We start from the raw sequence: 41,352 nt of genomic DNA, 5'->3' as shown, positions 1-41,352 counted from the left end.
GTTATTAAAGAACAGTTCGACTGCGGAGCAGTTGAACTGCTCTCTATAGGATTATTCTCACTTGCTGTCCGCATTTGGGTATCCTTTCCTGAGCCTGCCTGTCAGACCCCTCTTCTACCCATAACGGAATTAGTACATGTTATATTGCAATCTATTTTAACTATCTTCCTGTCCCCAGGATTTCTTTGGGTTGGAACCTATGGACGCTTACATTGCTATTGTCTATTGTCAATAAGCGATGATATAAAAATGTGATGACGACCGTTGGCATACAAGAGAAGGGAAGTTCGCCGCCATGGGTAAAGGGGATGGCGTTGGCTGCCATCAAGGATGCGAAGGGTGCATGACCATCTTCCGCTGGTTCGGTATATCGATGAAAACTTTAGAACCATCGAGGTTATAGACGGTTATGAACTGATGGGTCCGGCGTGAGCAGCCATGACAAATGGAGTACCAATATGACGAGACGACACTTTGAGAAGCCCCCCTTGATATCTATAGTAGCACCCGTTTACAACGAGGTATCTATTCTCTCAACGTTCGTAAAAGAGGCACAGCAGTCGCTAGAGGCTCTCTGCCCTGTGGTCATCTGCGAATTTGTACTGATTGACGACGGGAGCACGGACGGTACTGAGACGTTGATCGATGACATTGCCAACAATTCTGCCTGTGGCATGAAGGTAATACATCTCTGCCGCAATTTCGGGCACGGCCCTGCGATTTCCGCCGGCCTTGACCATGCCTGCGGTGACGCAGTGATTCTTATGGATTCAGACCTCCAGGACGACCCTGGCGCCTTCCGTATATTTCTGGAGAAATGGCTTGAGGGCTACGATGCGGTTTACGCCGTTCGGACTTCCCGCAGGGAGTCCATGTCGGTTCGCTTTGCAACTTCCGTATTCTATAGGTTGGCGAATTGGATCAGCGACACTTCGATCCCTCGGAACGCCGGCACTTTCTCGCTAATGGACCGGCGGTTGGTAGAAGTGCTTCAATCCATGCCCGAGCGCAATCGATTTCTGCCAGGGTTGCGCGCATATGCGGGTTTCCGTCAGACCGGTGTGCCGGTTCCGCGCCGGGCTCGTCACGACCGGCACTCGCGCGTTGGTCTTCATGGCCTATGGAAACTTGCTATGAATGCATTCTTTTCTTTCTCCTATTTCCCGATACTCATTCTCCGTGCCATTGGGGCGCTCGCTCTGCTCTGTTGCGTCGCGCTTATCGTGTTCGTCCTTTCTTCGAAAATTATATTCAGGACGCCCGTCGTTGCATGGAGTTCTCAGATGATCACCATTCTTTTCTTTGGCGGGATAAACCTCTTTGGGATCGGAGTGATCGGCGAGTACGTCGCACGCATTTATGATGAAGTTAAAGGCCGTCCAGCCTACATTATTGATCGTATCACGCAGTCTGTATCTGTTGCGGATCGACCGACATAATTGCCAATCCGGCCTAAGAATAGGGTGAATCCATGAATAAAGTCCTTCTAATACAACCGCCTTTAAGCAATGCAGAACTATATAGCCGTGGATCAAAAAGGTCTGCAAGCCTCATTCCCCCGCTCGGTCTCGCTTATATCGCTGCGTACCTGAAGGATCGCGGTTATGCCTGTAGTATCCTTGATGGGACTGCCGAACCACAGCCTATTTCAGAAATCGTTAACGAATCGAAATCTTATGGGATTATCGGGATCACAGTTGTCAGTGCTTTCGCACTCCGGGCGCTGGAACTTGTTCAGGCAATTAAGGCTGTTTCCGGGACGCCGCCGGTAGTGGTCGGCGGGCCGCACGTCACCGCTTTGCCGGAAGCAATGGTTCGTTCGGGCGCTGACTTCGCGGTTGTAGGGGAAGGTGAACAGACCATGCTCGAATTGGTCGAGTGGTTGGGCGGGAGCAGGAACCGAAAGGCGCTCCGCGCGATTCATGGAATTGGCTATCTGGAGGATGATGCTTACGTGTTTACGGGGGCGAGACAGAAGATCGAGCCGCTTGATCAAATACCGCTGCCGGATCGTACGCTCTTGCCCATGCACCTTTACCGAAGTAGTATCGCACGGGCGACTGCTCAGCCATCGCATTCCCTTCTTACTTCGCGGGGTTGCCCGGGTATCTGCAGTTTCTGTAGCAAACTAACCTTCGGCACACATGTCCGGTATTTTTCTGCTGAAAGGATACTAGAGGAATTTTTTCTACTTCGCGACCGTTATGGTGCGCGTGACGTGGCGGTATTGGATGATAATTTTATTAGTAACCCTGATGTGGCCCTTGCGGTCTGTGACGGACTACGAACACGCGGGTTTGGATGCACTTGGTCAGTGGAGGCGCGGATTGACGGTGTTGACTGGCAGGTGCTCTCGGCTCTTAAGGCTTCTGGATGCACATACATTTGCTATGGTATTGAAAGTGGGAGTCAACGTATTCTCGACTATATCAATAAGCGAGTGGCCAAGGAGAAAATTCGCGAAGTCGTGGCCATGACTAAGAAGGTTGGCATTCCCATTCGCGGTTACTTCATGATGGGGTTTCCCGGTGAGACCTTGGCGGAAATGGAGGAGACCTTGCAGTTTGCAATGGAGCTGGATGTAGAGGTTGCATCGTTCACTCTTTTCGTTCCTTTGCCTGGTACACGAGAGTATCGCCGGGCTTGTGAGAGTGGCACATTCGATCCGGAGTACTTTCTCCATCGGATAACGCCAGAGTTCAATTTCCCGGACTTCCCGATATATGTCCCTGAAGGTATTACCGCCGGACAACTCCTGGATTTTCATCGTAGTGCTTACAATCGGTACTACTTCCGTCCGCGGGTGATCCTGAAGAGAATAGCCGCATTGCGCCATATTGGGGAGGTAAAGAATCTGATGGCTGGTGCATACACACTGATGAGCAATGCGTTTCAGAAATCGCGGCTAGAACCAAATCGAACGGACAACCGACCAATGACAGGTGACTAAAAATGAATCCCGAGGAATATAAGAGACTCCGGCAGATTGACGAAAAGCACTGGTTCTATCGTGGAAAACGCGACATTGTTAGATACTGGATTGATCGTTTCGTTAAACTTTTACCCGACGATTTGCTTATAGATGCCGGCGCGGGCACCGGTACATGGGCGGTTGAGATGGCGGCCTGCTGCCGGGTGATTGCCATTGACGACCACGATGAGAGCCTCGTACTTGCTGGCCCGCGCGTAGAAGCAGCTGGCGGACAGGTGATGAAGTCTGATCTCCATGCTGTCGACCTGCCTTCTGGGGCCGCCACTGTTGTAACTCTTATGGATGTCCTGGAGCATGTGGACGACGATGAAGGTGCATTACGCGAGATGATCAGGTTGGTACGACCAGGTGGGATTATCGTCATCACCGTCCCTGCGCTCCCGTGGATGTGGAGTGATTGGGACGAAGCCGTGCACCATCGCCGCCGCTACTATAGAAGTAGATTGCTCCGACTCGTGGAGCAGCCCGGTGTGCGAATCCTGCGTTGTGCCTACTTTAATACGGCGATGCTTTTGCCTATTGCCCTTGTGCGCTGGTATCGGAGATTGCGGCCTGCAAAAGACGGGGCCAACCGTGGAGAAGACGTCATTCCTCAAGAAACTCTCAATCGGGTACTACACAACCTGTTAGTGTATCCCGCCTGTTGCAGATTCTTTCCGGCTCCGATAGGGGTCTCACTCTTGGCTGTGTTAATGCGAACGTCTGACGGAGTCAGGCGCGCTCCGCTGTCTTGAGATAGGTGTGGAGCAGTAATCATGGATTTTATGATCAAAGAGCGCGACAGGTGTATTTAGAAGAATGAATGAGGATAACCATAAACTGGTACGCGGTGTCGGCGCACACCTTCCCGCAACCATTCCTGATAAACTTCCCGATCCCTTGCAAAACGCATTAGGAATTCCCGGTTGTGACACCGCTGCGTCAAATGCCGTATAATACAGCTTTAACAGCTGCTTTTAATCACAAGTCTCTGGCCTTTAATTACTTGCTGACGCGAAGCGTCGATGCCTTGCTGTCCCCATGGAACTCTCCCGCTTTGAAACATTTGGCATTCTTCGCAAAGCATGGTAGTCTAAAAACATGATGTTGGGGGAATTAAACCAAAATGTGAAACAAGTAGTGGATCAGATAGTCAGGTTTGTGGCACCTGTAAAGATCATTCTATTTGGCTCAGCCGCCAAGGGCCAAACAGGCTCTGACAGCGACCTCGATTTTCTTATTGTTGTTCAGAATAATAGCCATACGTCTTCCGTGGTTGATCAGTTATACATGGGAGTCAGGAAGAAGCCCATGCCCTGCGATTTTCTGGTTGTCACAGACAGCATGTTACAAAAGCATCGCCTGAATCGAGGTCTGATCTACCAGGAAATCCTGAAACGGGGTGAGGAAGTCTATGCCGCCTAAATTACCCCCCATGAAGCAGCACAGTCCCACAGAAGCAAAGCCCCACTCCAGCTGGAACTCCCTGGCCACCCGCCTTCGCTGGCCATTGGGCCTGTTCGTCATCGTATTTATCCTGGTAGCCGCCACAATCTGGCCAGTGCTCCAGGATCCTGATCAGGTACTGGCGTTCAATGATGGGAATATCGAGGTTGCCCTTTCTCCCGTATTTCATTTTCCAGAAGTATGGATTCGCGTTTGGGACAATCAGACATTCTTCGGCAGCGGCTTAGGAGCGTGTTCACCGTCTTTCACTAGTCTTGGCGAAAGCCTTGGCGCCGAATTCTGGCGCCGATGGGCTGTCCCATGGGGCTTTGCCATTTGCGCACTGGGCATCTACTGGGCCTTCCGTCAGTTTCGCATTGGGCGGCTGGCCGCAGCAATCGCCGCAACCATTGTTGTTTGTTCCGGCTGGCCCCTGAACTCAGCCGTCACAGGACTTTTTGTCCGCCTGATGGCGTTAACGTGTTCGGCTGTCGCCATGGGATTCGTCGAGCGCGGGCGTATCACCGGCCAATGGCTGCCCTATCTGTTCGGCGGTGGCTTCCTGGGCCTGGCTGTGTCCGAAATCCCCGACATTGGTCTTCTATTCGCTTTTTCAACGGCAACGGTGTTCCTGTGGACACATCTTTCAAACGCCAAGAATTCAGGATCGGCGGTCTCTTCCCGGTGGTTTATGATCCCGAAATTCTCCCTTTTCGTCGCCACCAGCGTCCTAATTGCATGGCAGACAATTAACATCATGTTTGCAACGCAAATCAAAGGCGTCACGCAAGGTAGCAGCGAGTCGCCGGAGCAACGATACAACTGGGCCACCCAGTGGAGCATCCCTCCAGCTGAGCTGTGGAATACCGTTTCCGGCAATTATTTCGGCTCTTCCATTAATTCACCCAGCAAACCATACTGGGGGCGTAACGGGCGCGATGCAAATTGGGAGACCACCCACCAGGGCTTCCGAAATTTCGTACTGGGCGGTTGGCACATTGGCGTCATTCCCTGCACTTTGGTATTCGCGCTCATCGCCCTAGCTGTCCGGACAAGGCGCAAAGACGCCGACTCTGACCCGTTACCCCCATCCCCTTGGCTCTGGCTTATCGTGGCGGGGGTGCTGGTGTCTATGATGCTCTCATGGGGCCGTTTCTTCTTCCTTTACAAACTTTTCTGGTCACTCCCCTTCATCGGCACAATCCGGGGGGCGGACAAGTGGCACGGGCCATTTTTGCTTTTCGTCGGCCTCGGCTCCGCCATTGTGCTCGATGCCATACGGAATAACCTCGCCACCAAGAACCTCAAAGCGACGTCCTTGTGGCGCGTCCTCACGCTGTCCTTCACCGGCATGGCAGTTATCGGGCTGATCGTCGCATTTGGCACAGCGGCCAATCAGGATTCCTTCATAAACGCCCGCATTGCCGACGGATATCAGGAACAAGCGTCGCTTATGTGGAACAACGCCATCAGCGCAAGCGTTAAAGTGTTTATCCTTGCGGGAATTTGCGCCCTCGGTTGTGCATGGGTGGGACGTCGCCGGGACAAGGGATCAGCCACCTCACCGACCCTGGTACTGTCGGTGCTAGGCCTGATTGCCTTGGGTGACTTGGCATTCGACAATGCTCCCTATGTGCAAGGCCACAAGTACAAGCATTATCTCCAACCCAACCCGTTGACCGACTATTTGGATGCCCATCGTACCGAGGGCCGGGTCAAAATCTTGCCACCCAACCATCCCCTTTTGAACAACTTGCGACTGACGCAACTCCAGATCAAAGGATATGACATGTTCGACCCCATCAGTATGTCACGCATGCCTGCGGATTATGATGCACTTTTCAAAGCCCTGGAGAAAAACCCCATCCGCCTTTGGGAACTGGGCTCGGTCCGGTATTTCCTGACACTCCCCGGCGTCGTTGATGAATTGAACAAACTTGACGGTAACCACAGGAGGTTTATTGAACGGTTGGCCCTCGGGGTGGGCGTCGTGGACGGAGGCTACATCCCTATGATCACCCAGGCCTCAAACCAGCGTTATTTGCGCCTTGTCGAATTTACCGGCGCACTTCCAAAATACCGGTTAGTCAACGAAGTGATTTCCGGCAGTACTACGAATATAGCGGATATCGATGCCCTCAGCACTCTGGCCAGCAAGTCATTTGATCCATCCAAGGCCGTGACCCTTGACACCACAAATATACCGCCCCTGGGACAGTCGCAGCAATCCTCCGTGACCATCCTGAAGGAATCCCCCGTTGAAATTCAACTGTCAGTCTCGGCCGCCAGTCCCAGTATTCTGGTGCGTTCATCAAAATTCGACCCCAACTGGGTTGTCCGCATGGAAGACATCCGCCTGCCGCTCTTGCGGGCCAACTATCTCTTCCAAGGCGTGTCTGTCCCGGCGGGAACACATCAGGTGACTTTTTCATATCAACCAAGCCTCAAGCCCTCCGCCGCGGCCGCCGTGAGCCGCCTCCTGTTAATCGGCATTTTTATAATTGCCGTCGTATTTGAAGCACGACGGAAGCGGAGCGGCACCCATCCCAAATCGAGCTGACTATGGACACCCCTTTTGTCTCATTCATCATCCCGACCTTGAACGCTGAAAGACTTCTCCCCCGTTGTCTCCAATCCATCCGGGCTCAGGGATATGACCGCAGTCGCTATGAAATCCTGATTGCCGATGGGGGATCCGGTGATGCCACCGTTCGCATTGCCGCCGGATTTGGCGCCCGTGTACTTGACGCCCACGGCATGCTGGCGGAGGCTGCAAAAAAGGTCGCACTGGGACAGGCGCAAGGTGATTACCTGGCCATGGTCGACGCCGACAATGAGATCCCCGACCCACAATGGCTCCAAAAAGCTGTGGATGCCCTCTCCCGATATCCTGACGCGTTGGGATTCGAATCCTATTATCTCAAGCCGCCAACCGCAACCGCGATCAGCCGACATCTCACGGCCAATCTACAAATCAGCGACCCCCTGGCACGCACACTGGCCGGCCAGCTCACATTAATAACGGCATCGAATGACGGTGTTCAACTGTTCGAATTACCCGGGGATGGAAGTTATCCAACCGGTGCCAACGGCTTTCTGTTTCATCGCAAATTATTGGCCATGGTACCGTCAGACCAGCCCTTTCATGAGGCGGCTTTCTTCCCCTGGCTCATTCAGGCTGGCGTGACCAAACTGGTAAAGCGGAGAGATTGCGGCATCTACCACCATTTCGTCACCGGCTGGATGAATTACTTCCAGAAACGGCGCCGGCAAGTCATCAACTATAAATTGCGCCGACAGGAAGTGCCATTCACATGGGACTCCCGCCGCCCCAAGTGGAAAATGCCCGCCACCCTCCTCTATCATGGCACCGTGGTCGGCCCCTTATGCGAAGGGATCTGGCATGCCATTCGGGAGCGCGATCCAGACTGGTTACTTTACCCGGCTGTAAGTTGGTGGACCTGTCTATCGACCGCTCTGGGGTTTTGGGATTATTGGCGGGCCAAGGACAAGCATGCCCGCGCCCGCCTTTCCATGCGCCTCAGCACCGGAACCGAAGCGAAACCAAAATAGGAAGTCAGAATTCAGAAGCAAGAATGAGAATGCCAGCGACAAGATTTGAGGACTTAGTGGTGTGGCAAAAAGCCCACCTGTTTGTGCTTGCGACTTACCGATTGTCTCGGACATTCCCTCGCGCTGAAACTTATGGGCTAACGTCTCAATTCCGGCGCGCGGCAGTTTCCATTGCGGCGAACATTGCGGAAGGATTTAAGAAACGAGGGAAGGCAGATAAAATTCGTTTTTACAACATTGCACAAGGATCCCTTGAAGAATCCCGATACTATTTGATCCTCGCAAAGGATCTTGAGTACGGGGATATCACCGAGTTGCGCCAGTTAAGTGAAGAAATCAGTAAACTGTTAGAGTCCTATTCGCAGGCCATTCTGAATTCTGACTCCTGAATTCTATCTTCTTTGTAAGTGATATGTTTAAAGCCAAGAAAATAACAAAGCAATGACTACACCGATCGTTACACTTGATGACTTCACCCCTTCTGCGCTTCCCATCACCCTTAACAAGACCCTCATTGGCCAGGCCATGGACGAAGGCCGCGCAAAGAACAGCTGGGTACTGGCGTTCGTTATCGGAACAAAACCCTGTTTCAACAAGGTTTACGGATCGGTCATGGCCTGCCATCAGGCGGGCATTCCCCTCTTTGTGATTGACGCCAACCAACACTATGACGCCAATCTCACCTATGGCATCAAGGAATTCGGCTTTGATCAATTCCTGGCCGTGAATCTTCAACTTCGTGGCGACCTTGTCCAAAAGGCTGGGGAATTATTCTATAAAACCGCCCGCCTCGGCCGATGGCTTAAAGACAACTGGCCGGATGTCACCGTCATCCCTGTCGTCAACGGCGACACAATTCTTTGTCCCATCATCCCCCCCGCTTGGATGTTCGCCCGTGGCGAAAAGTCCATCCAGAACGAGGCCGGCTTGCGATCCATGTCACCCATGGTATTTCAGGACATGAAACTCGACATTCCGCTGGATGACTACATGTGGCGTCAATGGCAGGGCGACTGGCAACTGATGCGAACGGAGCCCTTCCCCGAGCAATGGGACACGTTTGTTTCCGCTGCGGGGTGCGAGCACCACATGGCACCGGTGGAATTGAATCGCCAGCACCTGCTTCGCGAAGGTTACCCGGCGGAACACATCCACTTGATCGGCGGCGTCGTGGTGGACGCGCTGCACCTCAAGCTCAAAGAAAAGCCGGATCAAAGCATTTTCAATATTCATCCCCAACTGGGAGTCGGACAGTGGATCCGCCTCGATATCCACCGCAAGGAAAACCTTGGTGAGAAGCGGTTCACGGCCATTTTCGGAGCGTTGGAGAATCTGGTGCATCAGGGGCACCAGATCACGATGGTCATGATGAACGCCACTCGACACTCCATCCAGCGATGGAATTTGCACCACCGGTTCGAGGAACTTCGCAAACACACTAACTTCCTCGCCACGGAAATCTGGCCGGCCTACAGCAACGTGGTCGAGTTCTATGCGTCACCCCATTGCCTCGCCGCCTGGACCGACAGTGGCGGCGTCCAGGAAGACATGAATCTGCTGGGGAAACCCTGCCTGACCTGCCGGTTCAACACGGATCGTCCGGAAACCGTCATGGGAAATCACGGCAACCTGTTGGTGCCACCCATCAGTGCAGAGTTTCAGACGCGCATACTTTCGGGCCTCATGGCCGAGGTCGACAAACTTGCATCGCTTGCCCATGCCAAACCGCTATACGGCGAAAATGCAGGCGGGAAGTTCGCGAATGCGATCAAACCCTTCGCCATGGGGAACGATTCCCCGCACCGCTTAAGCCATGAGCGACTGGGATTCGGCCGCGATGATTCCCACTACGACCGGGCCTTTTAAAGAATTCGCTGTCATTCCTGCCATTTTTGAGGCAATCTTCGTTCGTTATGATGTTAAAAGTTGATTGTCGTCATTTCCCCGGAAGTCGGCCCTGCCGCTTTAACAAGGAATCCGGCCAGACCTGTCCGGACTGTCCCCATTACCAAACCAAGGGAAAGCGCATCCTCATTACCAAACTGGACGCCTTGGGCGATGTTCTCCGCACCACCGCCCTTCTCCCGGGACTTAAGGAGAAGTACCCGGACTCCTACATCGTCTGGATCACCAAGGCGGGGGCTGCTGACCTGTTCAAAAACAACCCCTATGTCAACGAGCTCTGGATTGCCGAGACGGATGCCCTGGCGCGCCTCCAGACTGAAGAATTCGATCTCGTGATCAACCCCGATGCCGACAAATGGACGGCTGCTTTGGCAACCACCGCCAAGGCGAAAATACGGCTCGGAATGATCCTTGATCGGAACGGAGATTTATGTGCAGCGAATCCTGAAGCCGTTGAGTGGATGGAAATGGGAGCCTTCGATCATCTGAAGAAGGCCAACCGCAAAACCTATCAGCAGATCATTTACGAATTATCCTGCCTCACGTACCGGCAACAAAAACCCGTGCTTCCACTGACCGATGCCGAGCGCACTTGGGGACAGGCATTCCTGCATGAACAAGGGCGCAATATATCACGCAAACTGATCGGGTTAAATCTTGGCGGTGGCGGGCGTTGGAAAAACAAACGTTGGACTGAGGCTCATATTTCAACATTCAGCCAGATGGTAGTCGACCGGCCGGACCTGCAACTCTTACTCATTGGGGGGCCATGGGAACGCGACCTCATTGCCCGCCTCCACGCCAGACTTGCCGGTCGCGCCCTCTTCTCCGGCCCCGACCGGACACTCCGCGAACTGGCATCCCTTGTCGCCGCCTGCAATACGCTCGTCACCGGCGACAGCCTCGCGTTGCACATCGCCACCGCGCTGGGCACCCGGGTAATCGCCCTGTTCGGCCCCACCAGTGGAGCGGAAATCGAACTTTACGGTAATGGCAAAAGCCTTACCGCCTCCCTTGAGTGTGGCTGCTGTTATTTGCCCTCTTGCACCAATAAACCAGATTGTATGGAATTAATATTACCCGACCTCGTTCTAAGCACAATCGCCCCATAACATAACCACTTCCAGCACCAGCCGAGACAAGCACTATGACTCCAGTAGAAATATTCAAAATTCATTTCATGAATTCACCACTATGCTCGCTTTGGCATAAACTGGCTCCTCATGTCACCGTTCGGAAAGTCATGGATGGCCTTACCATATATTTTGACCTTAACGATAATATTGACGATCTTACGCGGCCTTCTTTTCTCCGTCGCGAAACAATGACGAAGTGGATATGCGAGCAGATCAGCGGCAATTACTGGGATGTGGGATGTAATATCGGGCAGTTCGCAGTTCCGGCAGCCACCACAGGGCACAACGTTGTTGCATTTGACATCTCTCCACATGCTTGCCGTTTGCTTCAAAAAACCGCCACGGCAAATAAGCTCGCAATTACTGTCGTCGATCAGGCACTCAGCATTAAACACTATTCATATTCACCGCCACACACTTCCCGAACAGACGAAAAAGTATGCACAGATAATCCGCAGGAGGGCGGGAAAGATTCATTAAACTTTCATGATGCATGGATAACATACGGACCACCGACACTGGTTAAAATGGATATTGAAGGATCCGAAAAAGCGTTCTTACACTCGCATGAATGGAAATCCCTGGTTCGAGAAAAGGGTATCTTTTGGCTGCTCGAGATTCACCCTCCTTTAACAACCAAGGACGATATCTGGACAGACGTACCATTCTTGGTGCTGGATGAGTATCATTTTTTGATATATCATGACCAGATAACGCTGGAGAATCTCTATGCAAAACGAAATGCATCATGAAGCAGGCATGTAATCCAATAGGCACCAAGTTTTAACAACATTATTACTGAATGAAATCCCCAGGTGGCACTAATGACTAAAACTACTGATCGGCTTGAGTTTGCAGCCAAATTATCAAGAGGAAAGCGGGTTCTAGATATTGGAGGTCGCGGCATGGCGCCCTGCGATAGACCAGGTGTTTATGGACCAAATCTATTGAAACTTAAAGGTGACACTGCTGATAATAGCCCTTTCGCGCGTTCTTACCACCGTATTGCAGAGAATGCGAAGGATTACCGAGTCCTAGACATTCGGAACGAGCCGGATGTTCAGTATGTCGTCAATCTTAGCGAACATGGTTGCGTGAAACGATTACATGACATTCTCTGTGACTATCAGCCCGAGTTGATTTTGTGCATGGAAACGCTGGAGCACGTCAGTTATCATTACGAAGTTCTAAATGAAATAGCTGGCGCGGTGTCCCGATATGGAAGCGCCGCTTTCATAACTCTGCCAAACAATAAAAACTGGATATTCAATGTGCTCGGATGGAACCATGATCACATAATAGCATTTTTCCCTGATATCGCAGATCGCTTTATTCGCAGATCGGACTTGAGCGTACATGACATTCAGCGAATTCCCTGTTTTCAGAAATATCTTTGGTATTGGTGGTTAGCCTACGCGTTGTCGGGGTTTCAATCCTTCAGCATTGGGTTTCTTATAACTCCTCACAATCAAAGAGCACGGATCTAAACCTTATTCACAATGTTACCCACGCGCACGAAGGATAATGTTCATCTCATAATCTGCGGCATCCGCCTTGGATGCTAAACGAACACCTTGATATTTTTGACAAATAGCATCGACATCAATTCGTTTTTCAAAGAAATCACCAATTTTTTCAGAGAGTTTGCTTACATCCCCAATGGGAACAGTAATAAGACTCTCATTGAACACTTCTCCGTAATGTGCCAAATCATATGCGATCACAGGCTTCCCGGCGGCGATCGCCTCGGCAACGGCGATCCCATATCCCTCCTCATAACTTGGAAACACAAATAGATCGCACCCCCTCAAAAGGGAGTACATTTTATCAAAAGGGAGTGCTCCTAATACTTTCACTCGGTCACTAATACCCAAAGCCTTTACATGCTCCTGCAAAGAGATTCGTTCTTCCCCATCGCCAATTATCCCCGCAGTGACTGGAACCTTCTGAAGGGCACTTACCAAGTCATATATCCCCTTATTACGCACCATTCGCCCTATGAAAAGCACCTGGTACTGCCGCAGTGCAGGCGCGTTGCGCACTTGCTCGACATTTACAACGGGTCGTTGCACATGTATACGCCATGGCGGTATCCCATGACTGGCCAATTCATTTTTTACAATGCTGTTATCCGTAAATACCACATCCGCCCGGCGCATCATCAAAAGCGCAATTTCTTGAGCCAATAAAGAGACACTATATTGAAACTTTTTCACAAAACTGCCCGCCTTGCGGCGAGGTACTAAATGAAAAGGATAGACCACTACACAGGCGCCACATTTCCACCGGTTTAACAAAGCTGGCAATATATCGATCGGCCCTGAAGACGATAGCACAATGTCCGCCTTTTCCAATAAAGCCAACCAGGAAGCGGATATTGCCCTAAACAGATACGAAAATATGATGCCGCACACTGAGCGCGGCCGCCAAGACCAATAAGAACGTATGCGAATCCCATTTGCAACAAGTTGGGTAGCAAATTGTGGCAATATGATCGTAACCTTAGATCGACTCGATAACTCTTCGCCTAAGTCCAACAGATGCTTGTCCCCACCACTTGGAACATCAGTCAGGTAACCATTATTGAGAACCAGAATTTTCATTTCTCTGTCGATGCTTTCGTTCACTTTAACAACACCCTGTCATAATCGAATGGTGCTTTCTTAAATTCATTTTAGGACGTTCTTCGTATCGGTATTTAGCGACTTTATTACGCACGTCGTCTAGTCACGCCAGGCACTTCAGTCAACAATGCCGTCTGGCTCAGTTCTCGCAGGCGGCTGAGAGCCGACTCAATCCAAACCAAGAGGCAATCCCTCGAACACGCATCCTTATGCCAGCTCGGTAAGTTCTGCGCTCCGTGGGTGCTGGCACGGCTGTTCAAACCCACCGAACATGGTTCCAAAGCCACCACCGCCTGTCATAGCGAGTTCAACGGGCAGTTTTCGCGTCGCCAGATTCTATCCACTCCATCAGGGCAATCCCCTCAAGCAGTCCAACCCGTGCCGACCATCCAGGCAAGATCCGGCCACCCTCCCAGGGCGACATGATCTCACGCGGCCTATAGGAGCGAGCACCCCAGTTCACAGGAACTTTCCTCCCGCTTGCCTTTTCATAGATGGCCACTATTTCTTTCAGAGAATATGATCTGCCAGATGTCACACGGTACGTCTCCCCGCAACACAACTCTTGACCACGTAGGATCCTGTCCGCTAGGAGCAAAAAAGCCTCGACAACGTCGCTGATATATACCAAATCTAGTTTCTGTTCACCTGGAGACATGCTGAGGGGTTCGGCACCTAGCGAGGCCAACCTAAGTTGGTAAAAGAGCTTCATCCTGTGATCGAATGGGCCATACGTGTCTAACAATGTCAGTGTCATCGCCTTTTGCCCGACAGCCGAAACATAGTATTGCATGACATCCATGAAAGCCTGCTTCGTGGCGGCATACAGGCATGCGGGAAGATATGTGTTGCTGTGGAAATACTGCCATGACGTACCTATGTTCACAAAGGGCACATTCGGGGTCTCCTTGAGGGACTCTAGAACATAGGCGCCAAATTCAACGTTACTCTTCACCAGATCCCCGACTTCATTGGGCTTGTGTTCAGCCTTGAACAATGTAGCGAGATGAAACACTATGTCAGGAGCGGCTTCTCGAGCGGCATCTCGTACCGACTGAAACGACAACTCGCACGGATGCAGAACCGCCCCACCCAGCCATTTTGCAACTCGATCAAGGTCTGATGTAGGTCTAATTATCGCATGCGTGGCCCATCCACGGCAAGTGAGCGCCTGTGTCAATCTCGAACCGATAAAACCTGTAGCCCCTGTTATCAATGCTCGCGGCATTTGTCACTACCTGTCTTCCGCTAATTTCCAAGTAAATGGACTGGTAAAGTGCTCAAATTGGACAAGGCCATTATCACGTTGAGACACGACTGGTTCCGGATCGGGCCAATTGATTCCCAATGAATTCCAATGAATGCCCTGATCCGCTTCCGGTACATATCCATGTGTCACCCAATAACAGAGAACCGCTGGGCCCTGCAGCACATAAAAGCCGTGAGCAAGGCCTCGTGGGATAAACAGTGCGACAGGCTTATCTGCTGACAAGTGCAGGATATGGTGTTTGCCATAGGAAGTCGTGTCCACACGCAGATCCACAACCACGTCAAGCACACACCCGCTCAAGCAGAATACGAGCTTGTCATGATCATGGGGAGGAACCTGGAAATGCATACCCCGCAAAACCCGCTCATGAGATACCGTGTAGAACATCTCCTCGTACCGTATCGGAAGATGCAAGTTCCGAAACCAATCCTCACGAAACATCTTTACGAAGGTGCCTCGCATATCCCCGGACACATACGGTTCTAAGACATAACATCCAGGAATTGTTGTCTCGTGCCTCTTCACATGATATTGTTTCTATTAGCGATTAATTCTTAAGAATTATGATCGAAAATAGTTTATAGAACAAGAATAAACTACGCCAACGCAATATCAATAACCATGGCTCTGAGGTGCCGTTTATGAGAGACGACAATATAGTATGCACAGTCGTACTGACACATAACAGGAAGGTGTTGCTATGCGAATGCCTCACGGGATGCATTAATCAAACACGCACGCCTGATCACATCCTGATTGTGGACAACAACTCTTCTGATGGCACCCAGGATAAGCTAACAGAATCCGGCTTCATATCATCTCTTTCGAGCGAAAAAGACACTGGCTACTTTACCTGTCAACATCAGATATCGACGAAGCAAGGCGAAGCATGCACAGTTCATTATGTGCGCATACCAACAGATACCGGCAGTGCTGGCGGCTATTATGAAGGAATTAGGCGGGCGTGTTCACTGCCCTGTAACTGGATCTGGATCATGGATGACGATGCTGAACCGGACTCAAACTGCCTGAAATCGCTTCTTGTAGCCAACGCGACGATGGATGCGGGGTGTCTCCTTTCCACGGTGAAAACTGGAGACCGCAAAAGCATCCAGTTGGAACATCGGGGGTTCCATAACGACAGGAAATTTACTACTTTCTGCGCACTTGATGAGGAGGCATACGGGTCAACTAGTCCAGTTGAAGTTACAACCTTCAGCTGGATCGGGGTGCTGCTCAGGCGAGATGTCGCGATCCGGGCCGGGTTACCATTGCGAGAGTATTTCATGTTTTGCGAGGATCTTGAGTACAGCATGCGCGTTACCAGTATAACGAAGACCTATCTTGTAACAAACTCCGTCATGTATCACAAATCCCCACGGCGAATCGGTTATGCCACTCGCCATTTTCTCGGGGTGACATATTCGATGGTTCCTATCTCAGGACTCGCTTCCCATTTCTACGTCAAACGTAATCTCGTGGATGTCGAGAGGCGGCACAACAGAAGTTCATGGATCTTCGCCTTGAAAATTATCGCCCGTTACCTATTCAACGTGATTTGCATTGTACTCTTTGAAAGCCGATGCATTTGTCGTCTGATAGTCGTCACCACCGCCTTCCGGGATGGGATCAGTCGGCATTTCGACAATGACACTCCGTCGCGCCTTCTGAACAAATAGCGCCAAAGCACAGCTATTTGCCTTTCATTTCTAATTCGTCAATGCGTACCAAACCACCGTCAAAACGGATTTAGTAATCCGAACATTCCTGCATTATTTTTTGCAAGGAGAATCTTGAACTCCTTATGCTCGACAAATAGGTCCATCCTGGTACCCAGAAATTACCCAGGTCAGTCTCGGCACATGCTGCATCTGTCCGGCGACCGAATTCACTGAATTATTGCACCAACTGTTCGCGGGGTTTGTCTGAAGCGGCATAGAGGGGGCAGCCCACTGGAGCAGGGTATCGGCGGAGCCTTTGAATCTGAGTCTCTCGATGGGGACATAATAGAGGGAGGCGACCTATTACATGAGGGCACGAATGAGGTTGTAGGGGCGTGTATGATCATTTCCTTACGGACCATGTGGGGGTTTCTGGCAACGGAGAACAACCATGCCAAGAATGATCTTGATGTCGCGAAAGAATATTTCGACGGACTAGCGGCGCAAGTAGAGTTTAGCGATTTCGTCGGCATGGTTGAGGATTAGGTCTGCAAGGGTGGTCACGACGACATTGTTGCCTGAATAACCAAGCGTGACAAAACGACATGTGGAAGGAAGCCGCTATACACCGATATGAGACGCGTCCCAAAATGAACTTTAGTAAGCCTAGACTCCATATCTCTTCCCTTTCATCATCAATAAGAATCAAAATGATGGGTAATTATAGTTGTCGTTAGAGGAAAAAGTAATTGTCGTTGACCACTCATGCCACCCATTGGGTGCGAAGTACACTTAGCGTGAAAAGATTCACCACTCGCCTGGAGTACAAGGCTAGCCCGAGTTCGCCAGTTGGGCCTATTTTGAAAGAATATTTGTCCGTTTCAAGCGCTGGCCGAACACCGGAACCTTAAAATCATTGGGTTTTCGTGGTGTCGTTGACCGTTTTTTCTCAAAAGGCAAATGTAGTCAAGACCACCCCCTTGAAAACGATACTGTGGCGCATTAAAATCAGGGCATGTTTTTACAAAAGATTCCCCGAAAGAAAGGCGACGAGGTCTACGACTACTGGGCTTTGACGAAGACCGTCCGAACCGCGAACGGCCCACGGCATCAGATAGTGTCCTATCTGGGGAAGCTCAATGACGGGGAGCAGGAATATTATCACTCGTGGGATGACATCGCCGCATTGCTGGACGGGCGAAGGGGCGCTGTGCAGGGTGATTTGTTCGAGAGGCCGAAGCCTATTCCCGAATGGAGAGAGATCAATGTCAGCGGGATAGAGGTAAAAAGGGTCAGGGAATTCGGCCAGGTCTGGGCGGCGCTGGCCGTCTGGCGGAGGCTCGCGCTGGACAAGCTGTTCGCAGGGCTGATGCCGGAGGGCCGCGAGGATATCCGATGGGATCTAATCGCTTGCGTCCTGACGGCCGCGAAGTTCTGCGAGCAGGACACGGAGAACGCGGTGGCGGGCGAATGGCTGCCCCACGCGGCGTTGTGCGATGTGCTGGGGCTTGACGAGGAAAAGGTGAACCTGACGCGGATGTACAGGGGGCTTGATGAGATACTCGCCCACAAGGACGCGGTCTGCGCCCACCTTCAGTCGCGCTGGGGCGAATGGTTCGGAACCAAGCTCGACTTCATGCTGTACGACGTGACGAGTTCCTACTTCGAGGGGGAGTGCAAGATCAATCCTCTGGCTCAGCGGGGCTATTCGCGCGACAACCGACCTGACTGCAAACAGGTGTGCATCGGCCTGGTCGTGACGCCCGATGGCATGCCGGTCGGCTACGAGGTTTTCGCAGGGAACCGTGCGGACACGACGACGACGCAGGATATCGTGAGCCTCATGGAGGAGAAATACGGGCACGCCAATCGTGTTTGGGTGACGAACCGGGGGATGTCCAGTGAAGAGGACATCGCGTACCTCGAAGGGCGGGAATCCTTCTATCTGATGGGCGCGTCCCGCAGCCTGCTAAAGCAATACGAAGCCGAGTTCCATGACGGTGGCGGCTGGCAGCCCATCCGCGAGGGTCTTACGTCAAACTTGTCAAGGGGGCCGGGAACCCGTCCAAAAAGACGCAGTCAGTCCAGCAGGGCGTCGGCAGACTACGTGAGCGGTATCCTTCAGCGTCTAAACATTTTGAATGTGAAGTGCTGTTCAACGAAAAGAGTGAGGCGTGCGGCATCGCCCTGAACGAGAAGCCCGGGCAACTCGAATGGGCGAAGAAAACCCACGGCGCATACATCCTGCGTACCAACACGGACTGCGAAAACCCCGCCGAGCTCTGGCGATGGTACATCCAGCTCACAGAGGCCGAATCCGCATTCCGCGACCTCAAGAGCGACCTGGCCCTCCGCCCGATCTATCACCATCTGCAGCACCGGGTCGAGGCGCACATCCTCGTATGCTTCCTATCTCTTTGCCTGTGGCGGACGCTGGAGCATTGGATGGGTGTCAGCGGCCTGGGAGATGAGGCCAGACAGTTTCTGCTCGAAATGAGGCAGGTCCATTCCATGGACGGCCACCTGCCGACCAGGCAAGGACAGACGATCAGGCTCCGCGTTGTATCAAAACCAGAAAAGGAGCTGGCCGCACTCCTGACGCGAATGAAATTGCGACTTCCGAATGTGCCACTGAAACTGGAAATGTAGTCAAGACATCAAGATCGATTTGTTGATTTCCAACGACTTACGACATCAATAACCTGCCCAACTGGCGAACTCGGGCTAGAGACGCCGAGACACAGAGAAACCCAGTAGGCAAGAAGAAACCGTGGCGGCATTTTTAATTCCGGAGTACCAGAATTAAAAATACCGCCACGGTTTCTTGGAGGGGGAAACAGCCAGAACGAGGAGAGGTGTTGTGTACTGTCCCATCTCCTCTTGCCTGTCCTGAGCTCTGTCGAAGGACTCCTGGAATTACTCCGAAAAGGGTTGCGGGAATTTCAGAGGCGGTACTCCGCATCTTAAATACCCGCAATATTCTGTTTTCTTCTCGGTGACTCCGCGCAGGCGGGTGAATCTTTATTTGAGCGAATATTTACGAGACGCTGTACTAAGTGACCTATTTTCCTGATTCAACTGCTCTTTATAGGGTAAGTGCCATTCCTGTCATATGCCCAAGGCATTATTATAATCATCATAGGTCTTCTCGAATGAAAACACTCGTGCACAATACAAACACCTTTGGCGCAAAGCATCATACTCTGTGCGGCGGCATAGCCACAGATTCAAAGCCTCTTCCAGCCTGTCCGCCATTCCCTGGGGAGTTGAAACTGACAACCACCCATTGTTAAACGCCAAGGCGTCCCGCAAGCCGGGCACATCGTAGGCAATCACCGGGGTTCCCATGGCATTGGCTTCAATCACTACCAGCCCCCAGCCTTCCCGAATGGGCGACGTGCAAAGGATATGTGCTTTTTGCATCAGCTCATCCCGCTGCGCGTCTGAGACACGCCCCCAGAACCGCACATTCCGAATATCCTTTTTTTCAACATACCGCCGCACGAGCTCACCCTCATTTCCCCACCCGGCCACCCAAAGATGCACATCGGGATGCTGACGGCTCAGGATTTCAAAGGCCTTGACAGTATGCAGTGGCCGCTTTCCTTTACGAGGCCCAAGCAACAATACGGTAAAGCTTGGCTCCTTGGCCAGGGAATCGGACAAATTCATCAGGGGCTTGCAGGTGGCGCCCATGGTGATGAGGCTGATTTTGTCCCGTTTAAAACCGTGGTGCACCAACTCCTTTGCGGTCGATTCCGAAATCGTCAGAACCCTTCCCTGAAAAAATACCGCGAGGAGCATCAGTTGAAGCTTTTCAACAAAATACCCTGACACATTAATCAGAGGCATGATCCAGCGGGGAACTCCGTACACACGGGTCTGTGTGAACCATTTCACATCTTCGATATGATAAATGATCAGCGCCGCCCGGTCCGGCTTCATCGTCAGGCACGCAAAACTCCCAACGCTGATAAAGGAATCCACCAAAACAGTCGTAGTCGCCCTAAGATGTTTCCAATAGTAAAAAGGCAGACGATAGAAAGCCAGGATGCTGTGCCCGATACGGATGACCCGGACTCCATCAATCAGTTCCGTCGGCGAACAATCATTGAAGCCGGGGACGAGATGGATTACCTCCCACCCGTCGCCCACCAAACGTTTTGATATCTCGTGAGTGACTAGTTCAGCCCCACCCGCTTCTGGGTGATGGATGTCTTTCCAGCATATCCAAACAAGCTTCTTCATGCAACGGCCACCCTCCTGCTCTCACTCCGCCAAGATCCCTACTGCGAATCACTAATTAACAGTTTTCTGCGCCCCCACCACCGCCCGCCCTACTAATAATTTTGCGTTCTGCGGTCCTCGACTTCGCACCGGCAGCACATTCATCCCTGGCTGTACCCTGACCTGAATTCGCTGCTGTACAATTTGATTGGCGGGGAACACGATCACCTGATCCCCAAATTTAACCTTCATCTCCCCTCCCACCGCCACCCCAGTCAGTTCAAGTGCAATATCTTTGGGTTCTTCCCCAAGCCCATAAACCTTTAGCCCGGCATTGTCGGACAGTAGGAGCCTCCATAGCCGATAGTCCTGGGTCTGCACAGGACGCCAGTCTGGCCCCCATAAAAAGAACCCCGCAGCTCCCTCAGCACGCTTGATTGCCACCACATCTACCACCGTGTTGTAATAGATAATTGGCCAACTTATAATCCCAGGGTAGTTAATTTGATAATGTTGTCCTATCAAACTCAACTTTTCTGCTTGGTCATCTCGCAATTCCTGACTTCGCTTGAAAAATTTTACCGGCCAATCCCACGGCCCCACTTCTGGCCGTGAATACATGTGCCCGCTGCAATAGAAAACTGCATCGGGATTATCTTCAAAATAGCGACGAGTAACTTCACGAAATTGAGTTTTTTGCTGGATTTCGGGAAGTTCGTTGGGAACTGTTGAGATCACCACTACATTCGTGGTTGGATCGCTTCTATTGAACTCACACATCGCCGTAAAGAATCGATCCGTGACCACCGGTGTTCCTCTGGAAAAATGACTATCAAGCCACTGGGATATCTGTTTATAGGGAACTGGAAAGCCATTGGAATTCACAGCCTCAACATCAGCCTTCAGCCACAACCCAATAATAACAACTGCAAATCCACCCCACACAACCCGAACAAACGATCTCCACCGTTTCGAGACCTCAATCAACCACGGTACAGCCAGGCCCGCCGCCAAAACAATAAACCCAAACGGCCATACCGGAGCGATTCGCCTTATGCCGAAAGGTAGTACCGAAGCTTGCACTCCGGCCGCGCTGATAGCCAAACCCACAACAAACCCGATTAATGGAATTCCCCAACGCATGTCACGTCGCATCCGAATACCCAGAACAAGCCCACCCAACCCAAAGATCATGAAAGACACTAGTGCCCGCGCTTGAGTCCAGCCCCATCCAAACTTAATAATCTCATGGTAAATCACCCCCATGGGAGCAGAGCGACCTTGTTCAAATATTTTTCGCCAATATGCGGTACTATCATTTTGTCCCGTTATTGACATCAACGCCTCAACACCCCAAGGCACGAACAGCAGTGGCGCACCGATAACAACATACGAAGCCACAAGGAGCCACGTCTCACCTATCGAAACCTGCTTCCGAATACGCTTAAGGAACGAACATCCAATGTGAACCACCCCTATGATCCCTGTAAACAGCCATGCACTTGCCGTCGAATATATGAGTAAGCTTATTGCAGTCACATGCACAACATGGAACTTCCACCCAAGTTTTGTTCCCGCCTTCATGTTCGCCCACGACTCGATTAAGCACCAAATCATGAGAAAACCGCCGACCACACTTGGCGGATAAAAATAAGCCATGCGGCTTTGCTGAACATGCATCGGATTGAATGCAACGACAGCCATTAGAAGCAGTCCGAACCACCTCCCCCCCAGGCGCCAACCAACCCAAAGTGCCGCAAGTATTGCCAGCATTCCCCAAATGGCTGAAGGCATGATTACGTTGCCTCTTGTTGGCGGTAAATGGAAAACATCCAGAAATAATTTTGTCAGGGCGGCGGGGAAAGGCATTTGGTAAGTGCGCCCGACAAGTTGCTCCCATTTCAACACGATGTCGGCGGGCGTCGCACCCATCTGGCATACATCATGAATTTGGCCATCACTGTTCTGGCTGGCATCATTTAGCCTTATAAAACGCGCCCCTGCCCCTGCAATCAAAATGATCGCAACAAGAATTGCTATCAGCCATTGTTGAGATAAAATTTTACCATTATTACTCATAACCTGCATCTCCTTCTAAAAAACCTCTTCCTGTGAGAAATTAATACTGCAAAGTTTCCTGTTTCGAACAAGATTTTAACAGGAAATTCGCTAAAATTATAAATGCCGTTGAACGCCTAAGCGATTAATTTTTTAAACGGATATTTCGAGTCACCGGCTTGTCTCTCCTGACGTTCATAGCTTACCCCAATCTGGTTGAATCCTATCCAACTTCTCATGCCACGAATAAAGCGACTTTCTTCAGGCATTTTATTTAAAACGTCAACCGCACGGCGACTTATCAAGGAGAAATCTCCGGAATCAAGAGGAATATCGACATATGACACCGATTTAAGAAACCATGAATATTAGCATGAACACCCGATAATCAGACAATATCCGTAAATGATGCTACGAGCAGCGGTGCTGAAATGCTCCTTATTTTGCTGTTAGGTTATGAATGATATTACCAGTCTTTTTTTATCTCGAAGGCTCCATTTTCGTCATTGAGCTACCAAACCTCATTTTAGGGGAAACATTGGTGTGAATATCGACCGATACTTCCAGTAAAAAAGGTTGAACGGGATTTTCCCAAAGTTTTTCCAATCCCTCTCCAATCTCCTCTGGTCTGTTGATGGAGCAGGACTCAATACCATAGGCCAAAGCTATTTTAGAAAAATTGGGTGCCGTGTATCCCCAAACTGTTGATTGATAACAGCTGCCAAAGTAACTGTCCTGAAATTGGCGGATCATGCCGAGGCAGTGGTTATTGAGAATTACAATTTTAATTGGAAGATTGTTCCTCCGAATGGTTTGTAATTCCTGAACATTGATCTGAAACCCGCCATCACCAGCAATCGCTACTACAGGCGCATTACCCAGGGTGATAGAGGCTCCAATAGCGGCAGGTAACGCATACCCCATTGCCCCCATGCCTCCCGAGGTCAGAAACATCTGATTATTGACCAACTCCAAAGACTGGGCGCACCACATCTGGTTATTGCCAACATCTGCAGTAAATACTCTGGCCTCATGTGAGGCGTGCGAAAGTTTATGGATGAAAGTATTGGGATTAATGCCTGTTATCCCTTTGAGCTCGCTCGTATCCAGGCAGGTTTGCCTTTTTTCTTCGATCGCCCGTATCCATTCCCGGGGAGCGTTGTAAGAACAATCACAGTTTTCGATTCGCGAAAAGAATTCAGACAGATCACTTTTTAATGTGATACACTCAGTAACCCGATTATTCAATTCAGCCTCATCGATGTCGACATGGTAAATAGCTTTGTCTCTCCGAAAGGAATCGATATCAGAGCCTGTCTGCCGCAGGTCTAGTCGACTGCCCAACACAAGGAGCAAATCGCAACTACCTAATGCGTAATTAGCCCAGCGATTACCATAGGTACCAATAAACCCTATCCGCTCGGAATGTTGATAGGGCAATACATCAAAACCCAACAGGGATGTAACCACGGGGATGTGGCATTTATTCATAAATTCCAAAAAGCGCCCTTCCGATCCGGATGCCCGGAGCCCCCTACCCACCAGAATCAATGGACGCTTGCTACTTTTCAAAGCCATAAGATAGCGCTGAAAGTAAGCTTCGTGCCCCGTTGAGTTTGTAGCCACTGCCGGAAGATCCGAGTCAGTAACCGAAAAAGCTTCCACTTCTTCATTCTGAATATTCATTGGAATATCAATAAGAACTGGCCCCGGTCTGCCTGACAGTGTGATTTTATAGGCTTCTTCAAATACTCGAGGAATCTCTTTGGCTGTTTTTATCACATAAGTTGTTTTGGTAATTGGCTTTGCCATACTCACGATGTCAGTTTCCTGAAAACCTATTTGCCGCGTAGCGCGCTCGCCTTTTTGCTCGTTTAAATTTACTTGGCCTGTAATAAAAATGGCTGGCACTGAATCAAAAAAACAATTACCAATTCCGGTCAGAAGATTTGTTGCGCCGGGACCACTGGTAGCGAGCGCGACCCCCGGCTTATTTGCAATTCGCCCATATGCATCGGCAGCCATTGCGGCGGCCTGTTCGTGGTGCATACTCACAATCTTGATGTAACCGTCGCGATGAAAAGCATCAATGATGCATGTAATCATGCCACCCTGTAATTCAAACACGGTATCAATATTTTTCTTTTTCAGAAACTGTGCGATAAAAGTTGAAACTTTCATTATTCTGCCTTTTTGATCCGAGTTTATTGTCTAGAGGAGACATGATGCTGGAGAGTCCGTCGAATTGCCTCTTCCAGATCGACCCTGACGGTTAAACCTAAATCAACTTTCGCGCGCGTAACATCAGGGATATAACGCTCAGAAGGCGATTTTAAATTTGCTTTACTCTGGATCATAACGGGCCCCGCCTGGGCGCAATCAGCCACGATCGCGGCAATCTCACCAATGGAGAAAGCACGGCCGGATCCGACATTATATGCCGTCCCGGCATTCCCTCTTAATAATATAGTCCACAGCCATATCGCCAAGTCAGCGGCATAAAGATAAGAGCGCAAAGGTGTTCCGTCTCCTTTAACCTTAATAGTCTCACCGTTTAGGGCGTCCTGAATAAAATTTCCGATGGCAAAATGAGCCCCCATCGGCATTCCGGGTCCCACAAACGCGAAGCATCTGGCTATCTTTGATTCCAAGCCGAATTGCTTGGCATACAATGCGCACAATAGCTCCGCGGCACGCTTACCCTCCCCATACGCCGAACCAGGATCAAGGGGGTCAGGGGCACCTTGATAATCTTCAGGAATATGCAGCAATTGCGGGGGTTGCCTCCCATACACGGCGCCCGAACTTGTATACAGCACTTTCTTTGCACCACTCTGAACCGCAAAATCCAACACACGCCGGGTCCCCTCGACAATCGTATCTAGCATCAACAGGGGAGTTTCGGCATTCATTTTGGCGCTGGCATCTGTCGCCGCATGGAGCACGTGGCTAAAGCATCCATCAGGGAAAATAAAATCTCTGACATCCCCGCGGTGAAGCCTGATCGCCGGGTGAAAAGCAAGATGTGGCGATTTTTCTGCAAAGACATCTGGATGGCGAGTCAATACGGTTACCTCGACATTCAGCAAAAACGCATCATTGGCAGTGAGCAAACTTTCCAGTAACCAGCCGCCAAAAAAACCCGTGCCCCCAGTCATGAAAATACGCTGCCCACGGAATTCCTCCCAAAGCCCTTCCGTATGAGCCAAAATATGATCGAGGTCTTCTTGCAGAATATTGGACATGGTTATTAACGTCATCCACGAATACAAGCCCAGTACATCCGAATCTGCTTCTCCACCATGCTACGCACGGCACCCTCACCCTCCTGATGAACAGTCTTGTACCATAATGCTGTCATGCCGATGGTCTGTTCAAAAGCCCACCGTCCTTCCCATTGCAGCAAATGGAACGCTTTGTCCGCAGCCAGATTGAGCATGCCGGCTTCATGTGGTGCCTTGTGATCTGATCGATCCTCCCACCGGCCCGGCCAGCACTTAAGGATTTCATCGACAAGTTCCCCAACAGTCCGATTTGAGGTCAGCGAAGGACCAAAGTTGAAGGCTGAAGCGTAAGACGTGAGGTGTGAGGTGTGAGGAGTAAGACGTGAGGCGTTAGATGTTAGATGTGAAATGTGAGATGTAAGGGCTCCGTGGAGCTTCATGCCTAGGAGGAGATACCCGCTTAGTGGTTCGAGGACGTGCTGCCAGGGGCGGGTGGCATGGGGGTTCCGCACGGCAATGACATCCCCTTTAGCTAACGCTCTCATGCAGTCCGGAACGATCCGATCCTGCGCCCAATCTCCTCCCCCAATCACGTTCCCCGCTCGGGCGGAAGCGACAGCAACCAGAGGAGGTGAAACGTGAGAGGTGAGACGTGAGGCGTGAGGAGTGAGGGGTGAGGCGGCAGATGTGAGGGGTGAAGCGTGAGATGTGAGGGGTGAGATGTGAGGGGTGAGATGGTTTGCGATTTTCGCCGGGTTGAAGAAGGAGTTCCGGTAGGATTGGATCACTAGTTCGGCGCAGGCCTTACTCGAACTGTACGGGTCATATCCACCGAGGGGATCACTCTCCCGGTAGGCGTGCAACCATTCCTTATTCTCATACACCTTGTCGGTGGTAATCATGACCGCCGCACAGGGCCAGTCGGCATCCCGCAGGGCATCCAATACATGCGCCGTCCCCATCACATTGGTTTCATAGGTCTCTAACGGTTGAGCATAAGAAAGACGCACTAGCGGTTGGGCCGCCAGATGAAAAATCAGATCCGGCCTGACCTCATGAATGACCCGACGCACCAACGAGCGATCACGAATATCCCCTATCCTGTGATCACAGCGTCCGGCAAGCCCCAACTGGTCAAATAAAGCCGGCTCCGTCATCGGCGGCAAGGCGAACCCCGTCACCTTGGCCCCCATCATCAGCAGCCACTCGGTCAGCCAGGAGCCCTTGAAGCCAGTATGGCCTGTTATGAGCACCCTTTTGTCTTTGTAGAAATCGTTAAAATTCATGTTAGACGTGAGGGGTGAGATGTTAAACGTAAGAGGTTAAATGTTAGAGGTTAGAGGTTAAATGTAAGAGGTTAAATGTAAGAGGTTAAATGTAAGATGTAAGACGAAAAATTAAAGGCGTGAACGCAGGTTTCGTAATAAGCCCGCCAGTTTTGCTGAGATTGATTCCATATCAATGTCTATTTTATTTTTCTGTATGACTGTAATATATCCAAGTTTCACAGCAATCTCAAGCTGGGTATCCAACTCAGTCAAGGATCCATTAGCAATCTTGAAGAACTGAATGAATTCTTTTGTAGCTCCACGTCCCGCTCCTTCTGCAATGTTAGAGGGAACTGACACACCCGCACGGCGCATCTGACTCGTCAATCCATAGTCTTCTGTCTTCGGTAAACTTGCGGTGAGGCGGTAAATACTGACAGATAATTCCACCGATTCCTTCCAAACGTCTAGCGATTTATGCCCCCTTTGCATTATTTTTACCCCTACATTTTACGCTTCACATCTCACATCTCACGTCTTGCGTCTTACGGCTCACATCTCCAATAATGGCTCGAAACCGGCCTGCCGAAAGTGAGCGTCGGTGGTGAGCGCTCGATGTAAGCCTTCACTTTTCATAGCGCAAAAACTGACGCAGTCGGTAAATGAATAATCCTTGTCCTTGTGCTGCAGAAAATAGTCACGGGCTCTTGCAAAGTCAGCAGCATCTGTCCACAAGGTTCGACAGGCGTGCGATACGGTAAGATCACCAAAAAACAGATCCAGCAGATGCGCAAGCCCCCTCGCCTTTAGCAGGGTGGCAGTCTCGTCCAGGACATAATCAGTTGTTACAAAACGGACGCGGGCTCCAGCCGCTTTCTTGAGGAGTGCCGCAGCCTTTACATGCTGCGGGTCTTTAGCTGCCAGCAAGGCATAGAAACCACTCGTATCAACAAAAATATCAGTTTTCATAGAGGAGCGTATCTATCTCCCGGTTCGAAAGAGACTTCGCGGCTCCATCCGCATGCTCGGCCAAGCGATAGAATGGGTCTTCACCACAACTAAGTTCTGGATGAACACAAGGTTCCAGATGGAATAAGGGTTTACCCCGATAGGTCAAAAGCATCCGCTCTCCCGCTAGTGCCCCCTTAATTACCCGCTCTGAGTGGCGCCTAAATTCAAGCATACTAATGGTTTTCATCGCAGCCTCATTCCAGTGAAGATAAACTTCATGTTCAACTTAAGTAATACCGAGACGTCATCATGTCGTCAAACATATAATATTCAACGCTACAACCGAATGGCGCTGACTTAAGGCATTTTCCGCACAACCCGCCCCTCACCACGTTGCACCTCTCACATCTCACGTTTCACGTCTTACTCCTCACGTCTTACCAACTTTTCCATGGCGCCTTTCCTTCCTGCCATAGACTCTCAAGAAGACGCACATCGCGCAAAGTATCCATGCACTGCCAGAAACCTTCATGCCGATAGGAATTTAACTGACCCGCAACAGCTAACCGCTCCATAGGATCACGCTCCCACAATGAATCGTCGTCCTCTATGTAATCCAATACCTCCGGTTGCAGCACGAAGAACCCACCATTGATCCAGCCTTCCCCCGCCTGCGGCTTCTCCTCAAAACGGGTGACTAAATCTCCATCAAACACCATGCTGCCAAAACGGGCAGGAGGCCGTACTGCCGTTAATGTAGCCAATTTTCCGCTTTTCTTGTGAGCTTCAATGACTTTACCGACATTGAGATTCGTCACCCCATCGCCGTAGGTCGCAAGAAAGGGCTCATTCCCAATAAACTTCCCGGCCTGCTTGAGTCGACCACCCGTCTGCGTGGTTAGCCCCGTATCCAAAAGGTGGACCGTCCAGTCATCATCGCTATCCGCCTGATGGACCTCAATATGACCGCGATGCATTTCGACCGTCAAACTCCGGGAATGGTATCGATAATTTACGAAGAAATCTTTAATCACATCCCCTTTATATCCAAGGGCCAGCACAAACTCCTTGATTCCGTGTGCCGCATAGATCTTCATAATGTGCCAAAGTACTGGCATCCCACCAATTTCAATCATCGGCTTGGGCTTCAGAGTCGTCTCCTCCGACAAACGAGTCCCTAATCCCCCACAAAGTATAACTGCTTTCATGGCTCTCCCATTATCTATTTTATATATCCATGTCGACATTTTACGTTTCACATTTCACGTCTTACGTCTCACGTCTTACCGCTTCTTCACTCCCAAGCATCAACTCTGATACTGGCCTCCGGCACACCTTGATGAACTAGTTCTTTACTAAGCGCAGACACCATGGGCGGAGGACCAGCTAAATAATATATGGCAGATTCACTCATGGAACAATCCTTGAGAACATCGAGGTGTATGCGACCAGGTTTCATCCTCTCTATCGCTATGCCGCTGGGGACAGCGGCTACTACACCCGAGGCCTCAGCAACAACTGACTTAACAGCGCTTGTCTCCTCCACAAAATAAAACACTTGTAAGTTCGTTCCTTGCGCGCGCTTCTTCTCTGTCAACCTCTGTCCAAGTAACAGCTCAGGGCGGCGGGCGCCATATAGCAAGACAACCTTATGGGGATGATCTGGAGACAGCCCCTCAATAAACGCTTGAAACGCCGTAATCCCAGTTCCACCGGCAATCAGAACTGAATCACTCCCGCCATCAACCACAAACTCACCATACGGGAGTTTGACCCACACGTCCTTACCAACACATAACTCCTTTTCCATACGGGAGGTATATTGTCCTTTGACTGAATAGATAATAGTGAGTTTGCTACGATCCACGGGCGAAGAAGCTATTGAGAAGACCCTTGACTCTGGCCAGAATCCGGTGGGATCGTATTCATCCACGGCAAGGTGAAGGAACTGCCCCGGGCGGAATACTTGTACTGGCCGGTCGGGTTTCAAGTCAACAGTGTAAACATGGTCACCATGATCAATGACCCGCTCAACCTGGCAACGCATTTTACGAGGAGTAGGCATAATAGTGTTTTACAGGATCAATCTCGGAATCTGCGGGAGGTTGTCGAAATGACTATCCCGCGAATAGAGCTGAAGATCGTGCTGGAGCACCAGCGCAGCAATCCACATATCATTGGTCGGGATTGGCGTTCCTTGAGCACGAAGCTGGGCGAATACTCTCGCATAATGATGCGTTGTCGCCTCATCCGGCAAAAGAATTCTAACGCGTGGCCGATTAAGAAATTGAATTAGAATCCGCTCATTCTTCTTCGCCACAGTGCCGCATAAAAAGCCAGCCCTCAATTCCGCAAGGACTACATAAGGAATATGGATCTCAACAGCCTGAGCAAAGTGCTCAACAGCAGAACTCAGTCCCTCACAAAAAGCCCGGTAAACATTGGTGTCAATCGCAATTCTCATTGCCACATCGCCTTATCAACCTTATCCATGTCAGCCATCGCCCTATCAAATTCCGGATCTTTCACCCATGAGCCTGCCAGGTCATCAAGATCATTAAATCGAATCGGCTCCGTCCCTAAATTTAGCCCTCGCGCCAAAACTTGAAGTAAAATCGCATTCATTGATTGATGCGAAACCTTTGCCTCTTGCCGCACCACCGCATCAAAGCGTGCGGGTATTCCCCTGATTGTATACTGCATCGTTTTCATGTAGGCATTGTAGGCGAAACATGAATACACATCAATTAATAAACTTTTTAACCATATCGGCCATGTACTTCATATGATCCACGGTAAGCCCCGGATACACACCGATGAAAAAAGTATTTGTTGTAATCATATCCGTGTTGTTTAAATCCCCGACGACGCGATGTGGGATATTGGCAAACGCCGGATGTCGCAACAAATTACCGCTAAACAGGTTACGCGTTTCTATCTTCTTGCTTTCAAGATATTGCGTCAACTCGTTACGAGTGAATCCAGCATCCGGCCGCACCGTAATCGGGAAAGCGAACCAGGAGGGATCCGAGTTCGGTGTTGCCTTGGGAAGCAACAACCGATCTTCAAACGGCTTTAACAATACTGAGAGTGTGGCAAAATTCGCTTTCCGCCGGATTACAAAGTCATCCAGCTTCCCGAGCTGGGCACAGCCAATCGCTGCCTGCATATCAGTCACCTTCAAATTGTATCCGATATGACTGTAAACATACTTGTGGTCATAGCCCAGTGGAAGCGTCCCGAATTGCTGACTGAACCGCTTCCCACAGGTATTGTTCTCTCCTCCTGAACAGTAACAGTCGCGCCCCCAGTCACGATAAGAACAGGCAATACGGGCCAATTCATCGTCATTGGTAACCACACATCCACCCTCACCCATCGTAATGTGATGCGCAGGATAGAACGAATGCGAGGCAATGTGGCCAAATGAACCGGTCCATTGATTGCGATACAACGAGCCCAGAGCATCACAATTATCCTCAACCACCCACAAATCATGTTTCTTTGCCAGTGCCATCACCACATCAAGATCAAATGGAACCCCCAATGTGTGTGCCATCATTATAGCCCGCGTTTTCGACCCGATCGCCTCGGCAATACGCTCCGGAATTGCCGTGTAATCGCCCAAATTAACATCAATGAAAACAGGAATTAGCTGATTCTGTAAAATGGGCGCCAAAGTTGTGGGGAACCCCGCCGCAACCGTAATCACCTCATCACCGGGCTTGAGGCGCCGATGACCCAGTTTTGGAGACGTCAAGGTGGTAAGTGCAATCAGGTTCGCAGAGGATCCAGAATTGACCAACAACGCATTCGACACCCCAAGCTTCTCGGCGAAGTTCGCCTCGAACTCCTCAGAATACCGACCTGCGGTGAGAAAAAAATCAAGGCTTGAGTCCACAAGCTTGCACATCTCATCACCATCAAATACGCGCCCGGCATAATGGACAAGATCTTGTCCGGGCGTAAAGGGCGCCTTCTTTTGAAACTTCTCGGCATGATACGCTTCAACTAATTTCAAGATCTCTGCGCGCAGCTCATTCGGATTTGCCATAATTTTATCTTTCCTCAAATTTACCGAGTATTGCCCCCTCTCCTTTCAGGGGAGAGGGTTGGGGTGAGGGTGTTCACTACCCCGCAAATACGCCAAACAACCCAACAATGCAGCCACTGACGCCGCGGCCAGCACCGCGACCACCTGTAAAAGTGTTTCATGCCAGTATGCCACACCAAACAAATATCCCGCCGCACAAATGAACAGTGGAATCATAATCCTGAACCGCCGCTGAGCCAGTTCATAATTCAGCAGTACCATGACCATGGTCAACGGGGTCAGCGCCAGAACCATCCCCCTCAGGATTTCAATCTGTCCGGGCTGCGCCTCTTTCACCAAAATCTTGAGGATAAAACCAGGGAACGCCAGAAAGACCAGGCCCATGGACGCCACAATCAGGCCCGTCACTACCATGGCCTTGTATAAAGTCCTGGTCGTTGCCTGTGATGACTCTCCCCCGGAGGTTACTTTTGGGAACATGGCTGAACAGACCGGGCCTGGCAGAAAAAAGACCATTCTCGCCACCATAGCCGCTTTTGAAAAAACGCCCGCCTGCTCCGGTGAGAAATAATACTTAACCAGAAGCAGGTCAGCACCAGACAAGACCCCGTAGGCTGTAAATGCCGCCATGTAGCCGCCCATGTAGGCATAAATCCCTGTCGGCCGCGCCAGAGATACACTTGCCCGTCCCAGTAAAGCGCCACATATCACAAGGGAAAGCGCCACAGACACCAACAACCCCACCACATGCGCGGTCAAACCTCCAACAGCACCCAGCCCCATCAGCGCTAGGACAAGTCCCGCGATCAACCTCAGTACTGCAGCTCCATTTCCAATCAGGGCACCCCACTTAAAGGCCTGCATCCCAGACAATACACCACCAGGAATGGCCCCCAATAGCCCCACAACGACGGCGCCAATCGCCAGATAGATCGGCACCGGCGAATCAATCTTAAAGGCGGCCATCAGCTCCTGCCGGGCCAAGAGCGCCACCATTATCAGAAGCAGAGCGGGTATCAATAAATCCCGCGTCAAGGCGGCCATCATGGCCTTGATTTTATCCCGCTCATTCCCGGCCATAAACAGTGCCGTAAAATGCGTCACCCCGCCACCTAAGGACGCCAGCGGCATCCCGAGCATCATGAGCGCGCCGAGAATGGCGGACAGCACGCCATATTCAGTATTCCCCAGCATCCGCGCCATGGTGACTTGAAATAAAAGATTACAGATATTACTAAACTGGGCGCCAATGAATAGAACTAGACTATGCGTCAAAAGATGGTCACGTACCATGCCCACGGGATGAATCCAAGGCCCAAGTACCCGATCATAAAAGTCCACAACCCATTTAAATGGCGAATAGATCAAACGTAAGCGGATCAGCGCCATCATCATTTCCTGCGAGGCACTCCCCACATGAACCTTGGAGCCTTCAACATCGTGCCAGGTCGTGGGAATCTCCCTGATCTTGAAGCCCGCCCGGCGGAGTTGGAACAGCAGATCTACATCAAACGCCCATTGAGTGATGCCCAGACGTGACAATATGGTCTGAACGGCTTCACGCCGCATCAATTTGGCCCCGCATTGGGTATCGGTCAGCCGTAGGCCAAACAACGCGCGGGTCATTAAATTAAAAATCCGGGAGACCACCCGCCGATCCAACGGTTGACGCGGACTGACTTGGGCCCCTTTGGCCCAGCGGGAGGCGATGATCGCACCCGACTCCCCGATATTGTCCACCAGATCTTGAAAGGCTTGCGGCGGCGTGGCGCCATCGGCATCTACAAAGCCGATTAACTCACCACGGGCCTCGCTAAACCCCACCATCAAGGCCCCACCTTTCCCAATGGGCTTGGGTTCAATGATGGCCTTCAGGCCGGGGAAACGACTGGCAAAGGAAGCGACAATCTGGTCGGTTCGATCTGTGGACCCATTCACTACCACCAGAAATTCTACCTCATTCTGGTATCGCGAAGTAAAGTAGGGCAGATAGGCCTCCAGCATGGGACCGATCCTGTTTTCTTCATTATGAGCCGGAATTACTATCGAAAGCCGCATAAGCTCCATGATGCCAGAAACTCTAAACTAGAAACAACCGCTAATTTAGGGCATTAACTTATCTAAAATGGAGTAAACCCGGGAGATTTATCTCTGAATCCGTCTGTTAATCTCTGCCACCATGGATCCGACAATGAGAGGCCAATGAAGGTGTTTTCGAGTGTATTCCTGGGCTGTGCGTTCGCGCCCGTCGCCGCCGTTTCGCAGGACAGATACGATCATGGCGGCGAAGGAATCTATCCGGGAATCCGACTGATATGTCAGGTGGTCGTAATCTTTGAATTCAGCAAAGTCGTTGCACACCACCTTTACTCCGGCGGCAAAGTACTCGCGGAGTTTCAGAGAGCATCGATATTTGTTTACCAGACGCTCGGAAAAGTAGACTAAGGCCACATCTGCCACGGCAAAGTACGAAGGGACTTCGTTATGGCGAACCTCCCCGATGAAGTGAAGATGCTGGGAGAGTTCATATTGTTTAGCCATTTGCTCGAAATGTTGCCGAAGAGGCCCGCCACCTACAATGAGCAGTGTGGCATCCGGTATATCGCACAGCACTTTTCGCCATGTTTGCATCACAGGCTCAAGATCGCTGGCAACGTTGAGATGGGCGGTATAGACGGCCACCGGCTTTCCATCCAGGGCGTAGCGACTCCGAATGGCCGCTATTTGGCCTTTATCTGCATTGCCGTTAAACAAAGTGCAGTCAACGCCTTGTTCGACTCGAAATATTCGCTCAGGCCGTACCCCCCGCTCATCCACCAGAAAGTTGCGCAGATTGTTATTATGGTAACTGACCATACTGTAGAAGCGCGGAAACGGTTTCTGTATAATCTCTAACAACTTACTCATCCATCCCGTCAGATAAGCATGACAAAGATCGTCCACATCAAGCCATGTGGGAATGCCTCGAAGTTTGGCGATCAGAAGGGGCAAAGTAACATTTAAATGCGGCTTAAACCCCCCGGCCAAATCGGCACGGCATGTTAAGGCGATCCAGCAGTTAGGAAAGATGGTCACAAAAAGCTCCATGAGGGAACCTGGCGAGCGGTGAGGCTTGGAAACGATTACCTCTATGCCCTGTTCGCGCATAATGCGTACACATGCCTGATAGCGCAAATTTGTCGAACAGGAAGAAAAACACATGACTCTTTTCATGGCGACCTTTTTATGTGGTGATGGATTGCTTGGCAATGGTTTCCCTGAATCAATGCAGAAACCGCAAAAACAGTCTCTTTATGGCTTGAGGCGCAACCCGGGTCAGGACGGCGCAAGGAGAATGCTGGAGGCTGTTGCCGACAAAACAGCCATGAATGCAGTCACAGCGATCCACCGCTATCCGAGCACATTCCTTAGCTATGGCGCCTGTGGCCATGGCCTTTTGAAAATCAAAATCTAATGGGTTCAAATCCAAAACCTCATCGCGATGCTCACATGCGCGAAGGCTGCCAGAACCATTTACAACGAGTATCGTGCGTCCGGCAACACAAGGGAAAGGCCAGAGTTTCCCCATAATTCGATCTCGTTTGATTTGCGCCATGGCACGGTTAAGTGAGTACAAAGCGAGATTAGTCAAACTTGCAGGAACATCACCAAGCACGCTCCGTCCCGAGGTACGGTGTTTGCCGGAGTACATCTCGTGCGCCTGGTTCAGGAGCGACAGGTATCTATCCACTATGTTTTTTCGTTCGACAGAACCATGATTTGCGGTTTTCCAATAGGAATCTCTCACGATCTCAAGCGAGTGTTCATCAAGGATGTAACGATCGCGAAAAAACTTAAGCGTCTCAGGTATTTCGTCGACATTTTCAGCAGTCACAACACTGCTAATGCGTAAGCGCAGGTTCGCAAATTGATCCCGCAACGGGGAAAGTTTTTCGATGGTCTTACAAAGATTGGCAAAAGCACCGCTCTTACCGCGCAAACGGTCGTGGGTTTCCTCCATGCCGTCCACGGAGAAACTGATCGTCAGCATGGCGGACTTCTCCTGCTCGAGAAACTTGCGGCAGGTGTCAACCGAGAGGTCGGAGAACCAACCGTTTGTCGGGACATAGATCGCCTGTACGCCGTTGTTACGGCAGAATGCCAGCATGATATCCTCCAGCCTATGCCGCATAAAGGGCTCGCCCCCCGATATCAACAGAGCCCGGAAGGCTGGCATCGTCCGGCTGAGGGTCAGCAGGTTATCTAAAGAAATGTCACGGGACTGGTTCCTGTTTTCCGCATAACAACAAAAACCACAACGCAGATTACACGAGTTAGTGACGAAGAGTATCAGGCTATCGAGATTCCGCTGATCAAAAACTCTCCTAATTTCGGAAAAGATACCCTGATGTTTGCGTGCGACCGTGGTATTGATCATGATTTTTTGATTTAGAAATTTCTTTCTCAGTGGTACATGCATGTGTGTGAATTGTACTGGACATGCGCTGCCGTTCTTTAAAATGCTGTCAGAGCCGAGTCAAAAACGCAAGCATGATTGTATAAACCATTAGAAAAGGAATATCATGGCCACCCCATTGATCAATCGTTACCGATCTGTTCTGGATTACCGACAAAAGCAAGTTCAGACCTCGGGCTTGCCCACGTTACTGCATCTTGAGCCTACCAACTCATGCAATCTCAGCTGCCCAATGTGTCCCCGGACGAAGGACATGGAACGTAAAGTCGGATTCATGTCTATGTCAGTTGTCGAGAAGATAGCGGCGGAAGCGGAAGGGCATGTTCAGTTTGTTCTCTTGCAAGCTTGGGGGGAGAGCGTCATGCACCCGCAACTCGATAAGATCGTTGCTACCTTCAAGTCGCGCGGAATCAGAACGTTTCTCTCAACAAATGCGACGCTACTAGATGCCAACAGAAGCGACAAATTATTGGACAGCGGCCTGGATTTAATAATATTCAGCCTCGACGCCGTTAACGAGGAGACTTACCGTCAGTTGCGCGTCGGGGGTGATTTCCAGAAAACAGTAAAGAACGTCGAGGAGTTCCTGAAAAAGGTCAGACAACGCCACATTGATATGTTTTGCGTCTGTCAACTGATCTATATGTCGCTTAACAAGCATGAGGCGCTGACGTTCCGCAAGAAGTGGCAAGAGCTCGGGGCGCACGTCTGGCTTAAACCGTTCAATGTCTGGAACGGAGAAAATGAAGATTTCGACAAACTGCACCCGGACTCGGCAAAAAAGGTATATTTCGACAATCTATGCGATTGGCCGTGGCGGACAATGGTTATTCACTGGAACGGCAATGTTGTGCCGTGTTGCAACGATTACGATGGTGATGTGGTGTTTGGAAACGTTCAACAAAACACATTGGCGGAGGTTTGGAACGGCGAAGCGATCCAGAGTTTCAGGAAGGCCCACATTGAAGGCCGACGCAATATTGAGTTCTGCAAGAAATGTTCTTATATATCACTCGGCAGCGGTAAACAACTTGCCTTCGTCTTACTGAATTACCTGACTTCCCTGAAGCTACAGACGAGGTTCGAGAACTACTACAAAAAAACCATCTAACCAAAAAAAGCAGCGCCGGTTTCCCGACGCTGCTTCGACTTTTCTCAAACACAATGACTTAACCCAAACGCTGCTTCAAGCCTTCCAATTCCTGCTTCAAGGCCGCAGGGAGATGGGTGCCGAACTTCTCGTAATTGGTGTTAATGTCAGCTATCTCATTCTTCCAGCCTTCAGGATCGACTGCCAACAACTGCTTGATGTCTTCCGGCGTAATCTTCAGCCCGGACACATCCAAACCATCCTCGGTAGGCAGATACCCAATCGGGGACTTGACCGCCTTCCCAGTGCCATCGATACGCTCGCAGATCCATTTGAGCACGCGGCTGTTGTCGCCGTATCCAGGCCACAACCACTTGCCTTCAGGGCTTTTACGGAACCAGTTGACAAAGAATACCTTGGGCAACTTTTCGCGCTTGGTCTTCTTCGCCATGTCCAGCCAGTGGGCGAAGTAGTCACCCATGTTATAGCCGCAGAACGGCAACATGGCGAACGGATCACGCCGCAGAACCCCGGCTTTGCCGAGCGCCGCCGCAGTGGTCTCCGACCCCGTTGAAGAACCCATGAATACACCATGTTCCCAGGTGAAAGCTTCATTTACCAGAGGGATGGTGGAAGGACGACGCCCACCAAACAGGAACGCCGAGATCGGCACACCGGCCGGATTCTGCCAGTCGGCATCCACCACCGGACACTGTTCCGCAGGCGCTGTGAACCGGGCATTCGGATGCGCCGCCTTGCGACCGCAATCCGGGGTCCAATCCTTACCTTCCCAGTCAATCGCCTTGGCCGGGGCCGGAATGCCCATATCTTCCCACCAGATATCACCCTCGGGCGTCAACGCCACGTTGGTGAAAATCGTATTGGCCTTAATCGTCGTCATCGCATGGGGATTCGACTGGGCCGAGGTGCCCGGCGCCACACCGAAGAAGCCGGATTCCGGGTTCATCGCAAACAGGCGGCCATCTTCACCCACGCGAATCCAGGCGATATCGTCACCCAGACACTTAACCGACCACCCCGGCAAACTCGGCTGCATCATAGCCAGATTGGTCTTGCCGCAGGCACTCGGGAATGCTGCGCTAATGTAATACTTCTTTCCGGCAGGCGAAGTCAGGGCCAGAATCACCATATGTTCGGCCATCCAACCCTCTTTACGGGCAATTGAGGAGGCAATACGCAATGCCAGACACTTTTTACCCAACAAGGCATTGCCACCGTAACCCGACCCGTAGGACATGATCGACTGCTCTTCAGGGAAGTGAACAATATATTTCTTGGCGGGATCTGGCTCGCAGGGCCATGGAAGATCCTGCTGCCCGGGTTGAAGCGGCGCGCCAACCGAGTGCATACACTCAATGAAACTGCCAGTAGCGTCCAACTTATTCAACACGGCGCTTCCCATACGGGTCATGATGCGCATATTGACCACCACATAGGCGGAATCCGTCAGTTCAATTCCGATTTTGGCAATTGGCGAATCCAAGGGACCCATTGAGAAAGGAATCACATACATGGTTCGTCCTTGCATACAACCGGTGTATAAACCAGTCATAAGCTTCTTCATCTCGGCAGGATCCGCCCAATTATTCGTAGGACCGGCATCTTCTTTCGTCTTGGAGCAGATATAGGTGCGATCTTCCACACGTGCCACATCACTGGCATGGGAGCGGGCAAGAAAACAGCCAGGACGCAACTTCTGGTTGAGCGGAGTAAAAGTTCCAGCCTTCACCATCTCCTGGCAAAGCCGGTCATATTCGGCCTGCGACCCGTCGCACCAATAGACATTGGCCGCTTTGGTCAGCTTGGCCATTTCGTTAACCCAGTTGATCAGCTTTTGATTTTTGGTCGGTATAGTCGACATATCTTTTCCTTGTTTTACTGTTTTGAACCTCTCTCGCCACGAAAGAGGATTGGGGTGAGGGCCTTTTGCACTACCCCTCCTGCCGCCCCTAAATTTGGGGGCGGAGTGTAGTAACCTTGGAACAGAAAGACAAGCGAATTTCAGATTCGTTTTTTTTCAATCTAACGCATGTCAGATCCCTCAAGGTGGCGATCGACGTCCCCGGTGAACGCATTTTCTTTCTTGCCGCCAAATGCAACCGCCGGGACGTCGGCTCCACCTCTCTGCCGCTATGAGCAATTCCCTGATACATAATCAGGGTTACCCCGATTGTGCAAATGTTCAAATACATGCACTTTATTCGCCATGAAGACAAAGAATGTTATAATCATGCCGATAGCAGCACTGCTGCTGATCACCAACCAGTCCTTGATGGCGGCAACCTCTTTCGGATCAAGTCAAAGTATTAACGTTGCAGATTCGTTCCGGACAGCACACCCCATGCTGATGATATTCTTCAACATTGGCGGTATTCTCCTTCTCGTCGGAGTCTGTGCCTCGATCTGCTCGGTTTTCTCTAAAGACCCGTGGAATAATAAGTAGAATTATTCCACAAGAATCTCGATCTCGCCCTTCTTTACCCCGACCTTTACCGTTTGACCTCCCTTTATAGTCCCCGCCACGACCAAACGGGCAAGGGGGGTCTCAACTAGCACCTGAATCAGCCGCTTCAAAGGACGCGCCCCATATACCGGGCTATACCCTTCCCTCGCCAACAACTCACGAGCCCCATCGGTCACCTTAAGTTCCATGCGCTGCTCCCCGAGCCGTGTCCGCAATTCGCCCATCTGGAGATCCACAATTCGGCCGATCTCTTCCAACGTTAATGGCTTGAATAACACTACATCGTCCAAACGGTTGAGAAATTCTGGCCGGAAACTCTGCCGCAACTCTTCCATCACATCGAGCCGGGCCGCCTCTTTGATTTGGCCATCAGCCCCAATCCCTTCCAACAAGATCGGCGACCCGATATTACTGGTCATAATAATGATCGAATTTTTAAAGTTTACGGTTCGCCCATGGGAATCCGTTAACCGGCCATCGTCCAGAATCTGTAGCAGAATGTTAAAAACATCATGATGCGCCTTCTCAATTTCATCCAGCAGAATAACCGCATACGGCTTACGACGGACGGCCTCAGTCAGTTGTCCTCCTTCCTCATATCCCACATATCCCGGAGGCGCTCCAACCAGCCGGGAAACCGTATGCTTCTCCATATACTCACTCATATCGATCCGGATCAGATGGTCTTCCGAATCAAAAAGGGTTGTGGCCAGCACCTTCGCCAACTCCGTTTTTCCCACACCTGTTGGCCCCAGAAAGAGGAAAGCCCCTACAGGCCGCTTGGGATTCTTGATCCCCGCCCTCGCCCGCAACACCGCATCTGCCACGACCTGAACGGCCTCATCCTGCCCAATCACATTCTCGTGCAACACGTCACCTAGCTTCAGCAGCTTTTCCCGATCACCCTGAAGCAGTTTAGTTAGCGGAACGCCAGACCATCGGGACACCACTTC

The 41,352-nt window shown here is 50.9% G+C and carries 40 protein-coding genes and 1 pseudogene (1 of these 41 running past the window's edge); 19 read left to right on the top strand and 22 right to left on the bottom strand.

Annotation, left to right across the window (positions count from 1 at the left end; all coding sequences use genetic code 11):
• From WCI03_02495 to WCI03_02435, 13 genes are all read left to right on the top strand, one after another.
• On the top strand, positions 1–255 hold a 255-nt coding region (locus WCI03_02495; protein ID MEI8138718.1), incomplete at its 5' end, for a hypothetical protein.
• Positions 256–458: 203 nt separating this feature from the next.
• Positions 459–1,439, top strand: a complete 981-nt coding sequence (locus WCI03_02490) for a glycosyltransferase family 2 protein (GenBank protein ID MEI8138717.1) — start codon at positions 459–461, stop codon at positions 1,437–1,439.
• Between the two features lie 32 nt (positions 1,440–1,471).
• Positions 1,472–2,950 carry a radical SAM protein gene (locus WCI03_02485; protein ID MEI8138716.1) on the top strand — a complete coding sequence of 493 codons (1,479 nt, stop codon included), beginning with the start codon at positions 1,472–1,474 and terminating at the stop codon, positions 2,948–2,950.
• A 2-nt stretch (positions 2,951–2,952) separates the two neighbouring features.
• Entirely contained in the window at positions 2,953–3,726 is a 774-nt protein-coding gene (locus WCI03_02480) for a class I SAM-dependent methyltransferase (protein MEI8138715.1), read from the top strand.
• A gap of 64 nt (positions 3,727–3,790) precedes the next feature.
• Positions 3,791–3,928 (top strand): hypothetical protein, encoded by a 138-nt coding sequence (locus WCI03_02475; GenBank protein ID MEI8138714.1) that lies wholly within the window; start codon positions 3,791–3,793, stop codon positions 3,926–3,928.
• A gap of 171 nt (positions 3,929–4,099) precedes the next feature.
• Entirely contained in the window at positions 4,100–4,396 is a 297-nt protein-coding gene (locus WCI03_02470) for a nucleotidyltransferase domain-containing protein (protein MEI8138713.1), read from the top strand.
• Complete coding sequence (locus WCI03_02465) at positions 4,386–6,977, top strand: hypothetical protein (protein ID MEI8138712.1); 2,592 nt, start codon at positions 4,386–4,388, stop codon at positions 6,975–6,977. The genes WCI03_02470 and WCI03_02465 overlap by 11 nt, the downstream gene beginning before the upstream one ends.
• Positions 6,978–6,979: 2 nt before the next feature.
• On the top strand, positions 6,980–7,990 hold the full coding sequence (locus WCI03_02460) for a glycosyltransferase family A protein (protein MEI8138711.1): 1,011 nt from the start codon (positions 6,980–6,982) through the stop codon (positions 7,988–7,990).
• 23 nt (positions 7,991–8,013) lie between these two features.
• Positions 8,014–8,379, top strand: coding sequence for a four helix bundle protein (locus WCI03_02455; protein MEI8138710.1), 366 nt, complete (start codon positions 8,014–8,016; stop codon positions 8,377–8,379).
• 52 nt (positions 8,380–8,431) lie between these two features.
• On the top strand, positions 8,432–9,856 hold the full coding sequence (locus WCI03_02450) for a UDP-N-acetylglucosamine 2-epimerase (protein ID MEI8138709.1): 1,425 nt from the start codon (positions 8,432–8,434) through the stop codon (positions 9,854–9,856).
• A gap of 47 nt (positions 9,857–9,903) precedes the next feature.
• Positions 9,904–11,007, top strand: coding sequence for a glycosyltransferase family 9 protein (locus tag WCI03_02445; protein ID MEI8138708.1), 1,104 nt, complete (start codon positions 9,904–9,906; stop codon positions 11,005–11,007).
• Between the two features lie 35 nt (positions 11,008–11,042).
• Complete coding sequence (locus WCI03_02440) at positions 11,043–11,783, top strand: FkbM family methyltransferase (protein MEI8138707.1); 741 nt, start codon at positions 11,043–11,045, stop codon at positions 11,781–11,783.
• A 72-nt stretch (positions 11,784–11,855) separates the two neighbouring features.
• The gene (locus WCI03_02435; GenBank protein ID MEI8138706.1) at positions 11,856–12,518 is read left to right on the top strand and encodes a hypothetical protein; all 663 of its coding nucleotides are present in this window, start codon (positions 11,856–11,858) and stop codon (positions 12,516–12,518) included.
• Between the two features lie 15 nt (positions 12,519–12,533).
• Here WCI03_02435 and WCI03_02430 read toward each other — a convergent pair whose 3' ends face one another.
• From WCI03_02430 to WCI03_02420, 3 genes are all read right to left on the bottom strand, one after another.
• On the bottom strand, positions 12,534–13,658 hold the full coding sequence (locus WCI03_02430; GenBank protein ID MEI8138705.1) for a glycosyltransferase family 4 protein: 1,125 nt from the start codon (positions 13,656–13,658) through the stop codon (positions 12,534–12,536).
• A 304-nt stretch (positions 13,659–13,962) separates the two neighbouring features.
• Entirely contained in the window at positions 13,963–14,883 is a 921-nt protein-coding gene (locus WCI03_02425) for an NAD(P)-dependent oxidoreductase (GenBank protein MEI8138704.1), read from the bottom strand.
• A 6-nt stretch (positions 14,884–14,889) separates the two neighbouring features.
• The gene (locus tag WCI03_02420) at positions 14,890–15,450 is read right to left on the bottom strand and encodes a dTDP-4-dehydrorhamnose 3,5-epimerase family protein (GenBank protein ID MEI8138703.1); all 561 of its coding nucleotides are present in this window, start codon (positions 15,448–15,450) and stop codon (positions 14,890–14,892) included.
• A gap of 380 nt (positions 15,451–15,830) precedes the next feature.
• Between WCI03_02420 and WCI03_02415 the strand changes: the two genes are divergently transcribed.
• From WCI03_02415 to WCI03_02400, 4 genes are all read left to right on the top strand, one after another.
• Positions 15,831–16,604, top strand: coding sequence for a hypothetical protein (locus WCI03_02415; GenBank protein MEI8138702.1), 774 nt, complete (start codon positions 15,831–15,833; stop codon positions 16,602–16,604).
• A 381-nt stretch (positions 16,605–16,985) separates the two neighbouring features.
• Positions 16,986–17,132: a hypothetical protein gene (locus WCI03_02410; protein MEI8138701.1), complete on the top strand. Its 147-nt coding sequence runs from the start codon at positions 16,986–16,988 to the stop codon at positions 17,130–17,132.
• Between the two features lie 469 nt (positions 17,133–17,601).
• Positions 17,602–18,777 (top strand): IS1634 family transposase, encoded by a 1,176-nt coding sequence (locus WCI03_02405; GenBank protein MEI8138700.1) that lies wholly within the window; start codon positions 17,602–17,604, stop codon positions 18,775–18,777.
• Positions 18,735–19,235: a hypothetical protein gene (locus WCI03_02400; GenBank protein ID MEI8138699.1), complete on the top strand. Its 501-nt coding sequence runs from the start codon at positions 18,735–18,737 to the stop codon at positions 19,233–19,235. Before WCI03_02405 ends, WCI03_02400 begins: the two co-directional genes overlap by 43 nt.
• A 459-nt stretch (positions 19,236–19,694) precedes the next feature.
• Here the strand turns inward: WCI03_02400 and WCI03_02395 are convergent, their stop codons facing one another.
• The 17 genes and pseudogenes from WCI03_02395 to WCI03_02315 form a co-directional block, all read right to left on the bottom strand.
• Complete coding sequence (locus WCI03_02395; protein MEI8138698.1) at positions 19,695–20,834, bottom strand: glycosyltransferase family 4 protein; 1,140 nt, start codon at positions 20,832–20,834, stop codon at positions 19,695–19,697.
• Positions 20,835–20,885: 51 nt separating this feature from the next.
• A complete protein-coding gene (locus WCI03_02390) occupies positions 20,886–22,892 on the bottom strand; it encodes a hypothetical protein (GenBank protein ID MEI8138697.1) in 2,007 nt (668 codons plus the stop codon).
• A 119-nt stretch (positions 22,893–23,011) separates the two neighbouring features.
• Positions 23,012–23,227 (bottom strand): annotated as a pseudogene (locus tag WCI03_02385) (glycosyltransferase).
• A 124-nt stretch (positions 23,228–23,351) separates the two neighbouring features.
• On the bottom strand, positions 23,352–25,052 hold the full coding sequence (locus WCI03_02380) for a thiamine pyrophosphate-binding protein (protein ID MEI8138696.1): 1,701 nt from the start codon (positions 25,050–25,052) through the stop codon (positions 23,352–23,354).
• A gap of 23 nt (positions 25,053–25,075) precedes the next feature.
• Complete coding sequence (locus WCI03_02375) at positions 25,076–26,131, bottom strand: NAD-dependent epimerase/dehydratase family protein (protein MEI8138695.1); 1,056 nt, start codon at positions 26,129–26,131, stop codon at positions 25,076–25,078.
• Positions 26,128–27,381 (bottom strand): CDP-glucose 4,6-dehydratase, encoded by a 1,254-nt coding sequence (rfbG, locus tag WCI03_02370; protein MEI8138694.1) that lies wholly within the window; start codon positions 27,379–27,381, stop codon positions 26,128–26,130. The genes WCI03_02375 and rfbG overlap by 4 nt, the downstream gene beginning before the upstream one ends.
• 111 nt (positions 27,382–27,492) lie before the next feature.
• Entirely contained in the window at positions 27,493–27,855 is a 363-nt protein-coding gene (locus WCI03_02365) for a four helix bundle protein (GenBank protein ID MEI8138693.1), read from the bottom strand.
• Positions 27,856–27,915: 60 nt separating this feature from the next.
• Positions 27,916–28,332 (bottom strand): PIN domain-containing protein, encoded by a 417-nt coding sequence (locus WCI03_02360; GenBank protein MEI8138692.1) that lies wholly within the window; start codon positions 28,330–28,332, stop codon positions 27,916–27,918.
• On the bottom strand, positions 28,322–28,561 hold the full coding sequence (locus WCI03_02355; protein MEI8138691.1) for a hypothetical protein: 240 nt from the start codon (positions 28,559–28,561) through the stop codon (positions 28,322–28,324). The genes WCI03_02360 and WCI03_02355 overlap by 11 nt, the downstream gene beginning before the upstream one ends.
• A 190-nt stretch (positions 28,562–28,751) precedes the next feature.
• Complete coding sequence (rfbF, locus tag WCI03_02350) at positions 28,752–29,522, bottom strand: glucose-1-phosphate cytidylyltransferase (protein ID MEI8138690.1); 771 nt, start codon at positions 29,520–29,522, stop codon at positions 28,752–28,754.
• Positions 29,523–29,608: 86 nt separating this feature from the next.
• A complete protein-coding gene (locus tag WCI03_02345; protein MEI8138689.1) occupies positions 29,609–30,361 on the bottom strand; it encodes an FAD-dependent oxidoreductase in 753 nt (250 codons plus the stop codon).
• Positions 30,362–30,388: 27 nt separating this feature from the next.
• A complete protein-coding gene (locus tag WCI03_02340) occupies positions 30,389–30,778 on the bottom strand; it encodes a type II toxin-antitoxin system VapC family toxin (GenBank protein ID MEI8138688.1) in 390 nt (129 codons plus the stop codon).
• Positions 30,775–31,026 (bottom strand): hypothetical protein, encoded by a 252-nt coding sequence (locus WCI03_02335; GenBank protein ID MEI8138687.1) that lies wholly within the window; start codon positions 31,024–31,026, stop codon positions 30,775–30,777. Before WCI03_02335 ends, WCI03_02340 begins: the two co-directional genes overlap by 4 nt.
• Positions 31,027–31,057: 31 nt before the next feature.
• Complete coding sequence (gene rfbH, locus WCI03_02330; GenBank protein MEI8138686.1) at positions 31,058–32,368, bottom strand: lipopolysaccharide biosynthesis protein RfbH; 1,311 nt, start codon at positions 32,366–32,368, stop codon at positions 31,058–31,060.
• 45 nt (positions 32,369–32,413) lie between these two features.
• Positions 32,414–34,426, bottom strand: a complete 2,013-nt coding sequence (locus tag WCI03_02325) for a glycosyltransferase (GenBank protein ID MEI8138685.1) — start codon at positions 34,424–34,426, stop codon at positions 32,414–32,416.
• Positions 34,427–34,513: 87 nt separating this feature from the next.
• Complete coding sequence (locus tag WCI03_02320; protein MEI8138684.1) at positions 34,514–35,581, bottom strand: glycosyltransferase; 1,068 nt, start codon at positions 35,579–35,581, stop codon at positions 34,514–34,516.
• 49 nt (positions 35,582–35,630) lie between these two features.
• On the bottom strand, positions 35,631–36,785 hold the full coding sequence (locus tag WCI03_02315; protein MEI8138683.1) for a radical SAM protein: 1,155 nt from the start codon (positions 36,783–36,785) through the stop codon (positions 35,631–35,633).
• A 145-nt stretch (positions 36,786–36,930) separates the two neighbouring features.
• On the opposite strand from WCI03_02315, the gene WCI03_02310 reads away from it, so the two are divergent.
• The gene (locus WCI03_02310) at positions 36,931–37,935 is read left to right on the top strand and encodes a radical SAM/SPASM domain-containing protein (protein MEI8138682.1); all 1,005 of its coding nucleotides are present in this window, start codon (positions 36,931–36,933) and stop codon (positions 37,933–37,935) included.
• A 58-nt stretch (positions 37,936–37,993) separates the two neighbouring features.
• Here the strand turns inward: WCI03_02310 and WCI03_02305 are convergent, their stop codons facing one another.
• Positions 37,994–39,940: a phosphoenolpyruvate carboxykinase (GTP) gene (locus tag WCI03_02305; GenBank protein MEI8138681.1), complete on the bottom strand. Its 1,947-nt coding sequence runs from the start codon at positions 39,938–39,940 to the stop codon at positions 37,994–37,996.
• A gap of 201 nt (positions 39,941–40,141) precedes the next feature.
• Here WCI03_02305 and WCI03_02300 point away from each other — a divergent pair, with 201 nt between their 5' ends.
• The gene (locus WCI03_02300) at positions 40,142–40,378 is read left to right on the top strand and encodes a hypothetical protein (GenBank protein ID MEI8138680.1); all 237 of its coding nucleotides are present in this window, start codon (positions 40,142–40,144) and stop codon (positions 40,376–40,378) included.
• Positions 40,379–40,380: 2 nt separating this feature from the next.
• Here WCI03_02300 and clpB read toward each other — a convergent pair whose 3' ends face one another.
• Positions 40,381–41,352, bottom strand: the final stretch of a protein-coding gene (gene clpB / locus WCI03_02295; GenBank protein MEI8138679.1) for an ATP-dependent chaperone ClpB. The gene runs 1,638 nt beyond the window's last position; only the last 972 of its 2,610 coding nucleotides appear in the window; the start codon falls outside the window, past its right edge; it ends in the stop codon at positions 40,381–40,383.

Source organism: bacterium (assembly GCA_037143175.1).
Classification (GTDB): Bacteria; Verrucomicrobiota; Kiritimatiellia; order CAIKKV01; family CAITUY01; genus JAABPW01.
Note: the sequence above shows the minus strand (reverse complement) of the source record. Positions and strands in the feature narration are given on the sequence as shown.

Coding starts and splice junctions, on each gene's coding strand:
- WCI03_02490 (MEI8138717.1), top strand. CDS start 459: ATGACGAGACGACACTTTGAGAAGCCCCCCTTGATATCTATAGTAGCA.
- WCI03_02485 (MEI8138716.1), top strand. CDS start 1,472: ATGAATAAAGTCCTTCTAATACAACCGCCTTTAAGCAATGCAGAACTA.
- WCI03_02480 (MEI8138715.1), top strand. CDS start 2,953: ATGAATCCCGAGGAATATAAGAGACTCCGGCAGATTGACGAAAAGCAC.
- WCI03_02475 (MEI8138714.1), top strand. CDS start 3,791: ATGAATGAGGATAACCATAAACTGGTACGCGGTGTCGGCGCACACCTT.
- WCI03_02465 (MEI8138712.1), top strand. CDS start 4,386: ATGCCGCCTAAATTACCCCCCATGAAGCAGCACAGTCCCACAGAAGCA.
- WCI03_02460 (MEI8138711.1), top strand. CDS start 6,980: ATGGACACCCCTTTTGTCTCATTCATCATCCCGACCTTGAACGCTGAA.
- WCI03_02455 (MEI8138710.1), top strand. CDS start 8,014: ATGAGAATGCCAGCGACAAGATTTGAGGACTTAGTGGTGTGGCAAAAA.
- WCI03_02450 (MEI8138709.1), top strand. CDS start 8,432: ATGACTACACCGATCGTTACACTTGATGACTTCACCCCTTCTGCGCTT.
- WCI03_02445 (MEI8138708.1), top strand. CDS start 9,904: ATGATGTTAAAAGTTGATTGTCGTCATTTCCCCGGAAGTCGGCCCTGC.
- WCI03_02440 (MEI8138707.1), top strand. CDS start 11,043: ATGACTCCAGTAGAAATATTCAAAATTCATTTCATGAATTCACCACTA.
- WCI03_02435 (MEI8138706.1), top strand. CDS start 11,856: ATGACTAAAACTACTGATCGGCTTGAGTTTGCAGCCAAATTATCAAGA.
- WCI03_02425 (MEI8138704.1), bottom strand. CDS start 14,883: ATGCCGCGAGCATTGATAACAGGGGCTACAGGTTTTATCGGTTCGAGA.
- WCI03_02410 (MEI8138701.1), top strand. CDS start 16,986: ATGATCATTTCCTTACGGACCATGTGGGGGTTTCTGGCAACGGAGAAC.
- WCI03_02405 (MEI8138700.1), top strand. CDS start 17,602: ATGTTTTTACAAAAGATTCCCCGAAAGAAAGGCGACGAGGTCTACGAC.
- WCI03_02395 (MEI8138698.1), bottom strand. CDS start 20,834: ATGAAGAAGCTTGTTTGGATATGCTGGAAAGACATCCATCACCCAGAA.
- WCI03_02390 (MEI8138697.1), bottom strand. CDS start 22,892: ATGAGTAATAATGGTAAAATTTTATCTCAACAATGGCTGATAGCAATT.
- WCI03_02380 (MEI8138696.1), bottom strand. CDS start 25,052: ATGAAAGTTTCAACTTTTATCGCACAGTTTCTGAAAAAGAAAAATATT.
- WCI03_02375 (MEI8138695.1), bottom strand. CDS start 26,131: ATGACGTTAATAACCATGTCCAATATTCTGCAAGAAGACCTCGATCAT.
- rfbG (MEI8138694.1), bottom strand. CDS start 27,381: ATGAATTTTAACGATTTCTACAAAGACAAAAGGGTGCTCATAACAGGC.
- WCI03_02365 (MEI8138693.1), bottom strand. CDS start 27,855: ATGCAAAGGGGGCATAAATCGCTAGACGTTTGGAAGGAATCGGTGGAA.
- WCI03_02360 (MEI8138692.1), bottom strand. CDS start 28,332: ATGAAAACTGATATTTTTGTTGATACGAGTGGTTTCTATGCCTTGCTG.
- WCI03_02355 (MEI8138691.1), bottom strand. CDS start 28,561: ATGAAAACCATTAGTATGCTTGAATTTAGGCGCCACTCAGAGCGGGTA.
- rfbF (MEI8138690.1), bottom strand. CDS start 29,522: ATGAAAGCAGTTATACTTTGTGGGGGATTAGGGACTCGTTTGTCGGAG.
- WCI03_02345 (MEI8138689.1), bottom strand. CDS start 30,361: ATGCGTTGCCAGGTTGAGCGGGTCATTGATCATGGTGACCATGTTTAC.
- WCI03_02340 (MEI8138688.1), bottom strand. CDS start 30,778: ATGAGAATTGCGATTGACACCAATGTTTACCGGGCTTTTTGTGAGGGA.
- WCI03_02335 (MEI8138687.1), bottom strand. CDS start 31,026: ATGAAAACGATGCAGTATACAATCAGGGGAATACCCGCACGCTTTGAT.
- rfbH (MEI8138686.1), bottom strand. CDS start 32,368: ATGGCAAATCCGAATGAGCTGCGCGCAGAGATCTTGAAATTAGTTGAA.
- WCI03_02325 (MEI8138685.1), bottom strand. CDS start 34,426: ATGCGGCTTTCGATAGTAATTCCGGCTCATAATGAAGAAAACAGGATC.
- WCI03_02320 (MEI8138684.1), bottom strand. CDS start 35,581: ATGAAAAGAGTCATGTGTTTTTCTTCCTGTTCGACAAATTTGCGCTAT.
- WCI03_02315 (MEI8138683.1), bottom strand. CDS start 36,785: ATGATCAATACCACGGTCGCACGCAAACATCAGGGTATCTTTTCCGAA.
- WCI03_02310 (MEI8138682.1), top strand. CDS start 36,931: ATGGCCACCCCATTGATCAATCGTTACCGATCTGTTCTGGATTACCGA.
- WCI03_02300 (MEI8138680.1), top strand. CDS start 40,142: ATGAAGACAAAGAATGTTATAATCATGCCGATAGCAGCACTGCTGCTG.